Below are 54,968 nucleotides of genomic sequence, written 5' to 3'. Positions count from 1 at the left end.
TGAGTTCGCGGCTGGCCGACCGGCTGCGGCTGGCCGGGCGCATCCACAGCGCGATCGATGCCGAATTCGCGCTGTACTTCCAGCCGATCTGCCACGCCAGCGATGGCAGCCCGGCGGCGCTGGAGGCGCTGCTGCGCTGGCCGCAGGCCGATGGCAGCTTCATTCCGCCGGGCGAGTTCATCCAGCTGTGCGAAGACACCGGGTTGATCCTGGCGCTGGGCCGCTGGGTGATCCGTGAAGCAGCGCGTGCGCAGCGCCAGCTGGTGGATGCCGGCTGGGACCTGCCGATCGCGGTGAACGTCTCGGCGGTGCAGTTCTTCAACAGCGACCTGGTGGCCGAGTTCAGCCGTGCCAGCCAGGAATTCGGGCTGGCGCGCGGCGCACTGCACGTGGAGCTGACCGAGAGCAGCCTGATGCGCAAGCCGGGCCAGGCCAAGCAGACCATGCAGCGCATGCACGAGCAGGGCATCCATATTTCGCTGGATGATTTCGGTACTGGTTATTCGAACATGTCCTACCTGCAGCACCTGCCGCTGGACATCCTGAAGATCGACCGCAGCTTCGTGGCCGATGTGGAAACCAACCCGCGCAACGCCTCGATCTGCCGCGCGCTGTTGTCGCTGGGCCACAGCATGGGCCTGACCGTGATCGCCGAAGGCGTGGAAACCCCGGGTCAGCACGAATGGCTGGCCGCGCACGGCTGCGACCAGGTGCAGGGCTTCCTGCTGGGCCGGCCGGCGCCGCTGGCCGACGTGATAGGACGGCTGGAAACCGCCGCCGCGTAAAACGGCGGCCGGCATGCCGAACGGTGGCGCCGACTGTTAGTCGGCTGCATCACCAGGCGCAGGGCTACGGGCAGCCATATGCTGTGGCGAAGAGCAGCCGACTAACAGTCGGCGCTACCAGTAGATGTCACCAGTAGATGTCACCAGTAGATGTCACCAGTAGATGTAACCAGTAGATGTAACCAGTAGATGTCACCCAGTAGATGTCACCCGGTAGATGTCACCCAGTAGGTGTCACCCAGTAGATGTCACACAGTAGATGTCACCCAGTAGATGGCACCCAGTAGATGGCACCCAGTAGATGGCACCCAGTAGATGTCACCCGGTAGATATCACTCAGTAGATGTCACCCAGGGTGCGCCATCAGTGGAACAATGCGCACTGGTTTTGGCATTTATCATCACCGGTGAAATCAATAAGCTGGGTCGGCATCGTTCTCGGTGCATTCGCCTCCTGGAGCCCCCATGACCCGCCTGCCCTCGCTGTACATCTCCCACGGTTCGCCGATGACCGCGTTGCAGCCGGGGCTGGTCGGCGTGCGCCTGGCCGAGCTGGCCGCGCAGCTGCCGCGCCCGCGCGCGATCGTGATGGCCTCGGCGCACTGGCTGACCCGCCAGCCGGTGGTGGGCGCGCACCCGCAGCCGCCGACCATCCATGATTTCGGCGGCTTCCCGCAGGCGTTGTTCGACCTGCAGTACCCGGCGCCGGGCGACCCGGCCCTGGCCGAGGAGGTCGCGCAGCGGCTGGTGGCCGCCGGGCTGCCCACCGGCGTGGACCCGACCCGTGGCCTCGACCACGGCGCGTGGGTGCCGCTGCGCCTGCTCTACCCGCAGGCTGACATTCCGGTGGTGCCACTGGCGCTGCAGCCGCTGCAGGGCCCGGCCCACCAGTTCGCGCTGGGCCGCGCGCTGGCGCCGCTGCGCGAACAGGGCGTGCTGCTGGTCGGCTCGGGCAGCATCACCCACAACCTGCACGACTTCCGCGACTACCAGCGCGGCGGCGAAGCGCCCTATGTGCGCCCCTTCATCGAATGGGTGGAGCAGCGCCTGCAGGCCAACGACAGCGCCGCGCTGCTCGATTACCGCCGGCAGGCGCCGTATGCCGAACGTGCGCACCCCACCGACGAGCACTTCCAACCGCTGCATTTCGCGCTTGGTGCCGCCGGCGGTGAGGTGCTGGGCGCGCAGCGCATCGATGCCGGCATCGATGCGGGCATGCTGGCGATGGACATCTACCGCTTCGACGGGCAGGCGGCCTGAGTTTGCCGTTGTAGGACGCGGTTCGGGGTGGGTGTGGTAATTTTTTTCCAGGCTCTCTGGAAAATGCATGCATACGATTGAAGTCGTCCTGGCGATGCTGGTGGCGGTGGTCGCCAGCGGCTACCTGGTCCGCGTACTGCCGTTGTCGCTGCCGCTGCCGCTGGTGCAGATCGGCCTGGGTGCGGTGATTGCGGGGGTGTTCAACCGTGGCCACGCGCTGGAGCCGGAGATGTTCTTCCTGTTGTTCCTGCCGCCGCTGCTGTTCCTGGACGGCTGGCGCATTCCCAAACAGGGCCTGTTCCGCGACAAGGGCGTGATCCTGGAGCTGGCCTTTGGGCTGGTGGTGTTTACCGTGATCGGCGCGGGCCTGCTGATCCACTGGATGATTCCGGTGATGCCGTTGGCGGTGGCGTTCGCACTGGCGGCGATCATTTCGCCGACCGACCCGGTGGCGGTCAGTTCGATCGCGTCGCGCGCGCCGATTCCCAAGCGGCTGATGCACATCCTGGAGGGCGAATCGCTGTTGAACGATGCCTCCGGCCTGGTCTGCTTCCGCTTCGCGGTGGCCGCGGTGATGACCGGTACCTTCTCGCTGGCAACGGCCTCGGTGACGTTCCTGTGGGTGGCGGTGGCCGGCCTGGCGATCGGCGTGGCGGTGACGCTCGGTGTGTCCACCTTCCAGCGCTGGCTGTGGCGGCGCTTCGGCGAAGAGCCAGGCGCGGCGCTGCTGGTCAACCTGCTGATTCCGTTCGCGGCCTACCTGCTGGCCGAAGAGGCCAACGCCTCGGGCATTCTCTCGGCGGTGGCCGCCGGTATCACCATGAGCTATGTGGAGCTTACCGGCCGCGTGTCGGGCAGCATGCGCGTGCAGCGCATGGCGGTGTGGAACATGCTGCAGTTCTCCTTCAACGGCATCATGTTCGTGCTGCTGGGCGAGCAGCTGCCGGGCATCGTGGACCGCGCCATGACCACGGTGAGCGAAAGCGGGCACCAGAGTGCGTGGTGGCTGCTGGTGTACGTGGTGGTGATCAACCTGGCCCTGGTGCTGCTGCGCCTGGCCTGGGTGTGGCTGTCGCTGCGCTGGAGCGTGCTGCGTGCCAAGCATCGCGGTGAGGCGCGGCCAGGCACCTCGTGGCGCATCGTGGTGGCCACCTCGGTGGCCGGCGTACGCGGTGCGATCACGCTGGCCGGTGTGTTGACCCTGCCGCTGTTCCTGCCCGATGGCAGCGCCTTCCCGGCACGCGACCTGGTGATCTTCCTGGCCGCGGCGGTGATCCTGGTGTCGCTGGTCGGTGCCAGCGTGGCGCTGCCGCGCCTGCTCAAGGGGCTGGAACTGCCGGCGGATTCGGGCGAGCGCAAGGAAGAAGACCTGGCGCGGCGGCTGGCCTCGAAGGCCGCGCTGGCCGGGGTGGAGCGCATGCGCCAGCAACTGGTGCAGAACCAGACCACCGACAACGTGCAGCTGTACAACGATGCGGCCTCACGGGTGAGCCTGCTGTACCAGCGCAACCTGGAAAAAGACCAGGGCCCGGATGCGGACCCGGAAAAGGTGCGGCGCATGGAGCAGGGCTACCGGCAGCTGCGCAGTGCCGGGTTGACCGCCGAACGCGAAGAACTGTTCCGGTTGACCCGGCGCGGGCGGATTTCCGACGAGATCTCGCGCAAGCTGATCCGCAACCTGGACCTGCTGGAAACCCGGCAAAAGGATTGACGGCGCAGCCGTCAATCCCGGGTAGCAACCGACCGTGGGTCGGTTGACCGATTATTCCGGCTTCTGATCCAGGTAATACGCCACCACGGTGCCCTTGACCTTGATGGTCATCGGGTTGCCCCGGCGGTCGCGGGCCTTGCCGGCCTGCACGCGGATCCAGCCTTCGCTGACCGAGTATTCCTCGACGTTGTCGCGCTCGACATCGTTGAAGCGGATGCCCACGCCGCGCTCCAGCGCTGCGGCATCGTGGAAGGGGCTGGTGGGGTTGATCGCCAGGTGATCGGGAGGGGTATCGCTCATGGTCATTGGATGCTGACAGCCACCACGGCCATCTTCAGGCACACAGGATAACCGTAGGGTGGCCGTGGCAGAATGCCTGCCTGTCTCCAGGAATACCGGCCATGCCCGACAACAGCGACTATTTCGACTTCGAAGAAGACGAACGCGATTTCGACGAAGACGACTTCGAGGCCCGGATCTGGAACCTGTTCGTGCTGATCAACCCGGGCGACGAGGAACTGGGCCTGCAGCAGTTCAACCGCTGGCGCGAGGCGCTGCTGGAGAACGGTGAGGAGATCGACGAGGAGGCCGACTGGCTGCCGCCGCTGATGGCCGCCATTGCCTGGCAGTCCGGCTTCGAGGTGGAGCGTGAAGACACCGATGCGCTGGTGTCGGCGGTGAATGAGCTGTCCGCGCGCTGGAACCTGCAGCTGGACTGGGGTGGCGACCTGGATGACGAGGATTTTGCCGCCCACGTCGACGCGCCGCGGCTGATGGGCACCGCCTACGACCGCCTGCGCGAGCACAATTACTCGCTGTGGAGCGTGGATACCGGCAACGGCGGCCTGGCCGGCTGGATGGCACTGCAGCGCGATGATGACGCCATGCTGGCGCTGTGTTCGCTGCTGGGGGTGGAAGTGCGGCCGGGCTCGGATCCGTTCTGACAGGTCACCCGACCCACGGTCGGGTGCTACCGGCGGATCAGGCCGTGTATTGCGATCTGGCGTTGGCGATGACGGCTTTGACCAGCGCCCGGTCGGTGTGCCGGGAAATGGCGGTCGCACCCAGCGCGATGGCCTGCAGGCGCAGGGGCGCGGGGACGTCGTAATGCGCGCCGCTGCGGCGGTTCTGGAAGGCCCGCCGGGGAATCCCGAGCTGCGCCGCCATGGCGTGCAGCTCGGGCAGGGTGTCGGCCATCAGATGCGCCCAGCGCTCGCCGCGCCAGGGGTGTACCGCATCGTCGATATAGACTGTCACCGGGTGGCCGTGGCTCAGGCCTGCGGCTTGTCGTCGCTGGCGGCCGGGGTGGCTTCGGCGTCCTCGGCAGCCGGTTCGGCGGCCGGGGCGTCTTCGGCAGCGGTGTCAGCGTCGTCGCCTTCTTCGCCTTCCACGCCTTCGAACTCGGAAACCAGCTGGCTCAGGTACTCGTCGGCGGTCTTGCCTTCATCGGCGGCCAGGTCGTCGATCAGCTGCTGCAGCTGGGTCGAGTATTCCAGGGTGACCTTGCGGCCTTCCTTCTCCTGGACATTGGAGAGGTGCTTGAGCATGGCCAGCATCGGCACCGGGTTGTCGGCGTTGCCCATGGTCTGGCCGCCGATGGCCAGCAGCCATTCGGTGCCCTGCAGGCCGATCGCAGCGACCACCTGGCCTTCTTCATTGGTCAGCACGGCATGGTTCTGGACCGGCTGCTGGGCGTTGAGGCGGTTAATCGGGCGCTTGGGCTGGAGCTTCTTGCGCTTGTCGCGCTTGGCCTTGGACTGCTTGGACATGGAATCGGTCTATCGGTACGGGAAAGACCGCCATTGTAGTGGGGGTTGCGCGGGGATGCTGGGACGAGCGGCTCATGGCCATGCACACCCCCCGATAGGTAACGACCGTTGGTCGTTACGCCCGAAGGGCTCAGGGCGAAGCGGAGACGGGGGCAGCGGCCGGGGCCGGTGCCGGCGCGCCCTGGGCCGCCTGGATGTCGGCGTCCTGGACGGTCGGCGACAGCGCCACTTCCTGGCCCGAACCGGCCAGCGCGGCGGCTTCGGCGGCCTTGGTCATCACCACGATGCTGATGCGGCGGTTGATCGGGTTGTCCGGCTGGGTCTTGTCGAACAGCACCGAGGAGGACAGGCCGACCACGCGGGTGACCTTGTCGTCGGCCATGCCGCCATCGAGCAGCGCACGCCGGGCGGCATTGGCGCGGTCGGCGCTGAGCTCCCAGTTGCTGTAGCCATGGGCGGCGTTGTACGCGGTGATGTCGGTATGGCCGGTGATGCTGATCCGGTTCGGCACGTGGTTGATGAACTGCGAGAGCTCGCGAAGGATGTCGCGGGTGTAGGTCTTCAGCGCGGCACTGCCCATGTCGAACATCGGCCGGTTCTGCTTGTCCACGATCTGGATGCGCAGGCCTTCCGGGGTCAGGTCCAGCAGCAGCTGGTCCTTGAACGGCTCCAGCGCCTGGCTCTTGCTGATCGCTTCTTCCAGTTCCTGCTTGAGCACTTCCAGCTGCTTCTTCTCACGCTCCCGCTCGTCTTCCTGCGGCACCGGGCGCTCGGCCTGGTGGTTCTGGAAGGGGTCGTTGCTGTTGCCGCGCGACACATCGGTGGCGCCGCCCAGCTTGATCATCGAGGTGCTGGCGCCACCCGGGCCGGCCATGCCCGGGGCGGGCGTGGGGCTCTGCCCCGTGAGCGGGCTGGGGTTGCGGAAGTATTCGGAAATGGACGCGCGTTCGGGCTTGGTGGTGGCCGCCATCAGCCACAGCACCAGGAAGAACGCCATCATGGCCGTGACGAAGTCGGCGTAAGCCACCTTCCAGGCGCCGCCATGGTGCGCGGCGTGGCCGCCCTTCTTGACCCGGCGGACGATGACGGTGGGTTTGTTCTCGGCCATGGCGGTGCCTTACTTGACCGTCTTGAGGTGCTGTTCGAATTCGCTGAAGCCCGGACGCACGTTGGACGGCAGGGTCTTGCGCGCGAACTCCAGCGCGATCTTCGGGTTGTAGCCGCGCAGGCAGGCCAGCAGGGCGGTCTTGACCGACTCATAGATGCGGCTGTCCTGCTCGGCGCGTGCTTCCACGGCCGCCGCCAGCGGGCTGACGAAGCCGTAGGCCAGCAGGATGCCCAGGAAGGTACCCACCAGCGCGCCGGCCACGTGCGCGCCCACTTCGGTGATTTCGCCACCGATCGAGCCCATGGTGATCACGATGCCCAGCACCGCCGCCACGATGCCGAAGCCGGGCAGGCCGTCGGAGACCTTGTTGAGCACGGCCGAGGGCTGCATGGCTTCGGCGTGGTGCTTTTCCAGTTCCATTTCCAGCAGCGGTTCCAGCTCGTGCGGTTCGATGTTGCTGCCGATCATCAGGCGCAGGCAGTCGGTCATGAAGTCGACCAGGTGGTGGTCGGCCTGCACCTTGGGATAGTTGGCGAAGATGGCGCTGTCGGCCGGGCGCTCGACATGGTCTTCCAGCGCCATGAAGCCTTCGCGGCGGGCCTTGTTGAGCAGTTCGTAGAGCAGGCTCAGGACATCGATGTAGTCCTGCTGCTTGTAGCGCGGGCCCTTGAACACGCCCACCGTGGCCTGCAGGGTCTGCTTGACGGTCTTGAGCGGGGTGCCGACCAGGAACGCGCCCAGCGCCGCGCCACCGATGATGACCAGCTCATAGGGCTGCCACAGCGCGCCGAGCTTGCCGTGCGCGCCGACATAGCCGCCGAGCACGCTGAGGATGACGATGAGGAAGCCAACAATGATGAGCATGGGGCGGGCGCGGCGGTGGGGATATCACCATGTCGGCCTGGCGCGCGCATTCTGAAGGGGGGCTTGGTCGGACGTCACAGTTTTGGCCGGCACGTCGTACCCACCAACGGTGGGTACCTACCGGTGCATCGCCCGGAGGGTGCCGACCCGCCTCGTCCGGAGGGTGCCGCCCCCTGGTAGGTGCCCACCGTTGGTGGGCACGCATTGCCGGGCCGTTCAACCCGCTGGCTGGGCCTCGGCTCCCCCGCGCTGCAGCGGATCCGGATACGGCTGGCCATTTGGGGTAAACGACAGCGAGACCGAATTCAGGCAATGCCGCTCGAACGTCGGCGCCGGGCCATCCGGGAACACGTGACCGAGATGGCTGTCACAGCGGGCGCAAACGATTTCAGTTCGCACCATGCCATGACTGACATCACGGATTTCGCGCACATGGTCCGGGTCGAACGGGGCGAAGAAGCTCGGCCAGCCGGTACCGGAGTCGAACTTGGTGCTGGAACGGAACAGCGGCAGGCCGCACAGGCGGCAGCCGTAGACGCCGTCCTGCTTGTTGTCCAGGAACACCCCACAGAACGGGGCTTCGGTGCCGTGCTGGAGCAGGACGCGGCGCTCGTCGGCGCTGAGCCCGGCCACCAGCGTGTCGCGCTGGGCGTCGCTGGGCGGGGAGAGATCGAATGCGGTCATGGGTGGTCCTCGTGGGGATGGCAGGAAAATGGGGGCGGCGGCGCCCGGGGGCAAGCGCCGATGGCATTCATGGTGCTGACACGCGCGCTGGCGCAGGGTGAATGCATGTCACGTCGTGAGTCCGCCGCCATGAAACGCTTCTTCCGGGGTGTCGTGTCGCTGGCCGTGCTGCTGCCGCTGGTCGCGGTGGCGCAGATGGCCGCGCCACGCAAACCCACCGATACCCGCCCGCCCACCCCCGTGGTACCTGCGCAGGCGCCGTTGCCCGCGCCGGTGAACACCCCGGCGCAGACGACGCAGCAGCTGCGCACCCACCCCATCCAGAGCCAGGGGCCGGCCCAGGTGGTGCCGCCTCCGCCGCCGGCCACCACCGCGCCACCCAAGGTGTATGACCGACACGGCCGCATCGTGCCGGGCATGAAGCAGGCTGGCCCCAACCGCGTACTGGATACGCGCACCGGCCGCTATTACGACGCGGTGCCCGCCGGTGATGGCCAACGCATCAAGCCCTGATGCATGAACGTTTCACAACCAATGCCCGCAGTCATCGGTGTCAACGCCGCAGCTCACTGCAATTTCGCCTGCGATTAACCGCCCGTCGCCGAGTCTGTACGTGCGCCGCAACAACGCGCATCCCCAAGCTCAGAAGGTGCAGTTATGGCTAATCAGCAGAAGGGCAATCCCGGCAAGATGCCGCAGGAACAGCAGGGCCAGCAGAACCAGAAATCCGGCCAGCAGAACCAGCAGCAATGGGATCAGCAGAACCAGAAGGGTGGCAAACAGCAGGACCAGCGCCACCAGGACCAGAAACAGCAGCGTTGATGCCTCTGGTCGGCAGCTACACAGGCGGTGCGCGCAAGCGCGCCGCCTTTTGCGTTTGCGAGGGTCGGTGCGGGGCGGGTCAGTCCGGAATCGGCAGGGTCAGCGTTTCCTTGACCTCTTCCATCACGATGTAGCTCTTGGATTCGCGCACGTGCGGCAGGGTCAACAGGGTGCTGCCCAGCAGCTTGCGGTAGGAGGCCATTTCGCTGATGCGCGCCTTGAGCAGGTAATCGAAATCGCCCGAGACCAGGTGGCATTCCAGTACGTTGGGCAGCTTCAGCGCTGCGCGGCGGAACTCCTCGAAGATGTCGCCGGATTTGTAGGCCAGGCTGATCTCCACGAACACCAGCAGGCTGGCCTTGAGGTACTGCGGGTCCAGCCGTGCGTAATAGCCGGTGATGGCGCCATCGCGCTCCAGCCGGCGCACCCGCTCGGTGCAGGGGGTGGTGGACAGCCCGACGCGCTCGCCCAGTTCGGTGAAGGAAATGCGCCCCTCCTCCTGCAGGATGCGCAGGATCTTGCGGTCGATCTTGTCCAGCTCGCGGGCACGGGCGGCCATGGCGTCAGCCTCTCAGTGGTGTTGGCGGGACAATATCCTGCCTGAGACGCCAAAAACAGCAAAATTGCTTGGTTTGGCCGGAATATACTTCCTCAATTATGGTCCCGGCACGCTCCAGTGCAGGGAATGATCGGGTTGGAGAGGTCTCATGCGCGTTCTAGTCCTAGGCAGTGGGGTAATCGGCACGACCAGTGCCTGGTACCTGCGGCAGGCCGGGTTTGAAGTCACGGTGGTGGACCGCCAGCCCGGCCCGGCGCTGGAAACCAGCTTCGCCAACGCCGGCCAGCTGTCGTTCGGCTATACCTCGCCGTGGGCCGCCCCGGGCGTGCCGCTGAAGGCGGTGAAGTGGCTGTTCTCCGAACATGCGCCGCTGGCGATCCGCCCCGGTCTGGACCTGAACCAGTACCGCTGGCTGGCGCAGATGCTGCGTAACTGCACGCACGAGCGCTACGCCATCAACAAGGCGCGCATGGTGCGCATGTCCGAATACAGCCGCGACTGCCTCAACGAGCTGCGTGCGCAGACCGGCATTGCGTTTGAAGGCCGCGACCTGGGCACCACCCAGCTGTTCCGCACCCAGCAGCAGCTGGATGCCTCGGCGCAGGACATCGAAGTGCTGGCCCAGTACGGCGTGCCGTATGAAGTGCTGGACCGCGCCGGCATCATCGCCCACGAACCGGCGCTGGCCAGCGTGGCCGACAAGCTGGTGGGCGCGCTGTGGCTTCCGCGCGACCAGACCGGCGACTGCCAGCTGTTCACCCGCCGCCTGGCGCAGATGGCGATGGATGCCGGGGTGGAATTCCGCTTCGACCAGGACATCGCCGGGCTGGAAACCGACGGCGACCGCATCACCGGCGTGCGCATCGACGGCAAGGTCGAAACCGCCGACCGCTACGTGGTCGCGCTGGGCAGCTATTCGCCGTCGCTGGTGGCCCCACTGGGCATGCACCTGCCGGTGTACCCGCTGAAGGGCTACTCGCTGACCCTGCCGATCACCAACGCGGCGATGGCGCCGACCTCGACCATCCTGGACGAGAGCTACAAGGTGGCAGTGACCCGTTTCGACGACCGCATCCGCGTGGGCGGCATGGCCGAAGTGGGCGGGTTCGACCTGTCGCTGTCGCCGCGCCGCCGCGCCACCCTGGAAAAGGTGGTGGGCGACCTGTACCCGGATGGCGGCGACCTGTCGCGCGCCGAATTCTGGACCGGGCTGCGCCCGGCCACCCCGGATGGCACGCCGGTGATCGGCGCCACCCCGTACCGCAACCTGTTCCTCAACACCGGCCACGGCACGCTGGGCTGGACCATGGCCTGCGGCTCGGGCCGCTACCTGGCCGACCTGATGAGCGCGCGCCAGCCGCAGATCAGCACCGAAGGCCTGGATATCTTCCGTTATGGCGGCCACCACGCCGCGTCCGTCCAACACAGTGAACCGAATGCATGCGCCCAGCCCGCGCGTTGATTGACCTGGAGGCGTTGCGCTCCAACTTCCGCCTGGCCCGTGAACTGGGCGGCGGCCGCAAGACCCTGGCCGCGGTAAAAGCCGATGCCTATGGCCACGGAGCCGTGGCCTGCGCGCGCGCGCTGGACGGCGAAGCCGATGCGTTCGGGGTAGCCTGCATTGAAGAGGCGCTGGAACTGCGCGCGGCCGGCATCACCTCGCCGATCCTGCTGCTGGAAGGGTTCTTCGATGCCGACGAGCTGCCGCTGATCGTGCAGCACAGCCTGTGGTTCGCGGTAGCCGCGCCGTGGCAGGTGGACGCGGTGGAGGCGTTCCAGACCGACGCCACCTTGCAGATCTGGTTAAAGCTGGACAGCGGCATGCACCGCCTGGGCCTGTCGCCCGAAGATTTCCGCGCCGCGCACGCGCGGCTGTCGGCGCTTCCGCAGGTGGCACCGATGGTGCTGATGAGCCACATGGCCCGCGCCGACGAACTGGACAGCCCGCGTACGCGTGAGCAGGCGGACCTGTTCGCCGCCACCATCGACGGCCTGGCCGGCGAAACCAGCCTGTGCAATTCACCGGCCCTGCTGGGCTGGCCGGACGTGCGCAGCGATTGGGTGCGCCCGGGCCTGATGCTGTACGGGGCCAACCCGCTACAGAAGCACAACGCCTTTACCGAGCGCCTGCGCCCGGTGATGACCATGCAGTCGAAGATCTTCGCGGTCCGTGAGATCGCTTCGGGCGAACCGGTCGGCTACGGCGCCCGCTTCGTGGCCGAACGCCCCACCCGCGTGGGCGTGGTGGCGCTGGGGTATGCCGATGGCTACCCGCAGTTCGCGCCGAACGGGACCCCCGTCCAGATCGATGGCCAGCCCGGCCACCTGATCGGCCGGGTCTCGATGGACATGCTGACCGTGGACCTGACCGACCTGCCGCAGGCCGGGGTGGGCAGCACCGTCACCCTGTGGGGCGATGCCCCGCGCCTGGACGTGCTGGCACCGCTGTGCAAGGTCAGCGCCTACCAGCTGCCGTGTGCGGTCAAGCGCGTGGCGCGGGTGCTCAGCGGCGCGTAGGCGGCAGCAGGCGCCGCAGCCAGTCATCGATCATCCGCTTCTCATAGCGCAGCGGGTCGTTGTTGCTGAGCAGGCCGGTGTTGCCCAGGTAGTTCATGTCGATCAGCTTCTCCTCGCCCTGGCGGACCACCCCACCGGTGGCGTCGCGCAGGGTGAAGGTCAGGGTCATCCGCGGCGGATAGATGTTGCGCATGATCCGCACGTCATTGCCGCGCGGGCCGTTCTGCGGCTCGAACTCGCCGGCCCGCTTGATGTCGGTGATCTCCACGTCCAGGGTCTGGCCCGGGGGCAGGCGCTTGCTGGCGCTGCTGCGCAGGTAGTCGGCAAGCTGCTGCACCCAGTTGCCGCTTTGGGCCTCGAACCGGTTGGTGCTGCTGCGGATTTCAGTGAACTGGGCCGGGTCCGTCCACTTCACCTGGACCGGGCTTTCGCCGGTGAGCGCGCGGGGCGCCTTGGGGTCGGTGACGGTGCGCGGGGCGGCCGACGCGCTGCCGACAAGCAGCAGCAGACAGCCCAGAGCACCAGCCAGCAAGGGTTTGCGGTTCATGGCGTTGCCTCGGTCGGAGCGGCGGAAGAAGGTCGGTACTGAGTGTGATCCTGATCCGCCAGCGGGACAATTGCCGGAAACGGCAGGCAGGATCCCTGGTAGCCGGCAATTCACTTACGTCAAACCGGCAGGGGGCGCTTGACGCTACGAATACGCGCTCTGGAAGATGCTGTCTCCCTCCGTTCCACCAGTTGCCCCTCTTGACGCCCTTGCCCAGCCTGCCCGCCTCAACCCTGGAACGCGCCCCGTACGTGCCTTCGGCGTCCGATCCTTCCTTGCACCGCAGCGTGCTGGAAGGCCTCAGCGCTGGCTTCTGCATCATCGAGGTGATGATCGAAGACGGCGTGGGGGTCGACTACCGGTTCCTGGAAGTCAACGATGCCTTCGAGCGCAACACCGGCTTGAACCAGGCCTCGGGCCGGCTGATGAGCGAACTACAGCCGACCCACGAACCGGAGTGGTACCGGGTGTACGGCCAGATCGCCCTGACCGGGCGTTCCCAGCAGTTCGAGCTGGAAGCACGCGCGCTGGGCCGCTGGTATGCGGTCGAGGCGATGCGGGTAGGCGAGCCGCACGAACATCGCGTCGCTGTGCTCTTCTTCGACATCACCAACCGCAAGCAGATCGAAGTGGAGCTGGCCGAGAGCGAGGCGCGTTTCAGCGCGCTGGCCGATGGCCTGCCCATGCCCGTGTGGGTGCTGGACGAACGCGCGCATGCGCGCTTCGTCAACAGCGCCTTCAGCGAATTCTTCGGCGGTGACGAACAGCGCGTGCCGGAAGATGTCTGGCGCGGCCTGGTCCACCCCGACGATGTGTCCGTGTTCGATTACGAGCTGCAGGCCGCGATCAAGGCGCAGCGCTCCATGCAGGTGCTGGTGCGCGGGCTGCGCGCCGATGGCCAGTGGCGCTGGCTGGAAATGAGCGCCCAGCCACGCTTCTCGCGCATGGGCCGGTTCATCGGCCTGGCTGGCAGCAGCACCGACGTTACCAACCGCCGCGAAATCGAAATGGCGCGCGAAGAGCTGCTGCAGTCCGAGCGTGCCGCGCGCAATGCCGCTGAAAGCATGGCGCGGCTGAAGGACGAATTCCTGGCCACGCTCTCGCACGAGCTGCGCACGCCGCTGACCACCATCCTGGGCTGGAGCGAGCTGCTGCTGCAGCGCGTGGACAGCACCAGCCCGCTGTTCAAGGGGCTGGGCGTGATCGCCAACAGCGCCATGGCGCAGAAGCGGCTGATCTCGGACATGCTGGACCTGAGCAGCATGCTGCTGGGCAAGGTGCAGCTGGAAGTGGAAGTGCTGGATCTGCGCGCCCAGCTCACCGAGGCCATGCGCGCCCAGGAACTGGTAGCCGAAGGCAAGGCGCTGGAAACCCGGCTGGTCATGCCTGACGAACCGGCGCTGGTGCTGGGCGATGCCACGCGCCTGCAGCAGGTGCTGTGGAACCTGCTCAGCAACGCCATCAAGTTCACCCCCGCCGCCGGCTCGGTCACGGTCACCCTGGCCACCGACGGTGATCACTGGACAGTGACCGTGGCCGATTCGGGCGACGGCATTGCGCCGGAGTTCCTGCGCCATCTGTTCAGCCGCTTCCGCCAAGCCGATGGCACCACCACCCGCCGCCATGGCGGGCTGGGCCTGGGCCTGGCGATCGTGCAGCAGCTGGTGGAACTGCATGGCGGCACGGTCACGGCCAACAGCGAAGGCCAAGGCCAGGGTGCGGAATTCACCGTGCAGCTGCCGCGCTACCAGCCCCAGGCCGATGGCCGGCCGCTGCGCGAAGTGTTCAGTGGCCCGATCCGCGAACAGCTGATCGAGCCGTACCCGCTCAAGGGCCTGCGCCTGCTGGCGGTGGAAGACCAACCCGAAGTGCTGGAATACCTGCGCCGGCTGCTGGAAGAGCAGGGCGCACAGGTCACCGCGGCGGCTTCGGCCGGCGAAGCATTGGCACTGCTGGATGCCGGCGGCCATGAGGCGGTGGATGTGCTGCTGACCGACATCGGCATGCCGGGCATGGACGGGTATGGGCTGGTGAGTGCGCTGCGCCAGGACTTCGGCCTCGATGCCAACGCATTGCCGATCGTGGCGGTGACCGCGTTGGCCCGTGCCGACGACCGCAAGCGCGCGCTGGCCTCGGGCTTCCAGGAACACGTGGCCAAACCCTATTCGGTCGCCCAGCTGGTCACCGCAGTACGCAGCGTCCTGGCCGGACGGAATTGAATCAAAGGAACCGCATGTCCCGCATCGCCCCCCGCATTCACACGAACCCGGCCGACATCGCCCAGCTCGAGGCCCTGCTGCCCCAGTTCAAAGGCCAGACCCAGGTCGAAGTCACCCTGAAAGACGGCCGCCGCCTGCTCGGCACCGTGGCGGTACAGCCCACCGTGCAGCAGTACCGCGATGCGGAAGAGAACGAAGGCAGCAACGGCCAGCTGCGTCTGGATGACCTGGATGCCCCGGTGCAGCAGCATGTGCTGTGGCTGGATGAGATCAGCGCGATCCGCCAGCTGCCCCCGGTGGAATGACGCTCCGGGCCGTGCCGGGCCTTGCCCGGCACGCGCCTTTCCTCAATGCGTGAAGACTTCCGGCTCAGCTTCGAAGCGGCGCGCGTAGGCGCGCTCATCCGCAATCCGGGCGACTTCGTCATCGGCCATGTCGGGCGCGCCGTACACCGCATAGGCCACGGCGCCATCGGCCTGCTTGCCCACCTGGTGCAACCGGTACCTCGAATGCCCACCACCGGTGTCCTCGGGGTAGTGCACCGGCGGCTGTGCGCCCTCCAGATCCATTTCGCTGTTGTCGACCACGCCACCGACGAACAATGCGCGCATGAGCTACCTCCGTTGCGAATGAGCCTTCACCCTGACCGACAGCCTGTTGCGATGGCATCAAGGCAGCGTTGAATAAACGCAAATCGGCCGCCGAACGGGGCCGATCGGCCGAAACGGTAGAATGGCGGTCTCTTTTCAAGATGTGCCCCCATGGCTGCCCAGCACGACGCCCCCCTGGAAACCCTGTTCCTGCCGTTCGGCGGCGCGCTGACCTGGCCGTCCGGGCCGGTGCTGTTCCTGCGTGCCCGCGATGGCTGGCCGCTGCGCGAGCACGCCCAGCCGGGCCAGCTGGTCTGCGAGCAGAGCTTCCGCCCGTTCGCCGATGCGCTGGAAGCCAGTGGCTGGACCGTGCGCGACGAGCAGCAGCTGGCCGATGACAGCACCCGCTACGCGCTGGTGCTGGTGCTGCCGCCGCGCCAGCGTGAAGAAGCCCGCGCGCTGTTTGCCCGCGCGCTGGCACTGGCCGCCCCGGGCGGCATCGTGGTGGCCTGCCAGCACAACAACGAAGGCGCCCGCTCCGGCGAAGGCGACCTGCAGCAGCTGGCCGGGCTGGGCGGCAAGATGACCAAGAACCACTGCCGGGTGTACTGGACCGCGCCGTTGGACGGCCAGCATGACGCGGCCCTGGCCCAGCGCTGGGCCGCGCTGGACGCGCCGCGCGCGATCCTGGGCGGGCGCTTCCAGAGCCGCCCGGGCATCTTCGCCTGGGACCGCATCGACCCGGCCTCGGCGCTGCTGGTGGAACAGCTGCCGGCCGACCTGGCCGGCCGCGGCGCGGACCTGGGCGCCGGCTTCGGCTACCTGTCCAGCGAAGTGCTGCAGCGCTGCCCGCAGGTGAGCGCGCTGGACCTGTTCGAGGCCGAAGGCCGCGCGCTGGCGCTGGCCAGGGTCAATCTGGAGGCACTGGGCAAGCCGGCCAAGCTGGGCTTCCACTGGCAGGACGTGACCGCCGGCATCGAGGCGCAGTACGACTTCATCGTCACCAACCCGCCGTTCCACACTCCCTCGCGTGCCGACCGCCCGGACATCGGCCAGCGCTTCATCGCCGTGGCCGCGCAGGCGCTGCGCCCGGGCGGGCGGATGTGGCTGGTGGCCAACCGCCACCTGCCGTACGAGCAGATCCTCAATGAAAGCTTCGGCCAAGTGCGCGTGGCTGCGGAACGCGACGGCTTCAAGCTGATCGAGGCGACCAAGGCCAGCAAGAGCCCTACCCCCGCCAGGGCCCCGCGCAGCGACGAGCCGAAGTGGGGCCGCGGGGGCCGCGCATGAAGCTGGTGAAACTGTTGGCCAACCTGGGTTATGGCAGCCGCAAGCAGGTGCAGGGCATGTTCCGCGAGGGGCTCATCACCGATGCGGACGGCGAGGTGCTGTACGCCGATGACCAGGTCGCCCACGATGCGATCCGGGTCGAGGGGGAGCCGCTGGATCCGCCGCAGGGGCTGACCCTGATGCTGCACAAGCCGCGTGACTACACCTGTTCGACCAAGGACAAAGGCCGGCTGATCTACGACCTGTTGCCGCCGCGCTTCCGCGAGCGTTCGCCGGTGCTGTCGTCGGTGGGCCGGCTGGACCGCGACACCAGTGGCCTGCTGCTGATGACCGACGACGGCGCCCTGCTGCACCGGATCGTGTCGCCCAAGTCGCGGCTGGACAAGGCCTACCAGGTCACCGTGGCCGAAGACCTGCGCGGTGACGAGGTGGCACGTTTCGCCAGTGGCGCGCTGATGCTGGAAGCGGACGACAAGCCGCTGCTGCCGGCCGAACTGCACGTGCGCTCGGCGCGCGAGGCCGAACTGGTGCTGCACGAGGGCCGCTACCACCAGGCCCGCCGCATGTTCGCGGCGGTGGGCAACCACGTGCAGGCATTGCACCGCAGCCGCATCGGCGGGCTGTCGCTGGGCGACCTGCCCGAGGGCGAGTGGCGCATGCTCGATGCGGCGGATCTGGAAATGCTGTTCACCGGGCACCTCACCGACGCGTCATGACCGCCATCGCCGCCCTGCCGTTCCTGCCTGAAGCGGTCATCTTCGACATGGATGGCCTGATGATCGACAGCGAGCGGGTGTCCATTGCGTGCTGGTCGCAGGCCGCAGGGGAACTGCAGCTGCCGTTCGCCGATGACTTCTGGCTGGGCATGGTCGGGTTGGGCGACCGTGACTGCGAACAGCGGCTGCTGCGCCACATCGATGCCGGGCAGGTGGCCGCGCTGTATGCGCGCTGCCACGACCTGTATGAAGCGCGCACCCAGCAGGGGCTGCCGCTGCGTCCCGGCATACTGGCGCTGCTGCAGCTGCTGCAGGCACACGCCCTGCCGCGAGCGGTGGCGACGTCCACGCGCGAGCCGCGCGCGTCGCGCAAACTGGCGGCGGCGGGGTTGCTGGGTTACTTCGACCACGTGGTCACCAGCAGCGACGTGGCCCACCCGAAGCCGGCGCCGGACATCTACCTGCTGGCGGCGCGGAAACTGGGCAAGGATCCCGCGCGCTGCCTGGCGCTGGAAGACTCGCCGGCCGGCATCCGCGCGGCGGTAGGCGCCGGCATGACCGCGATCCAGGTGCCGGACCTGGTACATCCGGATGCCGACCTGCGCGCGCTCGGCCATCGCATCGTGGAATCGCTCACCGACGCCCACGCACTGCTGCTGCCGCTGCTGCAAAGCGGACGGTAGAGCCGAAGGGTAGAACCGAAGGGTAGAGCCGAAGGGTAGAGCCGACTGTTAGTCGGCTAAGCGCGAAGCGCGATCATAGACCCCGCCAAAGGCAGCCGACTAACAGTCGGCTCTACCGGGAATCTCACGCCGTTCCACCCGCATTATTCCGCCCGTAAACCAACAAAAAACCCGGCACGTGGCCGGGTTTTTCATGTCGATGCCGCGCGGAATCACACCCGCCCGAACACCAGCGCTGCGTTGGTGCCGCCGAAGCCGAAGCTGTTGGACATCACCGTGTTCAACTGCTTGTCCTGGCTCTCGCGCACGATCGGGAAACCTTCCACGGCCGGGTCCAGTTCGCCGATGTTGGCCGAACCGGCGATGAAACCATCGCGCATCATCAGCAGGCAGTAGATCGCTTCGTGCACGCTGGCCGCACCCAGCGAATGGCCCGACAGCGCCTTGGTCGACGACAGCGGCGGAATCGATTCGCCGAACACTTCGCGCACCGCCTTCAACTCGGTCACGTCGCCCAGCGGGGTCGAGGTGCCGTGCGTGTTGAGGTAGTCGATCGGGCCGCTGAGGTTCTGCATGGCCATGTTCATGCAGCGCACCGCGCCTTCACCGGACGGGGCCACCATGTCGGCACCGTCGGAGGTGACGCCGTAGCCCACCAGTTCGGCATAGATGCGTGCACCGCGTGCCACGGCGTGGTCGTAATCTTCCAGCACCAGCATGCCGCCGCCACCGGCGATGACGAAGCCGTCGCGGTCCTTGTCGTACGGGCGCGATGCGGTGGCCGGGGTGTCGTTGAAGCGGGTGGACAGCGCGCCCATCGCATCGAACATGACGCTCATCGACCAGTGAAGGTCTTCACCGCCACCGGCGAACATCACGTCCTGCGCGCCATGCCGGATCAGGTCGGCGGCGGCGCCGATGCAGTGCGCGGAGGTCGCGCAGGCAGCGGACAGTGAGTAGCTCAGGCCCTTGATCTGGAAGGCGGTGGCCAGGCAGGCCGAGACGGTGGAGCACATCGTGCGCGGCACCATGTACGGGCCGACCTTGCGCACGCCACGCGCGCGCAGGATGTCGGCCGATTCGACCTGCCACTGGCTGGAGCCGCCGCCGGAGCCTGCAATCAGGCCGGTGCGCGGGTTGACCACCTGCGCTTCGTCGAGGCCGGCATCGGCGATGGCGTCGCGCATGGCGATGTAGGCGTAGGCCGAGGCATCGCTCATGAAGCGCTTGAGCTTGCGGTCGATCTGCGCGTCCAGGTCGAGTTCGATGTTGCCGCCCACGTGGCTGCGCAGGCCGGCGTCGGCGTGGTCGGGAAGGTTGCGGATGCCGGCGCGGCCTTCACGCAGTGCGGTGGAGACGGTGTCCAGATCGTTGCCCAGGCACGAGGTGATGCCCATTCCGGTAATGACGACGCGACGCATCAGAAGTTCTCGGTGGAAGTGAACAGACCTACGCGGAGGTCTTTGGCGGTATAGATTTCGCGGCCGTCGACCAGCATGCGGGCATCGGACTGCGCCATGACCAGCTTGCGGTTGATGACGCGGGTGATGTCGATTTCGTAGGTGACAAGCTTTGCGTCGGGCAGCACCTGGCCGGTGAACTTCACTTCACCGCAGCCGAGTGCGCGGCCACGGCCGGGCGCGCCCAGCCAGGTGAGGTAGAAGCCGGTGAGCTGCCACATTGCGTCCAGGCCGAGGCAACCGGGCATCACCGGGTCGCCGATGAAATGGCAGCCGAAGAACCACAGGTCGGGGCGGATATCCAGTTCCGCGCGCACGTAGCCTTTGCCGTGTGGACCGCCGTCATCGCGGATGTCGGTGATGCGATCGAACATCAGCATCGGGTCATTGGGCAGGCGACCGCTGCCCGGCCCGAACAGTTCGCCACGGGCACTGGCCAGCAGCTGTTCGCGCGAGAACGCGTTGAGACGAGTCATGGAAAACGCAATCCTGAAGATGGAGGGCGGCGGTTTGTTGCCGTTGAAAGCACCCAAGAGTGCAGAGTAATTTCCATTCAATCAAACGTTTTAACCGTACGCCGGCGTAGTGTTTTCAGCTTGAAAAACGCATGTTGTTGTTATGAAAAGACCATACTCAGGCGTGTGGCTGTAATCTTGTTCATCTATTCCCGCCACTTGGGCCCTTGAGCTTCCGCCGTGTCCGCACAACGCAAGATCATCCACGTCGACATGGACGCGTTTTACGCGTCGGTGGAGCAGCGCGACAATCCGTCGCTGCGGGGGCTGCCGGTGGTGGTGGCGTGGAAGGGGGCGCGTTCGGTGGTGTGCGCGGCGTCGTACGAGGCGCGGGTGTTCGGGATCCGTTCGGCGATGCCGGCGATGCGGGCGGAGCGGTTGTGCCCGGATGCGGTGTTCGTGCCGCCGGATTTCGTGCGTTACAAGGCGGTGTCGCGGCAGGTGCGGGAGATCTTCCTGCGGCATACGGATCTGGTGGAGCCGTTGTCGCTGGATGAGGCGTACCTGGATGTGACGGTGCACAAGGGCGGGATGACGGTGGCGACGGAGATCGCGGCGCTGATACGCACGCAGATCCGGGAGGAGACGCAGTTGACGGCGTCGGCGGGAATCGCGCCGAACAAGTTCCTGGCGAAAATCGCGTCGGATTGGCGCAAGCCGGACGGGCAGTTCGTGGTGCCACCGCACCGGATCGATCAGTTCCTGATGCCGCTGCCGGTGAAGCGGGTGCCGGGGGTGGGCAAGGTAATGGAGGGCAAGCTGTCGGAGCTTGGGATCGTGACGGTGGGCGATCTGCGTGGGTTGCGGCTGGAGGAGCTGGAAGGGCGCTTCGGCAGTTTCGGTGCGAGTCTGTACCGGCGTGCGCGCGGTATCGATGAGCGTCCGGTGGAGCCGGACCAGCCGGTGCAGTCGATTTCGTCGGAGGATACGTTCGCGGAGGATCTGCCACTGGAGGCGTTGGAGCCGGCGATCGTGGAGCTGGCGGGCAAGACGTGGAACGCAACGCGGAAGACGGACCGGGTGGGGCACACGGTGGTGTTGAAGTTGAAGACGTCGCAGTTCCGGATCATCACGCGCAGTTTCACGCCGGAATCGCCGCCGGAAACGCTGGAGGAGCTGCGCGATATCGCGCTTGCGTTGCGCGCGCGCGTGGATCTGCCGGCGGAGACGCGTTATCGGTTGGTGGGCGTTGGCTTGGGCGGGTTCCGCGAACGCGAACCAGTGAGCCAGATGGGGTTGTTTGACTGAAGCAACGGCAACAGCAACAGCAACAGCAACGGCGACGTTTCACTGCTCCGGGTAGCGGGCCGGCGGGTGCGGGTTGGCGGGACACGCCGTGAACCCATCCTTGGGGGCTTGTAGAAAACATCCATGTTTTCTACAGTCCCGCCAACCCGCCCCCGCCGGCCCGCCCAAGCTGGGCTGGCACCCAATGAACAGCGGGAGCAACCGCGCATTGCAACCGATGGCGGGCGGCAACTTGAACGCACTGTTCTCACGTCGGTGGGACGAGCCGACCGATCGCGGCACTGTCGCGGTGGTGACCGGTCACCGGGCCGAATGCCGGGTGGGTGGCGGGCTGGTCGGTAGGGTCGCATCCCAATCGACCGCCGATGGCAATGCAACGCGCGGTGGGGCATGAAAACCACCACACGCCGCGCATCACCACTCTCGATCAATACGCCACGGTCGCAATCGTGTGCACGTACTGCGGCTTCTCGATCTCGCTCACGAACGCATCGGCGTAATCGGCGTAACTGATCCGGCTGTGCCCATCGGCGCCAACCAGGAACTGCTTGGCCTGCGTGCGGAAACCACCCTTCTGCGGTCCCGGGCCGATTTCAGCCGCCGGCGAATAGAACGTCCAGTCGAGGTCATCCACCTTCTGCAGCAGGTTGAACGCCTGGCGCGCGGCGAGTGCAACGGGCTTGTACGCATCGGGGAAGCCTTCGGTGTCGACCAGCTGTACGCCGGGGGCGACTTCGAGGGTGCCGGCGCCGCCGACCATCAGGAAGCGCGGGACGCCGGCCTGGCGGGCGGCCTTGACCAGTTCTGCGGTGACGGTGGTGACGGTGGACGGGTCATCGCCGGGGCGCGGGCCGAAGGCGCTGGCGAGGACGTCGTGGCCGGCGATGACGGCGGCCAGGGCGTCGGTGTCGTCGAGGGCGGCGACGGCGAGCTGGGCGCCGTCGAGTTCGGCGGGCAGGCCGCTGTCGCGGCGGACGATGGCGGTGACCTGGTGGCCGCGGGCCAGGGCCTGGCGGGTGATTTCACGGCCGATGTTGCCGGTGGCACCGACGAGGGCGATCTTCATGGGGCAGGGTCCGTTGTGGGAGGAAGGCCAGCATATGCGCCTGAAAGCGGACGAAAAACCGCGTATAACGGCCAAATTTGTTGCGCGGATCGATCAAATGGACCGGCTTACGGCAATGCAGGTGTTCGTGGAGGTGGCCGAGCGCGGCAGCCTGACGGCGGCGGCGGAGGCGCTGGATATGTCGCGGGCGATGGTGACGCGATACCTGGCGGAGGTGGAAACGTGGCTGGGGGCGCGGCTGCTGCACCGGACCACGCGGCGGATCAGCCTGACCGGGCCGGGGGAGGCGGCGCTGCTGCGGTTCCGGCAGATGCTGGCCATCGGCGATGAGCTGCAGGGCGAGGTGGCCAGCGACAACCCGGAGCCGCATGGGGTGTTGCGGGTGACGGCGAGTGTGTCGTTCGGGCAGCTGCACCTGGCGGCGGCGGTGGCGGAGTTCGTGCGGCGGCATCCGTTGACGCGGGTGGAGCTGTTGCTGGTGGACCGGGTGGTGAACCTGGTGGAGGAGCGGGTGGATGTGGCGGTGCGGATTTCGCGGGCGATTGATCCGAGCCTGATCGCGCGGTGGCTGGCGCCGTGCCGGTCGGTGTTGTGCGCGGCGCCTTCGTATCTGGCCGAGCGGGGCACGCCGGTCAGTGCCGATGGGTTGGCGGGGCATAACTGTCTTACCCATCACTACGTGGGTAAAAGCGTGTGGCAGTTGCAGCGGCAGGGGCGTGCGATTTCGGTGGCGGTGGGCGGCAACATCAGTGCGAACGAGGCGTCGCTGTTGCTGGAGGCGGTGCGGGCGGGGGCGGGGATTGCGATGTTGCCGACGTACCAGATCGCGCCGTTGCTGCGTTCGGGTGCGCTGGTGGAGGTGTTGCCGGAGTACCAGGTGGAGGAGATGGGCATCCATGCGGTATATGCGTCGCGGCGGCAGTTGCCGGCGGTGATGCGCAGCTTCCTGGATTTCCTGGTGGAACGGTTTGCGGGAGAGGAGTTCCTGGCGCGGATCTGACGCAGCTCGGTCCGGCTTCGCGTGGGACACGCATGGGGTGTAGCTACAATCATTCACCCCACGACGTGAAGGCGATTTTTCCTTTGTCCTATCCCTACCCGCTGGTGATTTTTGATCTGGACGGCACGCTGGTCGACAGCGCGGCCGATATCGCCGAGGCGCTCAACCGCACGCTGGAAGACTGGCAGCTGCCGCGCGTCCTCGAAGCTACCGTGCTGACCTGGATCGGTGATGGCGTGCGCCGCCTTGTCGAGCAGGCCTTCACTGCGGCCCGCAGCGACATCGATCTGGATCGGGTGATGCCCGGTTTCATGCGCCACTATGAAGCGTGCCTGCTGCGCAGCCCGCGGCTGTACGACGGCGTGGTGCCGGCGCTGGAAGCGTTGCGCGCGCGTAACGTGACCCTGGCGATCTGCACCAACAAGCCGTCGGCCATGGTCGCGCCGCTGCTCGCCCACTTGGGCGTGCAGGAGTTCTTCGCGAGGGTACTGGGCGGCGATTCACTGCCCGAGCGCAAGCCCAGTGGCGTACCGCTGCGGCATATCGCCGCTGCATTCGGGGTGGCCCCCACGGCCGCCTTGATGGTGGGGGATTCGATCACCGACTATCGCGCTGCGGTGGATGCAGGCATGCCGGTGGCGCTGGTGCGTTACGGGTATCCGCGCGGATTGGACCTGGCGACGGTGGACGCGGTGGCGGTGGTGGACGACCTGCGGGCGTTGCCCGGGTTGTAGCGCGGTCGTGGCGTCGTGCCGACCAACGGTCGGCACCTACCGTGCTCGTCGAGCGGTCGTGACGCCGAGCCGTGCTCGTGGAGCGGCGGTGACGCCCAGCCGCGCTCGTGGAGCGGCGGTGACGCCCAGCCGCGCTCGTGGAGCGGCGGTGACGCCGAGCCGTGCTGGTGGAGCGGCGGTGACGCCGAGCCGTGCTCGTGCACCCGGTAGCGCCGGCCGTTGGCCGGCACCTTGCGATGCCGGCCAACGCCGGTTTACTTCGGCTGGTAACGCACGCTCAGGCGGTACTCGCGGCCCGGCTGGTTGTACCAGGCCACCGTTTCGTAATCGCGGTCGAACACGTTGCTGACCCAGCCCAGCACCGACCAGTCGCGGCTGATCGCGTATTCCAGGCGCAGGTCCACGGTGCCATACCCGGCCAGGCGCACGCTGTTGTCGGCGTTGTCGTAGCGCTTGCCGGCACCGAAGGCGGTGACGCCTGCGCGGAAGTTTCCGAAGCGGCGGTCGATGTCCAGGCGTGCGGTGTCCTGCGCGCGGCGGCCCAGCCAGTTGTCGAACTGGGCGCTTCCGTCGGTGCGGTTGCGCGGGTCGGTGTGGCTCAGCTGTGCGCTGAGGTCAAAGCCGGCCACGCTCAGCGAGCCGGTGAGCTCGGCGCCGCGGATCCGCGCCTTTTCCACCTGCGACATCATGAAGGTGGTGGCGTCGTAGGTGATCAGGTCATCGATGCGGGTTTCATACACATCCAGGCCCCAGCGCCAGCTGTCGCCCTGCTGGGCGATGCCAAGGTTGGCGCTCTTGGATTTCTCGGGATCCAGCCCGGGCACGCCGCTCCACGGGTCATACAGGTCGCTGAAGGTCGGCGCCTTGAACGCGGTGCCGTAGCTGGCATTGAGGCGGAAGCCGCTGCCCAGTTCCATGCCCCAGCCCAGGCTGCCGGTGGTGTGGTTGCCGAACTGTTCGTTGTCGTCGTTGCGCACGCTGGCCTGCAGGTGGTGCGCGCCGAAGCGGCCTTGGTACTGCACGAACACGCCGGTGTTGTCGCGGCTGTCGACCAGATAGCCCGCGCTGCTGCCGTCCAGGTTGTCCTGGCTCCAGTCCACGCCGGCGCTGAGCAGCTGGCCGTCGGCGATGCCCACGTCGGCCTGCACCGAGGCGCTGTCGCGGTGGGTCTGCGCGGCGCCCAGCCAGGTGTCGTCGTTGTAGTTGTCCGACTCGTTGTCGGCACGGCCGACGTTGGCGGTCAGGGTGAAGCGCTCGCTCGGCGTGTAGCGGACCTTGCCGCCCAACACCTGCTGCAGGGTTTCGGAGTAGTTGTAGTAGCCGTCGTAGTGGTTCTCGCCTTCGGCGCGCAGCGCGGTGCCTTCCACGCTCAGGCTGTCGGTCAGCGTGTAGCCGCCGCGCAGGCTCATCGACAGGTTGCGGTATCCGTCGCGGTCGGGTTCGTTGGCGCCGCAGCCGGCGAAGGTGACTGGATCACCGTTGCAGGAGTTGATGCCGTCGGTGTGCTGGTAGGCGATATCGGTGCCGAACCAGCCGCGCGCGCCGGTGCCGCCGAAGCCGCCGCTGGCTTCGCGCAGGCCGTTGCTGCCGCCGCCCAGTTGCAGGTGGGGGGCGAAGTCGCCGGCATTGCGTCGGGTGAAGATCTGGATCACGCCGCCGATCGCGTCCGCACCGTACAGGCTGGACTGCGGGCCGCGCACGATTTCCACGCGTTCGATCTGCGCCAGCGGCAGGTCCTGCAGCATGGCCAGGCCAAGGTCGCCGGTGTTGATGCGCACGCCATCGACCAGCACCAGGGTGTGGGCCGAATTGGTGCCGCGCAGGAACAGCGAGCTCTGCTTGCCCAGCCCGCCGCTGTTGTTGAGGTTGATGCCGGCGCGGCCGCGCAGCAGGTCCTGCAGCGACGGCGCCTGGCTGCGCTCGATCTCGGCGCGGTCGATCACCTGCGCCGGCGAGATGCTGTCCTGCAGGGCAATCGGGGTGCGCGTGGCGGTCACCAGCACCTGGTCCAGTGCGGTGGCATCGTCCTGTGCGGCGGCCACACCGGGCAGCGCCGAGAGTACGGCCAGGGAAAGAAGGCGGATCTGCAGCTTCATCGTTGACTCCAAACACCGCGCACGCCCGCGCGGCAAGGTTGTGGGAGGCGGTCAACGGGGGCAGGGACGGTGGGCGGGCGCAGGTACGGCGCCGCTTGCCGCCGCCATGCCCGCCGCATCGCAACCAGTCGTCTTCCAGGCCGGTCTCCGGGCTCGCGGGCCGATGGCGGACCATCGCGCCAGGCGCCTTCCCATGCTTGCGCACAGTGGCATGTTGCCTGGCTTCCACACTTACCGTTGCGGGGGCAGCGCCGGAATGGCAGCAGGCAGGACCTGTTGCGTCACCGGCTTCCCGTTTCAACCTGCCGGCTTGCGCCGCAGGTCACCTGAAAGTGGGCGCAGTGTAGAGCAAAGCCCGGCGGCCGGCGCAATGCCGGCACGGGCGGTGCGACGCCAGCGGTTAGAATGCGCCTCGCTTTTTGACGTGGTTGCAGTCCCTATGATCCTGGACCTGATCCGGCACGCGGCCACTGGCCGCGACGACCACCTGGATGGGCGTACCGATCCGCCGCTGGACGTGCAGGGCATCGATCTGATCTGCGCACGCCATGCCGACCTGCAGTGGCAGCGCGTGCTGAGTTCACCGCGCCAGCGTGCACTGGACACCGCCGCTGCGTTGGCGCTGCCGCGCGGGCTGGAGGTGATCGCGGACGAGGAGTGGGAAGAACTGGATTTCGGCGACTGGGACGGCCAGCCGCTGCAGGCGCTGCCGATGCAGGCGCTGCAGGCATTCCACCTGGACCCGCATGCGAACCCGCCGCCGCATGGCGAAAGCTGGGGGCATTTCGAGCGCCGCATCGCGCGCGCATTGCATCGGCTGCTGGATGAGACCGAGCCGGTGCCCACGCTGGTGGTCAGCCATGGCGGTCCGTTGCGGATGGTGCTGTCGCAGGTGTGCGGGCTGCCGATGGCGATGTGCTGGGCGCTGCGCATCGACCACGGTACGCGGCTGCAGCTGCGGGTGGAGCGGGACGATGGGGAGCTGTGGGGGGAACTACTGGAGCTGCGTAGAGCCACGCCGTGCGTGGCTGACTGAACCAGGCACCGCGCGCAGCCACGCAGGGCGTGGCTCTACGTCCGGTCTTCGTTGTCCAACGCGAAGGGTGCTTCGTCGCCTTCGTCATCGTTGGCCACGGTGCGGTCATACACCGGGCCCGAGGCCGGCGGCGCCTTCTTCAGCGGCTTGTCGGCGATGATCGCGTCGTATTCGGCCACCAGCTCGGCGCGGCGCGCTTCGGGCAGTTCCTGCCAGTGGCAGTCCTGCAGCGCGCCTTCGAGCGAGTAGAGCAGGTTGAGGCTCGGTTTGAAGCCGGCGCGGCGTACCTTCACGAACGCCCCCACCGACCCGGCCGCGGCCAGGTCTTCGGCAGTGCGCAGACCGACCTGGCGCAGCCAGGCCGCGCTCTTGGGGCCGATGTTGCGCAGCTTGGCCCTCATCCCAGGGCCTCGATGAACACCGCCGCAATGGCTTCCAGCCCGGCCTGGTCATCGGCATCGAAACGGGCCAGCACCGGGCTGTCCAGGTCGAACACGCCGATCAGGGTGTCGCCGTGGACCAGGGGCACCACCAGTTCCGATCGCGAGGCCGAATCACAGGCGATGTGGCCCGGGAAGGCATCCACGTCCTCGATGCGTTGGGTTACCCGCTGCGAGGCGGCCGCGCCGCACACACCCTTGTCCAGCGGAATGCGCACGCAGGCCGGCAGGCCCTGGAACGGGCCGACCACCAGTTCAGTGCCATCAAACAGGTAGAAACCCACCCAGTTCAGCTGCGGCAGCGCGTGGTAGACCAGCGCTGACAGGTTGGCGGCATTGGCAATGCGGTCGCGTTCACCGTGCACCAGGGCACGGGCCTGGGCCAGCAGCTGGCCGTACTGTTCCGGCTTGCTGCCGGTGAGCGTTGAAGTATCGAACATGGCCGCAGTCTAGCAAGCGCGGCCGGCGGCCGGACCCACCGGCGGCGGAACGCTGATAATGGGCGCCCCTGTTCATCGGTCCGGCCATGTCATCGCTTTCTGCCCCGCCCGCCGCGTTCTACGTCACCGGTACCGATACCGGCATCGGCAAGACCTTCAGCAGCTGCGCCCTGCTGCACGCGCTGCGCCAACGCGGGCACCGCGCGGTGGGCATGAAGCCGGTGGCCAGCGGCTGCGAGCAGACCGCCGACGGCCTGCGCAACGAGGATGCCACCGCGCTGCTGGCCGCCAGCGACCCGGCCCCGGCCTATGCCGACCTCAACCCCTACGCGTTGCCGCTGCCGCTGGCCCCGGAACTGGCCGCCGAGGCGGCGGGGGTGACGCTGTCACTGGATCCGATCGAGGCGGCGTTCGCCCGGCTGCGCGCGCAGGCCGACACCGTGGTGGTGGAAGGCGTGGGCGGCTGGCTGGCACCGCTGTCCGCCTCGTTGGACCAGTCGCACCTGGTGCAGGCGCTGCAGCTGCCGGTGGTGATGGTGGTGGGCCTGCGGCTGGGCTGTCTCAACCACGCGCGGCTGACCGCGCAGGCGATCAGCGCCAGCGGCGCAACCTGCATCGGCTGGATCGCCAACGAGGTGGACCCGCAGATGGAGCGCATCGACGACAACGTGGCGCTGCTGCGCGCGCGGCTGCCGATGCCGTTCTGGGGGCGGCTGCCGTTCGCACCGGGCGCCGATCCGGCGCAGCTGGCCCGCCACCTGCTCGGCTGAGGGTCAGCCGCGCGCCTGCGCCAGCAGGGCAGTGGCCAGCCGGCCGACGCTGGCAATGGCGCCCACGTAGCGCGCGTCCAGGTCCTGGCAGCACGACAGCCGCAGGCAGTGCCGGTAGCGGGCGCCGCGCGAATACACCTGGCCGGGCATGAACACCACGCCCTCGGCCAGCGCCTGTTCGAACAGCACGCTGCTGTCCACGCCCGCCGGCAGTTCGATCCACAGCAGGAAACCGCCGCTGGGCTGGGTGGCCAGGGTACCGGGCGGGAAGTGCTGGGCCACCAGTGCACGCACGCGCCCGACCTGCTCGCGGTACAGCCGGCGCAGCCCGCGCAGGTGGTGTTCGTAGCTGCCCGCTTCCAGGAACGCGGCAACCGCCTCGCCCAGCAGCTGCGATTCGGCGCCGGTGGACTGGAACTTCAGCAGCTGGATGTCGGCGGCGAAGCGCCCGCCATCGAGCCAGCCGATCCGGTAATCCGGTGCGAGCGTCTTGGAAAAGCCGTTGACCACGATCACCCAACCGTCCTCGTCGAATGCCTTCAACAACGGGGCCAGCGGCTCCTGGTACTGCAGTTCGGCATAGACCGCATCTTCGATCAGCGGTACCTGGTACTGGTTCACCAGTGCCGCCAGGCGCTGCTTGGCCGCTACCGGCAGGGTGCAGCCGAGCGGGTTGTGCACGCTGGGCATGGCGACAATGGCGGCGAGTGCGCCTTCCTGCAGCTGCGCTTCCACCGCATCCACGTCCAGCCCCTCGCGCGGGTCGGTGGGCAGCTCGATCGCCTTCAGGCCCAGGTTGGCCAACAATGGGTACAGGTTGAAATAGGAGGGGGCTTCGATGCCGACCGCATCGCCCGGCCGGGTCACCGCACGCAGGGCCAGCTGCAGCGCTTCCATCGCGCCATGGGTGAGCACCAGCCGCTCCACCGTGGTGTGCAGGCCCAGCCGCGGGCCGCGCCGCACGATCTGCTCCAACAGTCGCCTGGCCCCGTTGGGACGCGCGTAGGTGCGCACCATCGCCGGGGTGCGCCGCAGTACCTGTGCGGTGGCACGGGCCAGCCGTGCGGCGGGGTAGAAGCGCTCGCCGCGCGGACCGGCGAAGGCCAGGTCGACGATGCCCGGCTGCCGCTGCGCCTCCAGCACGCGCGCCATCATCAGCTGCTGGGCCTGGGTGGTGGCCAGCGCCGGGGCCTGGCGCAGCGAGCGGGTCGGTTCGGGCAGGCGCGCGCTGACCACGAACCCGGCCTTGGGTCGCGGCATCACCAGCCCGGCGTCCTCCAGCTGCCGGTAGGCGGCAATGACCGTGTTCAAGCTGAGCTGGCGCTGCGCGGCCAGGCCGCGCAGGGACGGCAGGCGCGCACCGGCCGGCAGGCGGCCGCTGTGGATGGCGTCGGCCAGTTCGTCGGCCAGGGATTGGTAGAGGTTGGCGGCCATGGAATCTGTAACCATGAGGGTCGCCAGCATGGTGCGCTGTACCCTGGATGCCTTGCAACCTGGCGTCCCCGCGGCGAAGACCGACCAACGGTCGGCCGCTACCGCCGTCGCATCGGTTACCTCGCTGACAAGGTCGAGACCAGCCTCGGCTTCTCGCGGTACAGCTGCGGGTACATCCGCTGCAGCGCCGCCACCTTCGGCTGATCATTGATGCGGATGTACAACGACTCCGGATGCAGCGTCAGGTAGTTCTGGTGGTAGCCCTCGGCCGCAACGAACGGCTTGCCTCCGTCCACGGTGGTTACCACCGGCGCCGCATACGCGCGTGCCTTCTGCAGCTGCGCGATGTAGGCGCGGGTGGCATCGCGCTGCGCGGCATCGTCGGCGAACACCGCCGAACGGTACTGCGTGCCGCGGTCCGGGCCTTGGCGATTGAGCTGGGTGGGATCGTGCGCCACCGAGAAGAACACCTGCATCAACTGGCCGTAGCTGACCTGGCTGGGATCGTAGGTGACCTGCACCGCTTCGGCATGGTCGGTGCCACCGCTACTGACGCGCGAATAGTTCGCGTCGGCCGGGCGCCCGCCGATGTAGCCGGAGACCGCATTGTCCACGCCCTTGATGTGCTGGAACACGCCCTGCACGCCCCAGAAGCAGCCGCCGGCGAACACCACCTGCGCGCGCTTGCCGGGCAGCTTCGGATCGGCCGCACCCGCCGGCGCCGGCACCGCCACCACCGCTTCGGCCGGTGCGGCATATGCGGGGCGGTCCAGGCTGACCACTGCACTGATGGTCAGCGCGGCAACGGCGGCGGCAATGCCGCCGGCCACCAGTTTGTCGAAGGAAACGCGCATGGGGTTCTCCTGGTTCAACCGAAGGTGAAGGCATAGGCGTGCACACCCGGATCGAGGAACTCGATCTCGAACGTGCGTTCGCCAACGTCGCCGGACTGGCGGACCAGCTGGTACAGGCGGTGCTCGTTGACCGTGCCGCTGCCGTCGGCGCCGACATCGCCACCGGCCGAGGCGCCGGGCGGCTGGCCGTCGATGCGCACCCGGAACCGCACCGGCTTGCCGTCCGCACCCGGTGCCAGCACCAGGTGCAGGTCGCGGGCGTGGAAGCGGAACGCGATACGACCGCCGGCGCGTTGCAGCTGCGCGTCTTCGTTACCCACCGTCCAGCGCCCGGACAAGGCCCACTGGTTCAACGCGAACGTCGACGGCAGCGTGTAATCGGCGGGTGCGTCGCGGCGCTGGCCGTCCGGCGAGGCGAAGTTTTCCGCGCGCGAGTACCCGAGGTACGTCTCCGGCGATTTGAGGTTGGACATGTCGGCCTGCAGTTCCACGCCCGCGCGCGGTGCACTGGCGGCCATCGCCATGGCCTGTGCGGGCTCCTCGGGCAGCTTGGCACCGGCTTCGCGCAGCAGTTGGCGGATGATCCGTTCGGACTGCGCGTAGTTGCCTTCACCGAAGTGGTGCGCACGGATGCGGCCCTGCGCGTCGATGAAGTAGTGCGCCGGCCAATAGCGGTTGTTGAAGCCGCGCCAGATCGCGAACTCATTGTCGATCGCCACCGGGTAGTCGATCTTCAGTTCCTTCACCGCACGCTGCACGTTGCCCAGGTTGCGCTCGAAGGCGAACTCCGGGGCATGCACGCCGATCACCACCAGGCCTTGGTCGCGGTAACGCTGTTCCCACTCCCGCACGTAGGGCAGGGCGCGCAGGCAGTTGATGCAGGAATAGGTCCAGAAATCGACCAGCACCACCTTGCCGCGCAGGCCTTCGGCGGTCAGCGGCGGGCTGTTGAGCCAGCCGGTGGCACCGTCCAGCGAAGGCAGGGTGCCTTCCACCGGGAGCTCGGCACCGGCCGTTGCATCGGCGGCGCGCATCATCATCGCGGGACCGGCGTCAGGCGCCTGGCCGGGCAGCGTATCGAGCAGGCCCTGTTCCAGCCGCGCGGTGCTGACCGACGACAACCGGGTGAGCACGCCGGTGTCCCAGCCCATCGCAATGGCCACCACTGCCAGCAGTGCGGCCACGCCCAACGCGCGGCGGATCCACTCGCCCGCGCCCAGCCGCCGCTTCAGCGCGGTGAACACGCGCCCGCCAATCCAGATCGCCAGTGCCAGCGAGGTGGCCGCGCCCAGGGCATACGCCAGCAGCAACCCGCTGGTGCCCACGCTGGCACCCTGCAGGGCAGCGCCGGTGAGGATCAGCCCAAGGATCGGGCCGGCGCACGGCGCCCACAGCAGGCCGGTGGCCACGCCGATCAGCAGCGAGGTGCCCACCCCGCCGCGCCCGGCGTCGGTGGCCTTGTCTGCTGACGCACTGAGCCGTGCGCCCAGCCGCTGGAACGGCGACAGCAGGCGGTCGGCCAGGGCCGGCCACAGCAGCGCGAGCGCGAACAGCGCCATCACCACCAGCGCGATCCAGCGCCCGATCTGGTTGGCCTGCGCCACCCACTGGCTGCCCACCGCCGCCAGGCTGGCCACCACCGCGAACATCAGCGCCATGCCGATCAGCAGCGGCAGGCCGCTGCGCAGGAACGGACGGTCCGAACGGGCAAACACGAACGGCAGCACCGGCAGGATGCACGGGCTGAGAATGGTCAACACACCGCCCAGGTAGGCAAGTACAAGCAGGATCATCGAACGTTCCTTATCGGGGTAGCGCCGGGTCCTGCCCGGCTGCTTTATCGGCGTTACGTGCGGTTGGGTATCCGCACGCGTGTCTCTTCGTCAGCGGCGACGAAGTTCATCGCCACGCCGTTCATGCAGTAACGCAGCCCGGTCGGGCGCGGGCCGTCATCGAACACATGGCCCAGGTGGCCACCACAGCGCCGGCAATGCGCTTCCACGCGCAGCATGCCCAACGTGGTGTCGCGGTCCTCGCCAACGGCATCGTGCAGCGGCGCCCAGAAGCTGGGCCAGCCGGTGCCGCTGTCGAACTTGGTGGACGAGGAGAACAACGGCAGCGCGCACCCGGCACAGGTGAAGGTGCCGCGCCGGTGCTCCTTGTTGAGTGGGCTGCTGAAGGGGCGCTCGGTGCTTTGCCGGCGCAGCACGGCGTACTGCGCCGAGCTGAGCTGTTCGCGCCACTGCGCGTCGGTGCGCATCACCTCGAAGCGGCGCGTGGGTGCGGGTGCGGCGGGGGCCGACCCACTGCAGGCGGTCAAACCGAACAGGCCGGCCGCGGCGCCGATGGCGCCCATGCCGAGCAGTCTGCGACGGGTACAACGCATGGCGATCTCCCGGTCTGGAAACGATGGGGCCATGCTGCGCCCGGGCCGGTCAACGAATCCTCACGCAGGGTTAAATTTTCCGTGACACATTCAGGTCCGGATCTGGCCACAATGCGTTCACCTTCCTGCTGCCCGTCACCGTGCCAATGAGCAGTGCCAAGCGCGTCCTGATCGTCGAAGACGATGTCCACATCGCCAACCTGCTGCGCATGCACCTGCGCGACGAGGGCTATGAGGTCACCCATGCCGCTACCGGCGACGAGGGCCTGGCCCTGCTGGAGGCGCAGCCGTGGTCGGCGCTGGTCCTGGACCTGATGCTGCCCGGCGTGGATGGCCTGGAAATCTGCCGGCGCGCGCGCGGCATGGCGCGCTACACCCCGATCATCATCACCAGCGCACGCGCCAGCGAAGTGCACCGCATCCTGGGCCTGGAACTGGGCGCGGACGATTACCTGGCCAAGCCCTTTTCGATGCTGGAACTGGTGGCGCGGGTCAAGGCGCTGCTGCGCCGGGTGGAAGCGATGGCGCAGAACGCGCGCATCGATGCCGGTGAACTGGCGGTGGCCGGGCTGCGCATCGACCCGGTGGCGCGCACCGCGCAGGTGGAAGGGCGCGCGCTGGAGCTGACCCCGCGCGAGTTCGACCTGCTGTACTTCTTCGCCCGCCACCCCGGCCAGGTGTATTCGCGCATGGACCTGCTCAACCAGGTGTGGGGCTACCAGCACGATGGCTACGAGCACACCGTCAACACGCACATCAACCGGCTGCGCAACAAGATCGAACGCGACCCGGCGTCGCCGCAGCGCATCCAGACGGTGTGGGGCCGTGGCTACAAGCTGGTCGATGGCAACGAGGGTGCAGCGGCATGATCCGGTTGTCGTTGTCGCAGCGGTTGTCGGTGGCGTTCTTCGCGCTGCTGCTGGTGTGCTGCGGCGCGCTGATGGCGATCCAGATGCGCAGCACCAGCCTGCACGAGCAGGAAACCGTACAGCGGCTGTCGCGCGGGCTGGCCGAGCACATCGCGCGCAGCGGCGAGCTGATGGACGGTGGCGGCATGCGCACCGGCGAGGTGCGCGCGCTGTTCGGCAAGCTGATGGCGGTCAATCCCAGCGTGGAGGTGTACCTGCTGGACGACCAGGGCCGCATCCTCGGCCACGATGCGCCCACCGGCCACCTCAAGCGCGACCGCGTGGACCTGGCGCCGGTGCAGGCGCTGCTGCGCGATGAGCCGCTGCCGATCCTCGGCGATGACCCGCGCAGCGCGCGCGGGCGCAAGGTGTTCAACGCCGCCCCGCTGTTCGTGCAGGGGCGCCAGGCCGGCTACATCTACGTGGTGCTGGTGGGCGAACAGCGTGAGGCGCTGGCGGCCAACATCGCGGCCAATGCCACGCTGCGCACCACGCTGTGGTCGCTGGCGATCGTGGCCGGCATCGGGCTGCTGGCCGGTGCGGTGGCGTTCCGCTGGGTGACCCGGCCGCTGCGCCAGCTCACGCGACGCGTGCAGTCGTTCGACGTGGATGCGGCGGCGCCGGCGCAGGCGTTGCCGCCCACGCCGCTGCGCGCGGGTGAGCGCGATGAGCTGGCGATCCTGCAGCACAGCTTCGGGCACATGGGCCAGCGCCTGGGCGAGCAGTGGCAGCAGCTGCGCCAGCAGGACCTGCAGCGGCGCGAGCTGGTGGCCAACATCTCGCACGACCTGCGCACGCCGTTGTCGTCGCTGCACGGCTACCTGGAAACGCTGGCGCTGAAGGACGCCACGCTCAGCGCCGAAGAGCGCCAGCGCTACCTGGGCATCGCGCTGTCGCAGAGCCACAAGGTGGGCCGGCTGGCCCAGGCGCTGTTCGAGCTGGCGCGGCTGGAACACGGCGGGGTGGTGCTGGACCGCCAGGCGTTCTCGCTGCCGGACCTGGTGCAGGACGTCTTCCAGAAATTCGAGCTGGCCGCGCAGGCGCGCCGGCAGACGCTGGCGGCTGACATTCCACCTGGCCTGCCGGCCGTGGACGCGGACCTGGCGCTGATCGAGCGGGTGCTGACCAACCTGCTGGACAATGCGATCCGGCACACGCCTGAGGGCGGCCGGATCACGGTGACGCTGCAGGCGGCGCGGGGCGAGGTGCAGGTCAGCGTGGCCGACACCGGCCCAGGCATTCCGGCGGCGCGGCGCGAGGACCTGTTCCACACGCCCCCGGCATTCGGGAGCCAGCGGCCGGACAGCGGCGGGCTGGGCCTGCTGATCGTGCACCGCATCCTGCAGCTGCACCAGCGTGAGATCCAGCTGCTGGACAGCCGCGAGGGCGCGTTGTTCGTGTTCTCGCTGCCGAGTGCATGGGGGTCTGCCGGGAATGTATCCGGAGCCCAAGGTTGATTGATCCAGATCCCAATGGGCCCGTAACGGTTCCGGGCCCATGGTTGGTTAATCCCGATCCCAATGGGCACGCAACAATTCGTAGCCCCGGCCGTTGGCCGGACACCGCGCGCAGCGCGGCCCAAGCGTCCGAAGCCGGTTGCGTATTGCTCGCGGCCATCATCCCGACGTTTACACGTTCCGAAGAAGCCGTCAGGCGTTCATGGCGCCTGATACACGGTTTCGTTCTGGGCTGACACCCGGATGCAGGGCCGCGGCGACGGCATACCGTGCTACGGATGCTTGGGCCGCGCTGCGCGCGGTGTCCGGCCAACGGCCGGGGCTACGAATTATTACGTAACGTCCGTAGATTGGGATCAACCCACCACAGGCCCCGCACATCCGGAGGTTTCATGCGCGCACTCGTCTGCTTGACCCTGCTGCTGTCCGTCACCCCGTCTGCATTCGCCCAATCCTGCCCGGACACCTCGGCGCTGGAACCGGCGCGCGCGGTGGTACGCGACCTGCAGCGGATCACCACGCCGAACGGCATCCAGGAACAGTACGCCACGCCGATCGGCGGGGTGAAGCAGTGGCTCACCATCCGCGGCGAGGACCGGGCCAACCCGGTGATCCTGTTCGTGCACGGTGGCCCGGCCAGCCCGGTGACGCCGAGCGTGTGGCAGTTCCAGCGACCACTGGAGGAGTACTTCACGGTGGTGGACTGGGACCAGCGCGGTGCAGGCAAGACCTACGCGGAGGCGTCGCCGGACGCGATCGCGCCGACGCTGACCATTGAACGCTACGTGGAAGATGCCATCGAGGTGGCCGAGCACCTGCGCACGCAACTGGGCCAGCGCAAGGTGATTCTGATGGCGCACAGCTGGGGCACGATCGTGGCGATGCAGGCGGCGTTGAAGCGGCCGGATCTGTTCCACGCGTACGTGGGGATCGGGCAGATCATCAACCAGGTGGAGAACGAGAAGATCAGTTTCGATTACGGGCTGGCGCAGGCGAAGGCACACGGCAACGCCAAGGCGGTGGCCGAACTGGAGGCGATCGCGCCGTACCCGGGCAACACGCCGATCACGCGCGAGCGGATCATTACCGCGCGCACGTGGCCGCAGTACTACGGGGGGCTGACGGCCTACCGCGATGACTCGAAGTATTACTTCGGCGCGGCCAGGCTCTCGCCCGACTACACGGACGCAGACCGCTGCAACATCGACAAGGGCAGCGTGCTGTCGCTGGGGCCGTTGCTGCCGCAGATGCTGAAGGTGGATTTCAACCCGATCACCCGCTTCCCGATCCCGGTGGTGATGTTCATGGGCCGCCACGACTACACCACGCCCACCGCGCCGACCGAGCGCTGGTTGAACACCGTGCAGGCGCCCTACAAGCAGGGCGTGTGGTTCGAACATTCGGCGCACATGGTCCCGTGGGAAGAGCCGGGCAAGACGCTGTTGAGCCTGGTGCAGATCGTGCGCCCGCTCGCGCGGTAACCACCGCGACCATGCATCCGGATGCGCTGGTCGATTGATCCCAATCCCAATGGGCCCGTAAAAATTCGTAGCCCCGGCCGTTGGCCGGCTGCTCTTCGTTCCGGGATCATGAACGCCTGACGCGTGGCTCCGGAACGTGTAAACGCCGGAGTGTTGGATGGGATCGGTGGGCAACGGAGTTCGGACGGTTGGGCCGCGCTGCGCGCGGTTTCCGGCCAACGGCCGGGGCTACGGATTGTTACGTGATGTCCGTAGATCCGGATCAAACAACCAAAAAAAAAGACCCGACAGAGGGAGGGTTCTGTCGGGTCTTGGGATTGCGTGGGGGGAGGGACCCACGCAAATTCCGTTTGATGCAATGCAGCATACACCGATCGTGGTGCATTGCAACAATGCATTGCCGAAGTGGTCCGGATTAGGTTGAATCCGTTCAGAAACAACCGGTTGGGGCTGGGGCTCAACCGCGGTAGCGGCAGCCGGAGGTGCAGGTCTCGTGCACCGTCACCTCGCTCAGCGCCGGCAGGGCGGGCTTGAGCTCGTTCCAGATCCAGATCGCCAGGCGTTCGCTGGTCGGGTTTTCCAGGCCGGGGATGTCGTTGAGGTAATGGTGGTCCAGGCGGTCGTAGATCGGCTGGAAGGCCGCTTTGACGTCGCCGAAATCCATGATCCAGCCGGTGTGTTCGCCCGGCTCGCCCTCGACCTTCAGCTCCACCCGGAACGAGTGGCCGTGCAGGCGCGCGCACTTGTGGCCCGCCGGCACGTTGGGCAGGTGGTGGGCCGCTTCGAGGGTAAAGACTTTGAAGATTTCCATGGGCCCATTGTACGGCCATCCAACAAAAACATATCCATCCGGATGAAGAGATGTTACTTTTCGTTATATCCGCATGAAGCGATGTTATTGGCCGGTCAAGCCCTTGGCATGGACTACTGCGGAACTCGTCGTCCACCACTCCCATAGAGTTCATGCCCAAGCACACCCTTCTTGTGGCGGCCCTTTCCGCCGCCCTGGCTACGCCTTTGTCCGCGTTTGCCCTCGACGCCGCCGCTGGCCCCGATGCCAGCCCCGACGCCTCCGCCAGCGGCGAAAGCACAACCCTTGCCGCGGTGCGTGTCACCGGCTCCAACATCAAGCGCACCGACACCGAGACCGCCAACCCGGTGCAGGTGATCGGCCGCCAGGAAATCGAAGCCACCGGCAAGGCCACCGTTGCCGACCTGCTGCGCTCGATCTCGGCCAACACCGGCAACGCCAACAACGAAACCACCAACAACGGCTGGGCCTCGGGTTCGGCCGGCATCGGCCTGCGCGGCCTGTCGCAGAAGAACACGCTGGTGCTGCTCAACGGCCGCCGCCTGGCCAACTACGGCTTCCCCGCCGGCGGCCTTTCCGACACCTTCGTCAATCTCAATGCGCTGCCGATGGTCGCCGTGGAGCGCATCGAAGTGCTCAAGGACGGCGCCTCGGCCGTGTACGGCTCCGACGCCGTGGCCGGCGTGGTCAACATCATCACCCGGCAGAACTTCCAGGGTTCCGAACTGGGCGGCAGCGTCGGCACCGCCGACCAGGGCGGCCTGGACGAGCAGAACCTGAAGTTCATCGGTGGCATCGGTGACCTCGACGCCGATGGCTACAACATCCTGGTCAGCCTGGAAGGCTACAACCGTGAGCGCCTGGACCAGGACCAGCGCGACCTCACCAAGTCCGGCATCTACACCGACAAGCCCGGTGGCCGCTGGAACGGCTGGTCGGCCAAGGGCGCGCGCTTCCTGGTCAACGGCACCTCGGTGCCCATGCTCGACGCCAACGGGCAGTGCCCGGACAACACCACGCTGGTGCCCAGCGCGCCGATCGACGGCCTGGCCGGCAACACCTGCGGCTACAACCTCGCCCCGTACACCACGCTGATTCCCTCGACCAAGCGCTACCAGGCCTACGTCAACGGCACCTTCAAGGTGAACGACAACGTGGAAGCGTTCGGCGAAGTGATCTACAGCGAGATCAAGGGCGTGTCGTGGTTCGGCAGCAGCCCGTTCTTCACCCTGGAAAGCGGCCGCTTCGCGCTCAACGCCGATACCGGCCTGGCCGAGCCGGTGTCGTCCAACCTGCCGGCAAGCAGCCCGTTCAACCCGTACGGCCGCGCGATTCCGATCGAGTACACCTTCTTCAACCTCGGCCCGACCATCAAGACCAACCGCTCCACCGCCTACCGCGGCGTGTTCGGCCTGCGCGGCAGCCTGCAGGACTGGGACTGGGAAGTGGGCGCGTTCGGGGCGCGCAGCAGCGAGCGCGAGACCGTCTCCGGCGGCTTTGCCAACCGCTGGACCCTGGCCGATGCGCTGGCCACCGGCAGCTACAACCTGCTCGATCCGTCGGCCACCCCGCAGTCGGTGATCGATGGCATCAACCTGAGCACCCTGCGCCCGGCCGAGTCCGTGCTGCAGGGCGTGGACGCCAAGATCTCCGGCGGGCTGGGCAGCACCTGGGCGGGCCCGATCGGCTTCGCCGCCGGCCTGGAATGGCGCCGCGAAAAGCTGGATTCGGAAAACCCGTGGCAGATCGATGCGGGCCTGCAGATCCGCCCGGCCATCGCCGAAGTGCACGGCGAGCGCAAGGTCACCGCCGCCTACGCCGAAGTGAACGTGCCGCTGGCCGAGCGCCTGGAACTGCAGGCCGCTGCGCGTGCCGACCACTACAGCGATTTCGGCGATGCGTTCTCGCCCAAGCTGAGCCTGCGCTGGCAGCCGTTCGACATCCTGCTGGTGCGTGCCGCGGCATCCAAGGGCTTCCGCGCGCCGTCGCTGTCGGAGAACTCCAACAGCACCAGCATCGCCTACGGCAGCGTGATTGATCCGCGCGACCCGGACGTGCCCGGCTCGCGCCAGAACCCGACCTTCTTCACCGTCGGCAACAGCGACCTGAAGCCGGAGCGGACCAAGAGCTACAACCTGGGCCTGGTGCTGTCGCCGTGGTCCAACACCAGCCTGAGCGTGGACTACTACCGCATCGAACTGGAAAACCTGGTGGGCACCAACAACACCCAGACCCTGGTCACCAACGATGTGCCCGGCGCGGTTACCCGCGATGAGCGCGGCAAGCTGCTGGCGGTGTTCAACCGCTACCAGAACCTGAGCGAGCTCAAGACCTCGGGCTTCGACGTGGAACTGCGCCAGCGCTTCCCGACCGAGGCGGCCGGCGACTTCTCGCTGTCCACCGCGTTCACCCACGTGCGCGACTACAGCCGCCCCACCGTGGTCGGCGGCCCGCTGGTGGATTACGCCGGCAGCAACCTCGGCGCCACCCTGCCCAAGAACAAGGCCACCACCACGCTGGACTGGAGCTACGCCGATTTCCGCACCGCGCTGACCTGGTACTACACCAGCGGCTACGACCAGAAGGCCAGTGCCGCGGCCACGGCCGTGCAGGACCGGGTGGATTCGTACAGCCAGTTCGATCTGTACCTGGCCTACACCGGGCTGGAGAAGCTGACCCTGTACGCGAAGATCCAGAACCTGGCCGATGAGGAACCGCCGTACGACGCCTCGTTCCCGGGCATCCGCGCGCCGTACGACTTCAGCCAGTACGACCTGCGCGGCCGCTACTTCACCGTCGGCTTCGATTACCGCTTCTAAGAGGGGTTCGCTGTGTCCTTGTTCCATGGTTTGTCGCGTCCCATCATCTGGGTGGTGGGGGCGCTGTGGCTGCTGGCCGCGCCGGCGTTCGCACAGAGCGCCTACTTCTTCCCGCAGGGCGGCGATTTCGATCCCGCCATTCCCACCCCGCAGCAGTTCCTGGGCTACGAGATCGGCAGCCGCTACACCCGGCACGACCAGCTGGTGGCCTACTTCAACGAGCTGGCCAGACACTCCGACAAGATCAAGGTCGAGCAGATTGGCAGCAGCTACGAAGGCCGTCCGTTGCTGATCGCCACCGTCACCTCGGCGCAGAACCAGCAGCAGCTGGAAACCCTGCGCCGCCAGCACGTGACCCTGGCCGACCCGGCGCAGCCGCTGTCGGCCGCTGGCAACAGCCCGGTGGTGGTGTGGCTGGGCTACAGCGTGCACGGCAATGAAACCTCCAGTGGCGAAGCCGCGCTGCTCACCGCGTACTACCTGGTGGCCAACCGCAGTGCCGATACGGCCAGGTGGCTGCAGCAGGCGGTGGTGCTGTTCGACCCGGCGCAGAACCCGGACGGCCGCGACCGTGCGGCCAGCTGGCACGACGCCTATGCCTCGTCGCCGGCATCGGCCGATCCGGCCGACAAGGAGCACGTGGAGCCCTTCCCGCAGGGACGCACCAACCACTACTTCACCGACCTAAACCGCGACTGGCTGGCACTGACCCAGCAGGACACGCGGCCCAAGATCGCCTACTTCCACCAGTGGTACCCCAACGTCCAGATCGATTTCCACGAGATGGGCAAGGACAGCACCTACTACTTCGAACCGTCGCCGGCGAGCATGCACAGCCCGCTGTTGCCGGCGTCGTCGTACGCGTTCAACAAGACCCTGGCCAAGTACCACGCGCAGGCACTGGATGCGCTCGGCTCGCTGTACTACACCGGTGAGAATTTCGACAACTTCTCGCCGGTGTACGGCTCGACCTATCCGGACTTCCATGGTGCGGTCGGCGTCACGGTGGAACAGGCCAGCTCGCGTGGCCGCGTGCAGGAATCGGTCAATGGCCTGCTGACCTTCCCGTTCACCATCCGCAACCAGGTCGCCACCGGCCTGGGCACCGTGCGCGGTGCGGTGACCGAGCGCGACGGGCTGCTGAAGCTGCAGAAGGAATTCTTCCAGTCCGCCGTGAAGCAGGCCAACCAGCAGCCGGTCAAGGCGTTCGTGTTCGGCGATGCCCACGACCCGGGCCTGACCCGGCGCCTGCTCGACCTGCTGCTGCAGCATCAGATCACCGTGCAGGCGTTGAGCAAGGCGGTCACCGTGGACGGCCAGCGCTTCGAGCCGGGCAGTGCCTACGTGGTGCCCACCGCGCAGCCGCAGTTCCGCCTGGTGCATTCGATCTTCGCCGAGACCCCGCCGATCAAGGGCGACGTGTTCTACGGCAGCACCTCCTATGCCATCGCACCGGCCTACGGCGTGGCGTTCGCCGGCAGCCGCAGCCGTGTCGATGGCGGCGAGCGCATCACCCGCCTGCCGGCCGCCCGTGGTGGGGTGAGCGGTGGCCAGGCCGGCTATGCCTACGTGTTCGACTGGCGCGATTACAACGCCAGCCGCGCGCTGTACGCGCTGCAGGCCAAGGGTGTGCTGACCCGCGCCGCGTTCCAGCCGTTCACCGCCGCCACCGCGTCGGGTGAGCAGGCGTTCGCGCGCGGCAGCGTGGTGGTGCCGGTGGCCGGGCAGACGCTGGCTGGCGATGCACTGCTCGCTGCCGTGGATGAAGCGGCGCGCAGCAGCGGCGTACAGGTGCACGCCTTGGCCAGCGGGCAGAGCCGCAGCGGCATCGACCTGGGCAGCGACAGCGTCAAATCGCTGCGCAGGCCGGCGGTGGCGCTGGTGATGGGCGAGGGCGTGAGCGCCACCGAGATCGGTTCGGCGTGGTTCCTGCTCGACCAGCAGGTGCAGCTGCCGGCCAGCAAGCTGGACCCGGCGCAGCTGGGCAAGGTCAACCTGGACCGTTACACCACCATCGTGCTGTCCGGCGGTACCTACAGCGGCGTGGATGCCACGGCGGTGGCCGCGCTCAAGCGCTGGATCAACGCCGGCGGTTCGCTGGTGACCTACGGCAGCGCGGCCAAGTGGGCGATCGAGCAGAAGCTCAGCGATGAAGTGCTGGGTGCCGAAGAGAAGGAGCCCGAGGGTGCGCGCCGCGCGTTCGGCGACCAGCGCGACATCGCCGCCATCGAGCGGGTGAGCGGCAACATCCTCAGCGCCGACGTGGACACCAGCCACCCGCTCGGCTTCGGCCTGCCGCGCACCCAGCTGGCGATCAACAAGGAAAACGGGATCAGCTTCAAGCCCAGCCGCAATGCGTTCTCGACCGTGGTGCGCGTTGACGAGTCACCGCGGGTGAACGGCTACCTGTCCGAGGCCAACCGCAGCCGCGTGGCCGGCAGCGCCTGGCTGCTGGTGTCGCCGCAGGGGCAGGGCAACGTGGTGCTGTTCGCCGATGACCCGGCGCATCGCAAGTACTGGCACGGGACCGAGCGGCTGCTGCTTAACGCGGTGTTCTTCGGCAACCTGCTCAACCCGACCAAGCCACGCGGGTAAAAAAAAGGGCGACGCAATGCGTCGCCCTTTTCCATTGTGCAGCCGGCGAAACGATCAGCCGGCGCGGTTGCCGCCGCCCGGACCGCGACCGCCGCCACCACCGCCACGGCGCTGGCCGGTCGGCGCACCACCGCGCGGCGCACCGTTGCCGGCACCACGGCTTGCACCGCGACCGGCACCGTCACGCTGGCCGCCGCCGGTCTTGGCACCGGCATGGGCGTGGCGCGGGGCCTCGCCATGCGGACGGCGCGCGTGCTTGCGCGGCGAACGGTCGCCACCCGGCACTTCGGCCTTGCCCGGCGCGCTGTTGCCCCAGCGGATCGGGGTCTGCGGCTCGAAGCCGGGCACGTCGCGGATGTCCATGTCCTTGTCCAGCAGGCGCACGATCTGGCGCAGCAGCTTGGCTTCGTCCTGGGCCACCAGCGAGATCGCCTGGCCGGTCGAGCCGTTGCGGCCGGTACGGCCGATACGGTGCACGTAGTCTTCCGGCACCATCGGCAGGTCGTAGTTGATGACCTTCGGCAGCTCGTTGATGTCGATACCGCGCGCGGCGATGTCGGTGGCCACCAGCACGGTCACGCGGCCGGCCTTGAAGTCGCCCAGCGCACGCAGGCGCTGGCCCTGGCTCTTGTTGCCGTGGATCGCCGCGGTTTTGATGCCCGACTTCTCCAGGAACGTGGCCAGCTTGTCGCAGCCGTGCTTGGTACGGCCGAACACCAGGGTCTGCTCGCGGCTGTCCTGGGCCAGCAGGTGCAGCAGCAGGTCACGCTTGCGCGGGCCGTCAACCGGGTGCACGCAGTGTTTGATGGATTCGGCGACCGTGTTCTTCGGCGTGACCTGGATCTGCGCCGGATCGCGCATGAACTCCAGGGCCAGCTGCTTGATGCTCTCTTCGAAGGTCGCCGAGAACAGCAGGGTCTGGCGGTTCTGGCGCGGCAGCTTGGCCAGGATCTTCTTGATCGACGGCAGGAAGCCCATGTCCAGCATGCGGTCGGCTTCGTCCAGCACCAGGATCTCGATGCCCGACAGGTCGACGCTGCGACGCTCCAGGTGGTCGATCAGGCGGCCCGGGCAGGCCACCAGCAGGTCCACGCCACGGCGCAGCACGTCGAACTGGTTGCCCATGCCGACGCCGCCGTAGATGCAGGCGCTGGGAATGCGCAGGTACTTGCTGTAGCCGCGCAGGCTGTCATGCACCTGGGTAGCCAGTTCGCGGGTCGGGGCCAGCACCAGCGCACGCGGCTTGCGCGGGCCGTTCACGGCCTGCGGATTGGTGCCCAGGTGCTGCAGCAGCGGCAGGCCGAACGCGGCGGTCTTGCCGGTGCCGGTCTGCGCGCCGGCCAGCAGGTCGCGGCCTTCCAGGGCCAGCGGGATCGCCTGCTCCTGGATCGGGGTGGGGTTTTCATAGCCCTGCTCGGACAACGCGCGCAGCAGGAACGGGGCAAGGCCCAGGTTTTCAAAAGACATCGGGTGGAAGCTCCAAAGACGAAGTAACGCCAGGCCGAATGGCCGGACGCAAGGCAGATCGAGTTGATCGGCTGACTCGGAGCGTTCCCGTGAACCGCGCTGCGAGAATTGGGTGCAGCCGGCGCGGTGCGCAGACTGGAATGCATGACGAATGGCGTCGGAGTGGGGGCGGGCGAGGGACGGAAATCCCGATCGCCGGCGATCCCGAAGGGAAACGGACGGCCGCTGCAGACCCCGACAGTGTAGCGGAACCGCGCGAACAAGGCCAAATCCCCCGTTCAGGTTGAACAAGCGACTCCCGACGTATCCATGCCTCCCCGGCGCCCGTAGCAATTCGTAGCGGCCGGCCCCAGCCGGACGACCTTGGCGAGCGACCACGCCAGCATCATTCGGATGGTTTATGTTCGTTCTGCGGCACTGCGACTTGGCATGACCACGCATTTGGTTACACTCGAAACCTATTTCCTGCGATCCCCGGATATTCCCCCCCATGAAGCTTGGTTCTTTGAAGGAAGGCGGCCGCGACGGCACCCTGATCGTGGTCTCGCGCGACCTGCGCCATGGCGTCCGCGCCACCGGGATCGCCGCCACGCTGCAGCAGGCCCTGGAAGACTGGAGCCACCTGGCGCCGCGCCTGAACGCCCTGTACGAGTCGCTCAATGACGGCAGCGCCGATGGCGTGTTCGACATCGACCTGCAGGCACTGGCCGCGCCGCTGCCGCGCGCCTATGAATTCGTCGATGGCAGCGCCTACCTGCCGCACGTAGAGCGCGTGCGCCGCGCCCGTGGCGCCGAAGTGCCGGAAAGCTTCTACACCGACCCGCTGATGTACCAGGCCACCAGCGCCGGGTTCCATGGCCCGCGCGATGCCGTGAAGGTGATCAGCGAGGAGTACGGCATCGACCTGGAAGCCGAACTGGTGGTCATCACCGATGACGTGCCGATGGCGGTCACCGCCGAGCAGGCCGCCGGCCATATCCAGCTGGTCGGCCTGGTCAACGATGTCTCGCTGCGCAACCTGATCCCGGGCGAGCTGGCCAAGGGCTTCGGCTTCCTGCAGTCCAAGCCGCGCTCGGCGCTGTCGCCGGTGTTCGTCACCCCCGACGAGCTGGGCGAGGCCTGGCAGGACAGCAAGGTGCACCTGCCGCTGGTCACCCACGTCAACGGCGCCTGGTTCGGCGCGCCGGAAGCGGGCGTGGACATGCAGTTCAACTTCGCCCAGCTCGTCGCGCACGCGGCCAGGACCCGCCCGCTCGGCGCCGGTGCCATCGTCGGCTCGGGCACCATCGCCAACGAGGACACCAGCAAGGGGGCCTCCTGCTTTGCCGAGCAGCGCACCGTGGAAACCCTGCGCGACGGCAAGCCGAGCACGCCGTTCATGTCGTTCGGCGACGTGGTCCGCATTGAAATGTTCGACGCCGCCGGCGAGAGCATCTTCGGCGCCATCGAACAGCGCATCGAACAGGCGGCACGGCCCTGAACACCCCGGCCGACCGCATCGAGCTGTTCAGCTACTGGCGCTCCAGCGCGGCCTACCGCGTGCGCATCGGTCTGAACCTCAAGGGCCTGGAACACCAGATCACCCCGGTGCACCTGGTCCGCGACGGCGGCCAGCAGCACAGCGAAGGGTATGCCGCGCTCAACCCGCAGGAGCTGGTGCCCACCTTGGTGCATGGGGACCTGGTGCTGCACCAGTCGATGGCGATCCTGGAATACCTCGACGAGGTGTTTCCGGAACCGCCGCTGCTGCCCGACGATGCCCCGGGCCGCGCCCGCGTGCGTGCGCTGGCGCAGCTGGTGGCATGCGACCTGCACCCGCTCAACAACCTGCGCGTGATGCAGTTCTTCAGCGATACCTGGAACGTGCCGCAGACCGAGCGTGAGGACTGGACCCGGCACTGGATGACGGTCGGCTTCGATGCGATGGAACGGCTGCTGGTCGAGTCGGTGGACACCGGGCGCTTCTGCCACGGCGACACACCGACCCTGGCCGATTGCTGCCTGGTGCCGCAGCTGTTCAACGCCCGCCGTTTCAACGTGGATCTGGGCCCGTACCCGACCCTGGTGCGGATCGACGAGGCGTGCCTGGCCTTGCCGGCGTTCGATGCGGCAAGGCCGGAAATCCAGGCCGACGCATCGCCCTGAAACCGGGTACCGACCCACGGTCGGTACCTGCCGGTCAGAACCCGTGCGTGATCGCCGCCGGGGTCGCCGCCGAATAATCCGCGTACGGGTCATGCTCGCCGCTGCCGCCTTCGGACAGGCGGAACTTGAGGGCCAGTCCATCGCGCGAATCGGCCGCACGCAGCGCTTCTTCCTGCTCGATGATGCCGCCCTTGGCCATGCGGAACAGGCACTGGTCGAAACTCTCCATGCCTTCTTCCAGCGAGGCTTCCATCGCCGGCTTGATCTCGTGCACCTGGCCGCGGCGCAGCAGGTCGCGGATCATCGGCGTGTTGATCAACACTTCGGTGGCCGGCAGGCGGCGCCCATCCTGGCCCTTGACCAGGCGCTGGGAAATCACCGCGCGCAGGTTCAGCGAGAGGTTCATCAGCACGTTGCGGTGCGCGCTCTCGGGGAAGAAGTTGAGGATGCGCTCGATGGTCTGGTCGGCGTTGTTGGAGTGCAGCGTGGCCAGGCACAGGTGACCGGTTTCGGCGAAGGCGATGGCCGCCTCCATCGTTTCCGAATCGAGGATTTCGCCGATCAGGATCACGTCCGGCGCTTCACGCATCGCGTTCTTCAGCGCGTTGTGGAAGGCATGGGTATCCAGCCCGACCTCGCGCTGGTTGACGATCGACATCTTGTGCTTGTGCAGGTACTCGATCGGGTCCTCGATGGTGAGGATGTGCCCGGTCGTGGTGCTGTTGCGGTGGTCGATCATCGACGCCAGCGAGGTCGACTTGCCCGAGCCGGTCGAGCCCACCACCAGCACCAGCCCGCGCGGGGTCATGATGACGTCCTTGAGGACCTGGGGCAGGTTGAGCTCTTCGATGCTGGGAATCTTGCTGCGGATGGCACGGATCACCATGCCGACCTCGCCGCGCTGCTTGAACACGTTGACGCGGAAGCGTCCCGCATCCGGCAGGGCGATGGCCATGTTGAGCTCAAGGTCGCGTTCGAACTGGGGCACCTGGCCCTCGTCCATCAGCGAATAGGCGATTTTCTTGACCATCCCGGGCGGCAGCCCGGTATTGCCCAGCGGGTACAGCTTGCCTTCGATCTTGATGTACACCGGGGCGCCGGTGGTCAAGAACATGTCCGAAGCGTTCTTTTCGGTCATCAGCTTCAGGAAATAGCCGATATCCATGCGAAATGTTTCCCCAACAATCGGCGACATGCCATTGCAAGCACGCCGCAGGCTTCCGACAATGGCCGCGCACCTACTTCAGGCGAACGGCACCCCCAATGAATCCTAGCTTCGCACAAATGCGGCGTACCCCGTATGTAGTTTTGACGAGTTGCGTGATGGCGTGCGCATTCGCACTGGCCGGGACGGCCCTGGCCCAGGACGGCGCGCTCGAGCTCATGCAGGCCCGCCAGGCCGTGGACAAGGCCACCCAGGCCGACGCCGACCAGTACGCCCCGGACCTGATCGCCGTGGCCCGCCAGGGCCTGGAACAGGCCCAGGCCGCAGCGGGCGACCGCCGCGAGCGCAAGAACGCCCCGGCCCTGGCCGTGCGCGCCACCGCCGATGCCGACCTGGCCCGCGCCCGCAGCGAGGAGGCCACCGCCACGGCCCAGCTGCAGCTGCGCCGCAACGAGGTGACCCAGCTCGAACGCCAGCTGGCCGGGGAGGACCGCCGATGAAGGCCGCTGCCCTGCGCATCCCGCCCCTGCTGCTGGCCATCGGCCTGGCCTTGTCGCCGCTGGCCGGTGCCGCCGAAGACCCGGCCGTGGCCCAGCTCACCCAGCGCCTGATGGCGATCCAGGCCAACCCGGATGCGTCCGAGCTGGCCGCCTATGAGCGCCTGCAGGCCCAGCAGGCCATCGCCGCGCTGGCCAATGCCAAGCGCCGCGACCTCGACCAGGCCCGCTACCTGGCCGACCGCCGGGTCGAAATCGCCGAAACCAGCGTGCGCGCCGCCCTGGCCAAGCGCGAAGTGGCCACCCTCGAGCGCACCCGCAGCGACCTGCTGATCGAAGCCAGCCGCCGCGATGCCCAGCGTGCCCGCCAGGAAAGCGAGCGGCTGCGCGTGCAGGCCCAGATCCAGGCCGAGGAGTCCGAACGCCTGCGCCTGGCCGCCGAAACCGAAGCGCTGGCCCGCCAGGACGCCGAAACCGCCCTGACCAGCGTGGCCGGCAAGCAGACCGCGCGGCTGAGCGCGGCCCAGCAGAACGCGGCCAAGCTGGCCCGCGAAGAGGCCGAGCTGGTCTCGGGCAACAAGCTGCCGGGGTCGAAGTTCGACAGCCGCGGCGAGGTGTTCACCTTCGCCGGCGATGCCTTTGCCAGCGGCAAGGGCGCGCTCTCGGGCGGGGCCAAGGGCCAGGCCAAGGCGCTGGCCGAGTACCTCAACATCGGCAAGAAGGGCCGGGTCCGGATCGAGGCGTACGATGCCGCCGCCGGGGTAGGGCAGCAGCGTGCCGAAGCCCTGCGCGATGCCCTGGTGGGGGGCGGCGTGAGCGCCAGCCGCCTGCAGGTCAGCGGGAAGAAGGCGGCGGCCACCAAGGCGCGCTCGGCCGAGGTCATCATCGCTCCTTGATCGCCGGTGTCATGACCAACGGTCATGACCTACCTGGTTGCCTCTGTCATGACCAACGGTCATGACCTACCCGGTTGCCTCTGTCATGACCAACGGTCATGACCTACCCGGTTGCCTCTGTCATGACCAACGGTCATGACCTACCTGGTTGCATGTATTGGTAGGTCACGACCGTTGGTCGTGACCGCGTCAGAATGACGCAACCTCCTGTTTTTGTTTAAATTTCGTTGAATTGCGCGTTCAGGCTGAACCCCGGCTGCGCACCGTCCACGATTTCAGATGAAACCCTTGAACCGGCCCTTGGGCAGGCGTAGGGTCGATTGTCCGGGTGGCCTTCCGCGACCCGGACGATTGGAGGGCCGGGCCGATGCATCGAGGGCACGAACCAGAGCAGTCTGCAGGCCGGGCAACCCCGGTCGTGCGCCTGGGTTCTGCCTTGATCGCGGTGGATGCCGGCGCTCCTCCCGAAGCAACGCCCCGTGCCTTACCGGCCGGGGCGTTCTTGTTTGTGCTGTAGACGCGATAGGAGGTTCATCATGTTTGAAGGTCAGCCCCAGAGTGAAATCGACGCACGCCGCAAGAGCGATCCGGAATTCAAAGAGCTTTACGAACGGCACCAGAAGTTGAACAAGAAGTGTATGGATGCCGCGTTGGGCGTGAATCCGGTAGGCGACCTCACTCTGGGCCAGTTGAAGCGTGAGAAGCTTCTCACCAAGCAGCGCCTGCTGCGCATGTACGAGTCTTCCTCCCCCGTGCACTAAGGCCTGATCGTGCCGGCCCACGCCCGGCACCTGCCGCTGAACCTGCCGGCCCAGCGCCGGCACCGCCAAACGCCGCGGGCGGCGTCCGTCTCCTCGTCGACGGGCGCCGTCCGCGTCGCTCTTTCAGGGCCAGGGATGCATGGCGTGTCTCTACCATCTGTCGGATAATCGGGGGTCCGGCCGCCCTGCGGCGCGAATCGATGTGACCCGATGGCAATCCACTCCTCCGTACTCGACCTCATTGGCAAGACCCCGATCGTCAAGGCCCAGCGCCTGGACACCGGTGTCTGCGAGCTGTACCTGAAGCTCGAAAGCGCCAATCCCGGGGGATCCATCAAGGACCGCATCGGCCTGTCGATGATCGAAGCGGCGGAACAGCGCGGCGATCTCAAGCCGGGTGCGACGCTGGTGGAAGGCACGGCGGGCAATACCGGCCTGGGCCTGGCCCTGGTCGCCCAGCAGAAGGGTTACAAGCTCATCCTGGTCGTGCCGGACAAGATGAGCCGCGAGAAGATCTTCAACCTCAAGGCGATGGGCGCCGAAGTACGGCTGACCCGTTCGGACGTGGCCAAGGGCCACCCCGAGTACTACCAGGACATGGCCAAGCGCGTGGCCGAGGAAACCCCCGGCGCGTACTTCATCAACCAATTCGGCAACCCGGACAACCCGGCCGCGCACGAATTCGGCACCGGCCCGGAAATCCTGGAACAGATGGACGGCGACCTGGATGCCATCGTGTTCGGCTGCGGCAGCTCCGGCACCATGACCGGCCTGTCGCGCGCCTTCTCCACCCTGTCGCCGAAGACCGAGCTGGTGCTGGCCGACCCGGTTGGCTCGATCCTGGCCGAATACATCAATGACGGCGTGCTCAACGACAAGTCCGGCAGTTGGCTGGTGGAAGGCATCGGCGAGGACTTCCTGCCCTCGATCGCCGATTTCAGCCGGGTCACCAAGGCCTATGCCATCACCGACGCCGAAAGCTTCCACACCGCGCGCGAGCTGCTGGGCAAGGAAGGCGTGCTCGGCGGCTCCTCCACCGGCACCCTCCTGGCGGCCGCGCTGAAGTACTGCAAGGAGCAGACCACCCCGAAGAAGGTGCTGGTGCTGGTCTGCGACACCGGTAACAAGTACCTCTCCAAGATGTACAACGACTACTGGATGCTGGACAACGGCTTCCTGGAGCGCCCGCAGACCGGCGACCTGCGCGACCTGATCCTGCGCCCGTACGGCCAGCGCGACACCGTCGTGATTGGCCCGAACGACCTGCTGACCACCGCTTACCAGCGCATGAAGCTGTATGACGTGTCGCAGCTGCCGGTGATGGATGGCGAGCAGCTGGTCGGCATCGTGGACGAAAGCGACGTGCTGCTGCACGTGTACGGGGACGAGTCGCGGTTCCGCGACAAGGTCTCCACCGCCATGGTCAGCAAGCTGGACCGGCTGGACGTGAAATCGCCGATCGAAGCCCTGCTGCCGGTGTTCGACCGCGGCCAGGTGGCCATCATCATGGACGGCGGCAGCTTCCTGGGACTGATCACCCGGATCGACCTGCTGAACTATCTGCGACGCAGGGTGCAATAACAGCGCATTGACCGACGTTCAGCGCTGAATATCTGTTTATCCGCGTCAAAGATTGATTAAGCCCGCGCTGGTAGACTTCCGCTCCATTTAGGTAGGGCCCAACGGGGCCCTCAATCGCTGGGAATCCACATGTCCGACCCTGCATCCTCCGGGCACACCAAGCGCTCGCTCGCACTGGCCACACTGGCCATCCATGGCGGGCAGTCGCCCGACCCGAGCACCGGCGCGGTGATGCCGCCGATCTACGCGACCTCCACCTATGCCCAGGCCAGCCCCGGCGAGCACCAGGGCTTCGAGTACTCGCGCACCCACAACCCGACCCGTTTCGCCTATGAGCGTTGCGTTGCTTCGCTCGAGGGTGGCAGCCGCGGCTACGCGTTCGCCTCGGGCATGGCCGCCACCTCCACGGTGATGGAGCTGCTGGACGCCGGCAGCCACGTGGTGGCGATGGACGACATTTATGGCGGCACCTTCCGCCTGTTCGAACGCGTGCGCAAGCGCACCGCCGGCCTGCAGTTCGGCTTCGTCGACTTGACCGACATGGCCGCGTTCGAGGCTGCGATCACCCCGCAGACCAAGATGGTCTGGATCGAAACCCCGACCAATCCGATGCTTAAGGTCGTGGATATCGCTGCGGTGGCAGCCATCGCCAAGCGTCATGGGTTGATCGTGGTGGTGGACAACACCTTCGCCTCGCCGATGCTGCAGCGCCCGCTGGAGCTGGGCGCGGATCTGGTCCTGCACTCGGCCACCAAGTACCTCAACGGCCATTCGGACATGGTCGGCGGCATGGTGGTGGTGGGCGACAATGCAGAGCTGGCCGAGCAGATGGCGTTCCTGCAGAACTCCATCGGTGGCGTACAGGGTCCGTTCGACAGCTTCCTGGCCCTGCGCGGCCTGAAGACCCTGCCGCTGCGCATGAAGGCGCACTGCGCCAATGCGCTGGCCCTGGCCCAGTGGCTGGAAAAGCACCCGGCCATCGAGAAGGTCATCTACCCCGGCCTGACCTCGCACCCGCAGCACGAACTGGCCACGCGCCAGATGAACGGCTACGGCGGCATCGTGTCGATCGTGCTCAAGGGCGGGTTCGAGGCGGCCAAGCGGTTCTGTGAAAAGACCGAGCTGTTCACTCTGGCCGAATCGCTGGGTGGGGTGGAGAGCCTGGTGAATCATCCTGCCGTGATGACCCATGCCTCCATCCCGGTGGAACGCCGTGACCAGCTGGGCATCAGTGACGCGCTGGTGCGGTTGAGTGTGGGTGTAGAGGAACTGGGTGATCTTCAATTAGACCTTGAGAGGGCTTTGAAATGACCGTGGAAATTTCCTCGTCCATGGCGACGGCGCGGATTGATCGGCGACATCTGCGAGATACCGAGCTCACGCCACTGCGCGCACTCGGCTCCGACGTCGCCGATGGCATGCGTTCCTGGCGGGCGTGGCTGGCGCTGGCGATGATGGATACCAAGCATAAGTATCGGCGTTCGGTGCTGGGCCCGTTCTGGATCACAATCAGCATGTTCGTGCTGATTCTGGGTATCGGCCTGCTGTACAGCCAGCTGTTCCGAATGAACCTGCGCGAATACCTTCCTTACATCGCGCTGGGCGACATTGTCTGGATCTACATTTCCACGACGGTCCAGGAGGGCTGCACGACCTTCACTGCATCCGAAAACCTGATCCGCTCAATGCGCCTCCCGGCGACGTTACATGTGATGCGGCTGGTCACCCGCACCTTCGTTGTGTTCCTGCATGGCGCTGTGGCTTATATCCCCTTCGCCATCTACCTCAAGATTCAGCCTGAACTGGTCTGGTTCCTGGCTCTTCCCGGCATTTTCGCGATCCTGCTGGCCACCATACCCATCACTGCCCTCTTCGGCGTCATGGCGGCACGTTTCCGGGACCTGCAGCCTGCGATTGCGAATTTCATGCAACTGGGGTTCTTCATGACCCCAATCATCTGGAAGGCGGACATGTTGGGTCCGCACCGCTGGGTGGCCGATTTCAATCCCCTCTACCACTTCATCCAACTCGTTCGTGATCCACTGATGGGTAATGTCCCGCCGGATCATTCCTATTGGGTGGTAGGGGTCTTCATTGTGCTGGCCTACCTGATCGCCATTCCGGTGTTGGCGCGCAGCCGCCACAAAATCTCCTTCTGGGTGTGACATGACGAACATCAGTGTCGTCAACTGCAGCGTGCAGTTGCCTGTTTACGGAACCAACAACCGCTCCATGAAGGGTGCCATCATGTCCGCCGTCACTGGCGGCCGTGTAGCGCCGTCCAGCCGAAACGTCACTGTCGTCGATTCGCTCCAGGACGTTTCATTTGAGCTTCGCGAGGGCGACAAGCTTGGTCTGGTAGGGCACAACGGTGCAGGCAAAACCACTTTGCTGAAGACATTGGCTGGCGTATATGAGCCAACGTCCGGTTACGTGCGCAGTCGCGGGAGGATCGCCAATCTCCTGGACGTCACCATGGGGATGGACTTCGAGGCTACCGGCGTGGAAAACATCCGCCTGAAGGGCCTTCTGCACGGCCTTTCGCGCGCAGAGATTGCAGCAAAAATGCCATCGATCTGTGAATTCTCCGGACTCGGTCCTTACGTGGACATGCCTGTGCGTGTCTACTCGAGCGGCATGCTGGTCCGCCTGGCTTTCTCCATCGCCACCAGCTTTGACGCCGATATCCTCTTGATGGACGAGTGGCTGGGCGTGGGTGACGCGGATTTCAATGCGAGAGCGCAGCAGCGACTTTCAGAAATCGTCCAGAAAGCAAGCATCCT

At 67.1% G+C, this 54,968-nt stretch carries 54 protein-coding genes and 1 riboswitch (1 of these 55 running past the window's edge); of the genes, 32 read left to right on the top strand and 22 right to left on the bottom strand.

The features are described 5' to 3' along the window. The 3 genes from KVS69_RS09955 to KVS69_RS09945 all read left to right on the top strand — a co-directional run. Positions 1 to 785 carry the 3' portion of an EAL domain-containing protein gene (locus tag KVS69_RS09955; protein WP_217537931.1) on the top strand. Its footprint begins 2,164 nt before the window's first position, so 785 of the gene's 2,949 nt are visible here — the last part of the coding sequence; its start codon lies off the left edge, out of view; the stop codon is at positions 783 to 785. Between the two features lie 464 nt (positions 786 to 1,249). Further along, positions 1,250 to 2,044: a class III extradiol ring-cleavage dioxygenase gene (locus tag KVS69_RS09950; protein ID WP_217537930.1), complete on the top strand. Its 795-nt coding sequence runs from the start codon at positions 1,250 to 1,252 to the stop codon at positions 2,042 to 2,044. Positions 2,045 to 2,111: 67 nt separating this feature from the next. After that, positions 2,112 to 3,755 (top strand): Na+/H+ antiporter, encoded by a 1,644-nt coding sequence (locus tag KVS69_RS09945; RefSeq protein WP_068848952.1) that lies wholly within the window; start codon positions 2,112 to 2,114, stop codon positions 3,753 to 3,755. Positions 3,756 to 3,806: 51 nt separating this feature from the next. Here the strand turns inward: KVS69_RS09945 and KVS69_RS09940 are convergent, their stop codons facing one another. After that, entirely contained in the window at positions 3,807 to 4,055 is a 249-nt protein-coding gene (locus KVS69_RS09940; RefSeq protein WP_068854531.1) for a DUF3297 family protein, read from the bottom strand. A 101-nt stretch (positions 4,056 to 4,156) separates the two neighbouring features. On the opposite strand from KVS69_RS09940, the gene KVS69_RS09935 reads away from it, so the two are divergent. Then, entirely contained in the window at positions 4,157 to 4,699 is a 543-nt protein-coding gene (locus KVS69_RS09935; RefSeq protein WP_068848954.1) for a hypothetical protein, read from the top strand. 37 nt (positions 4,700 to 4,736) lie between these two features. Here the strand turns inward: KVS69_RS09935 and KVS69_RS09930 are convergent, their stop codons facing one another. The 5 genes from KVS69_RS09930 to msrB (KVS69_RS09910) all read right to left on the bottom strand — a co-directional run bounded on the left by KVS69_RS09930 (position 4,737) and on the right by msrB (KVS69_RS09910) (position 8,180). Continuing rightward, positions 4,737 to 5,012, bottom strand: a complete 276-nt coding sequence (locus KVS69_RS09930; RefSeq protein ID WP_068848955.1) for a DUF4031 domain-containing protein — start codon at positions 5,010 to 5,012, stop codon at positions 4,737 to 4,739. Between the two features lie 14 nt (positions 5,013 to 5,026). Further along, a complete protein-coding gene (locus KVS69_RS09925) occupies positions 5,027 to 5,524 on the bottom strand; it encodes a hypothetical protein (protein ID WP_217537929.1) in 498 nt (165 codons plus the stop codon). A 130-nt stretch (positions 5,525 to 5,654) separates the two neighbouring features. After that, entirely contained in the window at positions 5,655 to 6,632 is a 978-nt protein-coding gene (motB, locus tag KVS69_RS09920; protein WP_095364551.1) for a flagellar motor protein MotB, read from the bottom strand. 9 nt (positions 6,633 to 6,641) lie between these two features. Next, entirely contained in the window at positions 6,642 to 7,496 is an 855-nt protein-coding gene (gene motA / locus KVS69_RS09915; protein WP_068848960.1) for a flagellar motor stator protein MotA, read from the bottom strand. Between the two features lie 216 nt (positions 7,497 to 7,712). Beyond that, a complete protein-coding gene (gene msrB, locus KVS69_RS09910) occupies positions 7,713 to 8,180 on the bottom strand; it encodes a peptide-methionine (R)-S-oxide reductase MsrB (protein ID WP_217537928.1) in 468 nt (155 codons plus the stop codon). A 129-nt stretch (positions 8,181 to 8,309) separates the two neighbouring features. Between msrB (KVS69_RS09910) and KVS69_RS09905 the strand changes: the two genes are divergently transcribed. After that, entirely contained in the window at positions 8,310 to 8,693 is a 384-nt protein-coding gene (locus KVS69_RS09905) for a classical arabinogalactan protein 4 (RefSeq protein ID WP_217537927.1), read from the top strand. A 144-nt stretch (positions 8,694 to 8,837) separates the two neighbouring features. Continuing rightward, the gene (locus KVS69_RS09900; RefSeq protein WP_068848964.1) at positions 8,838 to 9,002 is read left to right on the top strand and encodes a lana protein; all 165 of its coding nucleotides are present in this window, start codon (positions 8,838 to 8,840) and stop codon (positions 9,000 to 9,002) included. A 79-nt stretch (positions 9,003 to 9,081) separates the two neighbouring features. Here the strand turns inward: KVS69_RS09900 and KVS69_RS09895 are convergent, their stop codons facing one another. Then, the gene (locus KVS69_RS09895; protein ID WP_068848966.1) at positions 9,082 to 9,561 is read right to left on the bottom strand and encodes an Lrp/AsnC ligand binding domain-containing protein; all 480 of its coding nucleotides are present in this window, start codon (positions 9,559 to 9,561) and stop codon (positions 9,082 to 9,084) included. Positions 9,562 to 9,709: 148 nt separating this feature from the next. On the opposite strand from KVS69_RS09895, the gene KVS69_RS09890 reads away from it, so the two are divergent. Further along, positions 9,710 to 11,023, top strand: a complete 1,314-nt coding sequence (locus KVS69_RS09890; RefSeq protein WP_217537926.1) for a D-amino acid dehydrogenase — start codon at positions 9,710 to 9,712, stop codon at positions 11,021 to 11,023. Continuing rightward, positions 11,002 to 12,078, top strand: a complete 1,077-nt coding sequence (alr, locus tag KVS69_RS09885; protein ID WP_095364548.1) for an alanine racemase — start codon at positions 11,002 to 11,004, stop codon at positions 12,076 to 12,078. The genes KVS69_RS09890 and alr overlap by 22 nt, the downstream gene beginning before the upstream one ends. Here the strand turns inward: alr and KVS69_RS09880 are convergent. Continuing rightward, positions 12,065 to 12,625 (bottom strand): DUF3016 domain-containing protein, encoded by a 561-nt coding sequence (locus KVS69_RS09880; protein ID WP_217537925.1) that lies wholly within the window; start codon positions 12,623 to 12,625, stop codon positions 12,065 to 12,067. The two genes, alr and KVS69_RS09880, sit on opposite strands and share 14 nt — an antisense overlap. 233 nt (positions 12,626 to 12,858) lie before the next feature. On the opposite strand from KVS69_RS09880, the gene KVS69_RS09875 reads away from it, so the two are divergent. Both KVS69_RS09875 and KVS69_RS09870 read left to right on the top strand, forming a co-directional pair. Next, complete coding sequence (locus KVS69_RS09875) at positions 12,859 to 14,844, top strand: PAS domain-containing sensor histidine kinase (protein ID WP_217537945.1); 1,986 nt, start codon at positions 12,859 to 12,861, stop codon at positions 14,842 to 14,844. A gap of 14 nt (positions 14,845 to 14,858) precedes the next feature. Continuing rightward, positions 14,859 to 15,149 carry a DUF3247 family protein gene (locus KVS69_RS09870; protein ID WP_217537924.1) on the top strand — a complete coding sequence of 97 codons (291 nt, stop codon included), beginning with the start codon at positions 14,859 to 14,861 and terminating at the stop codon, positions 15,147 to 15,149. Between the two features lie 42 nt (positions 15,150 to 15,191). On the opposite strand, the gene KVS69_RS09865 is transcribed toward KVS69_RS09870, so the two are convergent. Then, positions 15,192 to 15,455 carry a hypothetical protein gene (locus KVS69_RS09865; protein WP_068848976.1) on the bottom strand — a complete coding sequence of 88 codons (264 nt, stop codon included), beginning with the start codon at positions 15,453 to 15,455 and terminating at the stop codon, positions 15,192 to 15,194. A 150-nt stretch (positions 15,456 to 15,605) separates the two neighbouring features. Between KVS69_RS09865 and KVS69_RS09860 the strand changes: the two genes are divergently transcribed. The 3 genes from KVS69_RS09860 to KVS69_RS09850 are packed head-to-tail and all read left to right on the top strand — an operon-like array spanning position 15,606 to position 18,123. Continuing rightward, positions 15,606 to 16,724 (top strand): class I SAM-dependent methyltransferase, encoded by a 1,119-nt coding sequence (locus KVS69_RS09860; protein ID WP_217537923.1) that lies wholly within the window; start codon positions 15,606 to 15,608, stop codon positions 16,722 to 16,724. After that, a complete protein-coding gene (locus tag KVS69_RS09855; protein WP_217537922.1) occupies positions 16,721 to 17,440 on the top strand; it encodes a pseudouridine synthase in 720 nt (239 codons plus the stop codon). The genes KVS69_RS09860 and KVS69_RS09855 overlap by 4 nt, the downstream gene beginning before the upstream one ends. Continuing rightward, positions 17,437 to 18,123, top strand: a complete 687-nt coding sequence (locus KVS69_RS09850; protein WP_217537921.1) for an HAD family phosphatase — start codon at positions 17,437 to 17,439, stop codon at positions 18,121 to 18,123. Before KVS69_RS09855 ends, KVS69_RS09850 begins: the two co-directional genes overlap by 4 nt. 212 nt (positions 18,124 to 18,335) lie before the next feature. On the opposite strand, the gene fabB is transcribed toward KVS69_RS09850, so the two are convergent. Further along, entirely contained in the window at positions 18,336 to 19,544 is a 1,209-nt protein-coding gene (gene fabB / locus KVS69_RS09845; protein ID WP_068848982.1) for a beta-ketoacyl-ACP synthase I, read from the bottom strand. Beyond that, complete coding sequence (fabA, locus tag KVS69_RS09840) at positions 19,544 to 20,059, bottom strand: 3-hydroxyacyl-[acyl-carrier-protein] dehydratase FabA (RefSeq protein WP_093535600.1); 516 nt, start codon at positions 20,057 to 20,059, stop codon at positions 19,544 to 19,546. Before fabA ends, fabB begins: the two co-directional genes overlap by 1 nt. A gap of 219 nt (positions 20,060 to 20,278) precedes the next feature. Between fabA and dinB the strand changes: the two genes are divergently transcribed. Continuing rightward, positions 20,279 to 21,346: a DNA polymerase IV gene (gene dinB / locus KVS69_RS09835; RefSeq protein WP_093535584.1), complete on the top strand. Its 1,068-nt coding sequence runs from the start codon at positions 20,279 to 20,281 to the stop codon at positions 21,344 to 21,346. Positions 21,347 to 21,773: 427 nt separating this feature from the next. Here the strand turns inward: dinB and KVS69_RS09830 are convergent, their stop codons facing one another. After that, positions 21,774 to 22,412, bottom strand: a complete 639-nt coding sequence (locus tag KVS69_RS09830) for an NAD(P)H-binding protein (protein WP_217537920.1) — start codon at positions 22,410 to 22,412, stop codon at positions 21,774 to 21,776. A 97-nt stretch (positions 22,413 to 22,509) separates the two neighbouring features. On the opposite strand from KVS69_RS09830, the gene KVS69_RS09825 reads away from it, so the two are divergent. Both KVS69_RS09825 and gph read left to right on the top strand, forming a co-directional pair. Beyond that, positions 22,510 to 23,412 (top strand): LysR family transcriptional regulator, encoded by a 903-nt coding sequence (locus tag KVS69_RS09825; protein ID WP_068848988.1) that lies wholly within the window; start codon positions 22,510 to 22,512, stop codon positions 23,410 to 23,412. Positions 23,413 to 23,495: 83 nt separating this feature from the next. Then, the gene (gene gph / locus KVS69_RS09820; RefSeq protein ID WP_217537919.1) at positions 23,496 to 24,146 is read left to right on the top strand and encodes a phosphoglycolate phosphatase; all 651 of its coding nucleotides are present in this window, start codon (positions 23,496 to 23,498) and stop codon (positions 24,144 to 24,146) included. Between the two features lie 254 nt (positions 24,147 to 24,400). On the opposite strand, the gene btuB is transcribed toward gph, so the two are convergent. Beyond that, the gene (gene btuB, locus KVS69_RS09815; protein ID WP_217537918.1) at positions 24,401 to 26,242 is read right to left on the bottom strand and encodes a TonB-dependent vitamin B12 receptor; all 1,842 of its coding nucleotides are present in this window, start codon (positions 26,240 to 26,242) and stop codon (positions 24,401 to 24,403) included. Positions 26,243 to 26,362: 120 nt separating this feature from the next. Next, positions 26,363 to 26,587: riboswitch (cobalamin riboswitch) on the bottom strand. Positions 26,588 to 26,681: 94 nt separating this feature from the next. Between btuB and KVS69_RS09810 the strand changes: the two genes are divergently transcribed. Next, positions 26,682 to 27,278, top strand: a complete 597-nt coding sequence (locus KVS69_RS09810; RefSeq protein ID WP_217537917.1) for a histidine phosphatase family protein — start codon at positions 26,682 to 26,684, stop codon at positions 27,276 to 27,278. 35 nt (positions 27,279 to 27,313) lie between these two features. Here the strand turns inward: KVS69_RS09810 and KVS69_RS09805 are convergent, their stop codons facing one another. Together KVS69_RS09805 and KVS69_RS09800 are read right to left on the bottom strand one after the other, a co-directional pair. Then, positions 27,314 to 27,679 carry a TfoX/Sxy family protein gene (locus tag KVS69_RS09805; protein WP_217537916.1) on the bottom strand — a complete coding sequence of 122 codons (366 nt, stop codon included), beginning with the start codon at positions 27,677 to 27,679 and terminating at the stop codon, positions 27,314 to 27,316. Beyond that, positions 27,676 to 28,158 (bottom strand): GAF domain-containing protein, encoded by a 483-nt coding sequence (locus tag KVS69_RS09800; RefSeq protein WP_217537915.1) that lies wholly within the window; start codon positions 28,156 to 28,158, stop codon positions 27,676 to 27,678. The genes KVS69_RS09805 and KVS69_RS09800 overlap by 4 nt, the downstream gene beginning before the upstream one ends. Before the next feature lie 86 nt (positions 28,159 to 28,244). On the opposite strand from KVS69_RS09800, the gene bioD reads away from it, so the two are divergent. Next, a complete protein-coding gene (bioD, locus tag KVS69_RS09795; protein ID WP_217537914.1) occupies positions 28,245 to 28,928 on the top strand; it encodes a dethiobiotin synthase in 684 nt (227 codons plus the stop codon). Between the two features lie 3 nt (positions 28,929 to 28,931). On the opposite strand, the gene KVS69_RS09790 is transcribed toward bioD, so the two are convergent. The 4 genes from KVS69_RS09790 to msrB (KVS69_RS09775) all read right to left on the bottom strand — a co-directional run bounded on the left by KVS69_RS09790 (position 28,932) and on the right by msrB (KVS69_RS09775) (position 33,602). Further along, positions 28,932 to 30,377, bottom strand: a complete 1,446-nt coding sequence (locus KVS69_RS09790; RefSeq protein WP_217537913.1) for a PLP-dependent aminotransferase family protein — start codon at positions 30,375 to 30,377, stop codon at positions 28,932 to 28,934. Between the two features lie 101 nt (positions 30,378 to 30,478). After that, positions 30,479 to 31,216: a peptide-methionine (S)-S-oxide reductase MsrA gene (gene msrA, locus KVS69_RS09785; RefSeq protein WP_095364671.1), complete on the bottom strand. Its 738-nt coding sequence runs from the start codon at positions 31,214 to 31,216 to the stop codon at positions 30,479 to 30,481. Positions 31,217 to 31,230: 14 nt separating this feature from the next. Continuing rightward, positions 31,231 to 33,009, bottom strand: a complete 1,779-nt coding sequence (locus tag KVS69_RS09780) for a cytochrome c biogenesis protein DipZ (protein WP_217537912.1) — start codon at positions 33,007 to 33,009, stop codon at positions 31,231 to 31,233. Between the two features lie 53 nt (positions 33,010 to 33,062). Further along, complete coding sequence (msrB, locus tag KVS69_RS09775; protein ID WP_217537911.1) at positions 33,063 to 33,602, bottom strand: peptide-methionine (R)-S-oxide reductase MsrB; 540 nt, start codon at positions 33,600 to 33,602, stop codon at positions 33,063 to 33,065. A 146-nt stretch (positions 33,603 to 33,748) separates the two neighbouring features. Between msrB (KVS69_RS09775) and KVS69_RS09770 the strand changes: the two genes are divergently transcribed. From KVS69_RS09770 to KVS69_RS09760, 3 genes are all read left to right on the top strand, one after another. Further along, positions 33,749 to 34,471 (top strand): response regulator transcription factor, encoded by a 723-nt coding sequence (locus KVS69_RS09770; RefSeq protein ID WP_093532899.1) that lies wholly within the window; start codon positions 33,749 to 33,751, stop codon positions 34,469 to 34,471. Beyond that, entirely contained in the window at positions 34,468 to 35,967 is a 1,500-nt protein-coding gene (locus tag KVS69_RS09765) for a HAMP domain-containing sensor histidine kinase (RefSeq protein WP_217537910.1), read from the top strand. The genes KVS69_RS09770 and KVS69_RS09765 overlap by 4 nt, the downstream gene beginning before the upstream one ends. Positions 35,968 to 36,359: 392 nt before the next feature. Continuing rightward, the gene (locus KVS69_RS09760; protein WP_217537909.1) at positions 36,360 to 37,448 is read left to right on the top strand and encodes an alpha/beta hydrolase; all 1,089 of its coding nucleotides are present in this window, start codon (positions 36,360 to 36,362) and stop codon (positions 37,446 to 37,448) included. 457 nt (positions 37,449 to 37,905) lie between these two features. Here KVS69_RS09760 and queD read toward each other — a convergent pair whose 3' ends face one another. Beyond that, the gene (gene queD / locus KVS69_RS09755) at positions 37,906 to 38,259 is read right to left on the bottom strand and encodes a 6-carboxytetrahydropterin synthase QueD (protein WP_068849013.1); all 354 of its coding nucleotides are present in this window, start codon (positions 38,257 to 38,259) and stop codon (positions 37,906 to 37,908) included. A 152-nt stretch (positions 38,260 to 38,411) separates the two neighbouring features. Here queD and KVS69_RS09750 point away from each other — a divergent pair, with 152 nt between their 5' ends. Together KVS69_RS09750 and KVS69_RS09745 are read left to right on the top strand one after the other, a co-directional pair. After that, positions 38,412 to 41,078 (top strand): TonB-dependent receptor, encoded by a 2,667-nt coding sequence (locus KVS69_RS09750; protein WP_217537908.1) that lies wholly within the window; start codon positions 38,412 to 38,414, stop codon positions 41,076 to 41,078. 30 nt (positions 41,079 to 41,108) lie between these two features. Then, positions 41,109 to 43,673 (top strand): M14 family zinc carboxypeptidase, encoded by a 2,565-nt coding sequence (locus KVS69_RS09745; protein WP_217537907.1) that lies wholly within the window; start codon positions 41,109 to 41,111, stop codon positions 43,671 to 43,673. A 54-nt stretch (positions 43,674 to 43,727) separates the two neighbouring features. Here the strand turns inward: KVS69_RS09745 and KVS69_RS09740 are convergent, their stop codons facing one another. Next, positions 43,728 to 45,140, bottom strand: coding sequence for a DEAD/DEAH box helicase (locus KVS69_RS09740; protein WP_093532896.1), 1,413 nt, complete (start codon positions 45,138 to 45,140; stop codon positions 43,728 to 43,730). A 490-nt stretch (positions 45,141 to 45,630) separates the two neighbouring features. Here KVS69_RS09740 and KVS69_RS09735 point away from each other — a divergent pair, with 490 nt between their 5' ends. Together KVS69_RS09735 and maiA are read left to right on the top strand one after the other, a co-directional pair. Further along, positions 45,631 to 46,620, top strand: coding sequence for a fumarylacetoacetate hydrolase family protein (locus tag KVS69_RS09735; RefSeq protein WP_184124587.1), 990 nt, complete (start codon positions 45,631 to 45,633; stop codon positions 46,618 to 46,620). Continuing rightward, the gene (gene maiA / locus KVS69_RS09730) at positions 46,617 to 47,285 is read left to right on the top strand and encodes a maleylacetoacetate isomerase (protein ID WP_254622117.1); all 669 of its coding nucleotides are present in this window, start codon (positions 46,617 to 46,619) and stop codon (positions 47,283 to 47,285) included. Before KVS69_RS09735 ends, maiA begins: the two co-directional genes overlap by 4 nt. A 34-nt stretch (positions 47,286 to 47,319) precedes the next feature. Here the strand turns inward: maiA and KVS69_RS09725 are convergent, their stop codons facing one another. Then, a complete protein-coding gene (locus KVS69_RS09725; RefSeq protein WP_068849022.1) occupies positions 47,320 to 48,450 on the bottom strand; it encodes a PilT/PilU family type 4a pilus ATPase in 1,131 nt (376 codons plus the stop codon). Between the two features lie 98 nt (positions 48,451 to 48,548). Here KVS69_RS09725 and KVS69_RS09720 point away from each other — a divergent pair, with 98 nt between their 5' ends. The 7 genes from KVS69_RS09720 to KVS69_RS09690 form a co-directional block, all read left to right on the top strand. Further along, positions 48,549 to 48,950, top strand: a complete 402-nt coding sequence (locus KVS69_RS09720) for a DUF4398 domain-containing protein (RefSeq protein ID WP_217537906.1) — start codon at positions 48,549 to 48,551, stop codon at positions 48,948 to 48,950. Continuing rightward, positions 48,947 to 49,843 (top strand): hypothetical protein, encoded by an 897-nt coding sequence (locus KVS69_RS09715; RefSeq protein WP_217537905.1) that lies wholly within the window; start codon positions 48,947 to 48,949, stop codon positions 49,841 to 49,843. Before KVS69_RS09720 ends, KVS69_RS09715 begins: the two co-directional genes overlap by 4 nt. 536 nt (positions 49,844 to 50,379) lie before the next feature. Next, positions 50,380 to 50,604 (top strand): YdcH family protein, encoded by a 225-nt coding sequence (locus tag KVS69_RS09710; RefSeq protein ID WP_068849028.1) that lies wholly within the window; start codon positions 50,380 to 50,382, stop codon positions 50,602 to 50,604. Positions 50,605 to 50,814: 210 nt separating this feature from the next. Beyond that, positions 50,815 to 52,185: a pyridoxal-phosphate dependent enzyme gene (locus tag KVS69_RS09705; protein ID WP_217537904.1), complete on the top strand. Its 1,371-nt coding sequence runs from the start codon at positions 50,815 to 50,817 to the stop codon at positions 52,183 to 52,185. 129 nt (positions 52,186 to 52,314) lie between these two features. Next, on the top strand, positions 52,315 to 53,496 hold the full coding sequence (locus tag KVS69_RS09700) for a cystathionine gamma-synthase (protein ID WP_217537903.1): 1,182 nt from the start codon (positions 52,315 to 52,317) through the stop codon (positions 53,494 to 53,496). After that, positions 53,493 to 54,350, top strand: coding sequence for an ABC transporter permease (locus KVS69_RS09695; protein WP_093532887.1), 858 nt, complete (start codon positions 53,493 to 53,495; stop codon positions 54,348 to 54,350). The genes KVS69_RS09700 and KVS69_RS09695 overlap by 4 nt, the downstream gene beginning before the upstream one ends. A gap of 1 nt (position 54,351) precedes the next feature. Further along, the coding region (locus KVS69_RS09690) for an ATP-binding cassette domain-containing protein (RefSeq protein WP_217537902.1) at positions 54,352 to 54,968 on the top strand (617 nt) is incomplete at its 3' end.

The sequence above is a fragment of the Stenotrophomonas sp. GbtcB23 genome (genome assembly GCF_019091045.1).
In the GTDB taxonomy this organism is placed as follows: Bacteria; Pseudomonadota; Gammaproteobacteria; order Xanthomonadales; family Xanthomonadaceae; genus Stenotrophomonas; species Stenotrophomonas rhizophila_A.
The sequence above is the reverse complement of the archived record's forward strand: the minus strand, read 5'-3'. Positions and strand labels throughout refer to the sequence as shown.

What these genes read in the sequence shown, in the direction of transcription:
- KVS69_RS09950 (WP_217537930.1), top strand. Translation starts at nt 1,250, where the DNA reads ATGACCCGCCTGCCCTCGCTGTACATCTCCCACGGTTCGCCGATGACC.
- KVS69_RS09945 (WP_068848952.1), top strand. Translation starts at nt 2,112, where the DNA reads ATGCATACGATTGAAGTCGTCCTGGCGATGCTGGTGGCGGTGGTCGCC.
- KVS69_RS09940 (WP_068854531.1), bottom strand. Translation starts at nt 4,055, where the DNA reads ATGAGCGATACCCCTCCCGATCACCTGGCGATCAACCCCACCAGCCCC.
- KVS69_RS09935 (WP_068848954.1), top strand. Translation starts at nt 4,157, where the DNA reads ATGCCCGACAACAGCGACTATTTCGACTTCGAAGAAGACGAACGCGAT.
- KVS69_RS09925 (WP_217537929.1), bottom strand. Translation starts at nt 5,524, where the DNA reads ATGTCCAAGCAGTCCAAGGCCAAGCGCGACAAGCGCAAGAAGCTCCAG.
- motB (WP_095364551.1), bottom strand. Translation starts at nt 6,632, where the DNA reads ATGGCCGAGAACAAACCCACCGTCATCGTCCGCCGGGTCAAGAAGGGC.
- motA (WP_068848960.1), bottom strand. Translation starts at nt 7,496, where the DNA reads ATGCTCATCATTGTTGGCTTCCTCATCGTCATCCTCAGCGTGCTCGGC.
- msrB (WP_217537928.1), bottom strand. Translation starts at nt 8,180, where the DNA reads ATGACCGCATTCGATCTCTCCCCGCCCAGCGACGCCCAGCGCGACACG.
- KVS69_RS09905 (WP_217537927.1), top strand. Translation starts at nt 8,310, where the DNA reads ATGAAACGCTTCTTCCGGGGTGTCGTGTCGCTGGCCGTGCTGCTGCCG.
- KVS69_RS09900 (WP_068848964.1), top strand. Translation starts at nt 8,838, where the DNA reads ATGGCTAATCAGCAGAAGGGCAATCCCGGCAAGATGCCGCAGGAACAG.
- KVS69_RS09895 (WP_068848966.1), bottom strand. Translation starts at nt 9,561, where the DNA reads ATGGCCGCCCGTGCCCGCGAGCTGGACAAGATCGACCGCAAGATCCTG.
- KVS69_RS09890 (WP_217537926.1), top strand. Translation starts at nt 9,710, where the DNA reads ATGCGCGTTCTAGTCCTAGGCAGTGGGGTAATCGGCACGACCAGTGCC.
- alr (WP_095364548.1), top strand. Translation starts at nt 11,002, where the DNA reads ATGCGCCCAGCCCGCGCGTTGATTGACCTGGAGGCGTTGCGCTCCAAC.
- KVS69_RS09880 (WP_217537925.1), bottom strand. Translation starts at nt 12,625, where the DNA reads ATGAACCGCAAACCCTTGCTGGCTGGTGCTCTGGGCTGTCTGCTGCTG.
- KVS69_RS09870 (WP_217537924.1), top strand. Translation starts at nt 14,859, where the DNA reads ATGTCCCGCATCGCCCCCCGCATTCACACGAACCCGGCCGACATCGCC.
- KVS69_RS09865 (WP_068848976.1), bottom strand. Translation starts at nt 15,455, where the DNA reads ATGCGCGCATTGTTCGTCGGTGGCGTGGTCGACAACAGCGAAATGGAT.
- KVS69_RS09860 (WP_217537923.1), top strand. Translation starts at nt 15,606, where the DNA reads ATGGCTGCCCAGCACGACGCCCCCCTGGAAACCCTGTTCCTGCCGTTC.
- KVS69_RS09855 (WP_217537922.1), top strand. Translation starts at nt 16,721, where the DNA reads ATGAAGCTGGTGAAACTGTTGGCCAACCTGGGTTATGGCAGCCGCAAG.
- KVS69_RS09850 (WP_217537921.1), top strand. Translation starts at nt 17,437, where the DNA reads ATGACCGCCATCGCCGCCCTGCCGTTCCTGCCTGAAGCGGTCATCTTC.
- fabB (WP_068848982.1), bottom strand. Translation starts at nt 19,544, where the DNA reads ATGCGTCGCGTCGTCATTACCGGAATGGGCATCACCTCGTGCCTGGGC.
- fabA (WP_093535600.1), bottom strand. Translation starts at nt 20,059, where the DNA reads ATGACTCGTCTCAACGCGTTCTCGCGCGAACAGCTGCTGGCCAGTGCC.
- KVS69_RS09830 (WP_217537920.1), bottom strand. Translation starts at nt 22,412, where the DNA reads ATGAAGATCGCCCTCGTCGGTGCCACCGGCAACATCGGCCGTGAAATC.
- KVS69_RS09825 (WP_068848988.1), top strand. Translation starts at nt 22,510, where the DNA reads ATGGACCGGCTTACGGCAATGCAGGTGTTCGTGGAGGTGGCCGAGCGC.
- btuB (WP_217537918.1), bottom strand. Translation starts at nt 26,242, where the DNA reads ATGAAGCTGCAGATCCGCCTTCTTTCCCTGGCCGTACTCTCGGCGCTG.
- KVS69_RS09810 (WP_217537917.1), top strand. Translation starts at nt 26,682, where the DNA reads ATGATCCTGGACCTGATCCGGCACGCGGCCACTGGCCGCGACGACCAC.
- KVS69_RS09805 (WP_217537916.1), bottom strand. Translation starts at nt 27,679, where the DNA reads ATGAGGGCCAAGCTGCGCAACATCGGCCCCAAGAGCGCGGCCTGGCTG.
- KVS69_RS09800 (WP_217537915.1), bottom strand. Translation starts at nt 28,158, where the DNA reads ATGTTCGATACTTCAACGCTCACCGGCAGCAAGCCGGAACAGTACGGC.
- bioD (WP_217537914.1), top strand. Translation starts at nt 28,245, where the DNA reads ATGTCATCGCTTTCTGCCCCGCCCGCCGCGTTCTACGTCACCGGTACC.
- KVS69_RS09790 (WP_217537913.1), bottom strand. Translation starts at nt 30,377, where the DNA reads ATGGTTACAGATTCCATGGCCGCCAACCTCTACCAATCCCTGGCCGAC.
- msrA (WP_095364671.1), bottom strand. Translation starts at nt 31,216, where the DNA reads ATGCGCGTTTCCTTCGACAAACTGGTGGCCGGCGGCATTGCCGCCGCC.
- KVS69_RS09780 (WP_217537912.1), bottom strand. Translation starts at nt 33,009, where the DNA reads ATGATCCTGCTTGTACTTGCCTACCTGGGCGGTGTGTTGACCATTCTC.
- msrB (WP_217537911.1), bottom strand. Translation starts at nt 33,602, where the DNA reads ATGCGTTGTACCCGTCGCAGACTGCTCGGCATGGGCGCCATCGGCGCC.
- KVS69_RS09770 (WP_093532899.1), top strand. Translation starts at nt 33,749, where the DNA reads ATGAGCAGTGCCAAGCGCGTCCTGATCGTCGAAGACGATGTCCACATC.
- KVS69_RS09765 (WP_217537910.1), top strand. Translation starts at nt 34,468, where the DNA reads ATGATCCGGTTGTCGTTGTCGCAGCGGTTGTCGGTGGCGTTCTTCGCG.
- KVS69_RS09760 (WP_217537909.1), top strand. Translation starts at nt 36,360, where the DNA reads ATGCGCGCACTCGTCTGCTTGACCCTGCTGCTGTCCGTCACCCCGTCT.
- queD (WP_068849013.1), bottom strand. Translation starts at nt 38,259, where the DNA reads ATGGAAATCTTCAAAGTCTTTACCCTCGAAGCGGCCCACCACCTGCCC.
- KVS69_RS09750 (WP_217537908.1), top strand. Translation starts at nt 38,412, where the DNA reads ATGCCCAAGCACACCCTTCTTGTGGCGGCCCTTTCCGCCGCCCTGGCT.
- KVS69_RS09740 (WP_093532896.1), bottom strand. Translation starts at nt 45,140, where the DNA reads ATGTCTTTTGAAAACCTGGGCCTTGCCCCGTTCCTGCTGCGCGCGTTG.
- KVS69_RS09735 (WP_184124587.1), top strand. Translation starts at nt 45,631, where the DNA reads ATGAAGCTTGGTTCTTTGAAGGAAGGCGGCCGCGACGGCACCCTGATC.
- KVS69_RS09725 (WP_068849022.1), bottom strand. Translation starts at nt 48,450, where the DNA reads ATGGATATCGGCTATTTCCTGAAGCTGATGACCGAAAAGAACGCTTCG.
- KVS69_RS09720 (WP_217537906.1), top strand. Translation starts at nt 48,549, where the DNA reads ATGAATCCTAGCTTCGCACAAATGCGGCGTACCCCGTATGTAGTTTTG.
- KVS69_RS09715 (WP_217537905.1), top strand. Translation starts at nt 48,947, where the DNA reads ATGAAGGCCGCTGCCCTGCGCATCCCGCCCCTGCTGCTGGCCATCGGC.
- KVS69_RS09710 (WP_068849028.1), top strand. Translation starts at nt 50,380, where the DNA reads ATGTTTGAAGGTCAGCCCCAGAGTGAAATCGACGCACGCCGCAAGAGC.
- KVS69_RS09705 (WP_217537904.1), top strand. Translation starts at nt 50,815, where the DNA reads ATGGCAATCCACTCCTCCGTACTCGACCTCATTGGCAAGACCCCGATC.
- KVS69_RS09700 (WP_217537903.1), top strand. Translation starts at nt 52,315, where the DNA reads ATGTCCGACCCTGCATCCTCCGGGCACACCAAGCGCTCGCTCGCACTG.
- KVS69_RS09695 (WP_093532887.1), top strand. Translation starts at nt 53,493, where the DNA reads ATGACCGTGGAAATTTCCTCGTCCATGGCGACGGCGCGGATTGATCGG.